We start from the raw sequence: 57,671 nt of genomic DNA, 5'->3' as shown, positions 1-57,671 counted from the left end.
TTATTAAGTTTAAACTCGACCTATGTATTTGCAAATGCCTATGAGGACTCATTTAAAAATACAATAGCGACTCAGGCTACAGCCAATGATTTTATTAAAAATTATGAAATAACTTTGACAGAGCTGGAGAAAAAAATAGAAAATTGGCAGGCAAAGCCTGATGAAAGTCCTGAGGTTTGGTTTCCAATTTGTGTGGGTTATGAAAATATGGTGACTATTTTAAAAAATAATGAAAAATATAAAAAACAATTCAATGAGAGTAGCTTTGCTGCGGCAATGAGTTTTGATGAAACTGTTGAAAACTATAAAACTGAAGTCGAACATGCAACTGACTTATGCCAAAAAGCGAAGAAAGCATTGCACTAAGTGTAAAGCGTTACATGTTGATTTCATTCAAAAATGAATGGTAGCGTGAAGCTACCATTTTTTTAACTGACCACCTCAATCATACTCGCACCTGCGCCTAAGGGCTTGACTTGAATCTGCACAGGAATTCGTTCATGCATGTCCTGTATATGCGAAATGAGCACCACTTTACGTCCCTGATTTTGCAGTTGATCGAGTGCATTCATGACCATATGCAGTGATGAAGCATCGAGTGTGCCAAAACCTTCATCAATAAACAGTGATTCTATTTTCATGGAACCTGATGCCATATTGGCAATCGCCAAAGATAAGGCAAGGGCGGTTAGGAAGGACTCACCACCAGAAAGTGACGCTACAGAACGGGTTTCGCCGTCCATATCATGGTCGATAATTGCCAGACTTAGTGAATTGTCCAAACGTTTTAAGGTATAACGCTGTGATAGCATCGCCAATTGTTGGTTGGCGTGTTCAAGTAAAATATCCAAATTATATTGCTGTGCATAATCACGGAATTTTTTACCTGTGGCATCGCCCATTAAGCCTGAAATTTTGCCCCAACGATGTTCTTCTTGTTGTACTTCTTGGATTTGATCCGCAAATTGTTTTTGCTTAGCCACATTCTGTTGATGCAATTCAAGCTTCAGTTTGAGTTGATCTCGAACATCCAATTGCGATTTTAAACTTTCAGCATTTTCTTCAATCAATTGCTGTAGTTGTATCAGCTCATTTTCAGGCTGATGTTTGGCATGTTCAGTCCGTTGTTCTTGCATAGTTTTTAATGCGGAATTGACTTCATTCAACAAGCGTTCAGCATTTTGCAGTTGCTGACGGATTTGCTGTTCTTGAGCAGGGCTGATCAGTGCCAATTGCGCTAAATCATCCACATTAAAAACTGTATGTTCAGTGAGCCATTTTTGGATTTCTTGGTCACTTTGTTGAATATGATCTTGATTTTGTTGTTGTTGTGCTTTGAGTTGTTCCAATACACTTTTTTCTTGTTCAAATTGTTGACGAAGTTGCTCAAAACTTTGTTTTAACTGCTGATACAGATTTTGATTCTGCTGACATGCCTGATCATATTGAAGCAGCCATTCATTTGGTTTGACATCGCTTAAGCCTGTCATCTGTTGAATTAGTTGAACCGCAGTTTCAGTGACTTTTTGACCTTGGACTTTAATCTCATTCAGATTTTGTGCTGTATTATCAATCTGTTGTGACACATTTTCAACATTGAGTAAGAGTGTCTTGAGTTGTTGATTTTGAAGATCAAGCTGTTTGCTTTGTTGTGCGAGTTGCTCAAGTTGCTGAATACGTTGTGAAAGTGTATTGAAAATCTGTTGCGCTGTTACAACACTTTGCTGTTGCCAAGAGTTTTTTTCGGCATCATTTAAACACACAAAGATCGCTTGAACTTGGCTCTGTAAATGTTGTGCAGTTTGAATCAAGTGTTCAGTTTGTTGAATAGATTTTTCGAGTTGTTGTTGCTGTTTAATGCTTTGCATCCACTGATTAGACTGTATTTCTATCTGTTGAAGATCCGTTTGAAATTGCTCTAAAAGTTTTTTTAATGCTGTAGTAATTTCAGTTTGAGGGCTTCCTAAATCAAAATTAAAAGTAATTTGTGCATTTTGCTTTTGTTTGTTTAATTCTTTCAGAATGCTATTCATAGCTTTATCTGTATTTAGTTGAAGAGCTACTTCTAGCTGTTCTTGTTCAGTTGTTGATTTAACTAAACTTTGTTGGCTCTGTTGCCAAATTTTAAAATATTCTTGTTCTTTGGCTGTCGCTTGCTGTTCTTGTTGTTGCTGTAATTCAAACAGGGCTTTAGACACCGCAGAATTATCAACTTTGTATGGATGTGATGTGCTTCCGCATACTAAACATGGTTCACCTTCTTTTAGTTTAGCACGCAAATGTTCAACATTTTCAGTATGAAGCAAACGTTGCTGTTGCAAAATGTCTTGTAGTTTTAGACGTTCATTTTTGGCAGACTGGAAATTTTGATCTGCGGTGCTATGGTTTTTCTCAAGTTGTATATGATTGATTTTTAAATTCTTGATTTTATTTTCTAATTCAAATGCTTCAGTTCTTAATTCTAAAAATTGCATTAGTTTCTGTTGAATAAGATCAAGCTGATTACGTTGATTAATCTTGGACTCACGTTGTCGTCTTGCTTGTTCAATTTTAGTTTCAAGTTGTTCAATATTGCCAAATTGCTCAATCAACTGTACCAACTGATTTTTTTGTTCAGCCAAACGACTTTCAGCTTGTGCAACATTCCCTAATTGATTTTCAATATTTTGATATTGCTGAATAAATTGTCCGAGTTGTTGTGTGTGCGCAGTTAAGCCTTTGTCCAAACTTGAAAATAGCTGAGTTTCTGCAAGTTGTTGATGCAATGTTGTTTGCTGTAGCTCGGCATGTTGAATCTGTTGTTCTAATGTTTGTTGTTGCGTGAGCAGTGGTGCTTTTGCAGTTTCTAATTCACTCAGTTTTGTATTGATCTTTTTATATTCACCTGCAAAAAACTCACGTTTCTGCACACATTTTCGAACTTCGCTTAAAGATTCACGATGGGTATTTTCAAAGTTTTGCTGTTCCGTCAATGCACTTTCGGCTTGAGTAAAACGTGATTTTTCAGTTTTAAATTGGTTGTGAATGGCATCAAAAAGCTGTTGTTGTTTTTGAATCTGTGGTGCAAGTTGTTGTTCAGTTTTCAGCAATTGTTGCTGTTGAAATACAGTTGGGCGAATGCTTGAAAATATCTCCAAACGATGTAAACGCTTACGTTCAGGTGCTAAATCTTGTTGCGCTTTGAGTTGCGTGTCAACCAATTGTTGCTTAGCAAGAATTTCACTTTCTAACTTTTGTTTACGTTCAAACCATTGTTGTTGTGAACTCAGTTGAGCTTTTTCAGCCTCAATTTTTTTATATTCTGCCTCAACGTATTGATATTGATTTGTCAATTCAGCCACTTCATCATCAGATAAAATTTCAATATGACCGAGTAGATTTTCAAGTTCTTTGCGTTTGAATGCAACAGCTTTGGTACGTTCAAAAGCCAATTGACCAATTTTGCCAAAGATTGAAGAATTGGTTAAATATTCAAGTAATTCACCACGTTCATTATCACGTGCTTTTAAAAATGCGGTGACTTCTGATTGTGCGAGTAAGACGGCACGTGTGAATTGTTCAAAGCTCAGTTGTGTGATTTTGAAAATGCTTGCATCCACGGCTTTGGCTTTGTCTGCAACCACCACGCCATCAGTTAAACATTTTAGATAACGTTGTACACTTTGCAGCTTTCCATCTGCTTTTTCACGTGAACGTTTCAGTTCCCAACGGGCTAAATAATGCTTTTGATCCTGAGCGACAAAAGTTAGTTCAGCAAAACCATGTGCCGTGCCACGTCGTAATACGGTCAGAGGGGAATTGGTTAAAAGTTCTGTGCCATCAACATCTTGCAACTTACCATCACTGTCTTTTAAACGCGGAATTTTATTAAAAAGTGCAAGGCACATGGCATCTAAAATGGTCGATTTACCTGCACCAGTTTTTCCGACAATGGCAACTAGACCTGCGGAAGCCAAAGGTTCGGATTCAAAATCAATAAAATGTTCACCTGCAAGAGATGCCAAATTTTTTATACGTATAGATAAAATTTTCATGACAAATCCTTATGCTTCATGCTCATTTTCAAGTGATTTTTCAGCTTCTTGTACGAGGCTTAAAAAGTCTTTTAGCACGGCATCATCACTGGCATAACCTTGCTTTTGCCAAATCTGTTCAAAGAGTTTTTTTGGCGTTGGTGGTTCTAAACTGATTTGTGATTGTTCACTGTTCGATTTTTCAGAAGCTAAATATTGTCGTGAAATTCGCACCAAACGATAACGATCTTTTGGCAAAGCATCTTCAAATTGTTGTCTTAAATTTGGTTGTGGTGGCACAGCGGTATGATACTCAATATCGACATATTCACGATGGTCAATATTGTCAATTTCACCACTTGGCAAGGCTTTGAGTTTGGCAAAAACGTCATTAAGCTCGCCTTTGATTTTATGCAGTTGCACACTGCGAGGAATAAAAATAGGCTCAAATTTAAAACGAGATTCGTCATTTTTGGTTGGATCAATGGTGACTTCAACCACTTGATGTTTATAGTTTATTTCACTAAATGAAAGCGGAATTGGTGAGCCGCTATAACGGATATTTTCCTGACCAACTTTTTGCGGTTTGTGTAAATGCCCAAGCGCGATATAATCAATTACATCATCAAACAGGGCGGTAGAAAGTGCTTCTTCATTGCCAATAATAATTGGGCGTTCTGAGTCTGAAGTTTCGCCACCTTGCATGTGTGCATGTGACATCAAAATTAAGGCTTGATCAGGTGTTTTACGTTTGATCGCTTCTGCAATAATTTGTTGGTGCAAATAGGCAATTGCATTTTGGCTGTTGGTGGTTTGTTCATTGAAGCCTGTAATTTCAGCAGGGCGTAAAAAGGGCAGTGCTAAGCACCAAGCAACAATTGTTTTATTTTCATCATAAATTGGAATAAGAAGTCGGTCTAAATCAATTGAACCTTCACTATTTTTATGGATCACACCGACAGTTTTAGCATTGTATTTTTCAAGTAAAGGTTCAACTTGTTCAATACGATAACCTGAATCATGATTCCCCGCAATCATCAAAGTTTGCATGTGTGGGGCGAGGTCATGTGCATCTGCAAGGAATTGATAAAGTTGTTTTTGCGCAGCAGATGCAGGGTTGATGACATCGAAAATATCACCTGCGATCAATAAAGCATGCGGTTGTTTTTCTTTGATTTGCTCAAGTAACCATGCCAAAAATTGCTCATGTTCATACTGACGGGAATGGTTATAAAAAAATTGTCCCAAATGCCAGTCGGATGTATGAAGAAAGCGTACAGTCATGTGAACTCAAGTATTTGAAATGCTATGTGTAATTTAGCATGTTTTCATAGTCTGACGGTGCAATTTAACTTTAATAAAAGCATTTTTATCATTTAAACTGAGCAGTCATTCTATGGGCAGATTGCATCAGTTAAGCCATTTTCATATTCAGTATACTGACAGCCTTTCTGATCTGTATAAGTTCGTTTAATTTTGTTCATTTGATTTTGGTCGGGGATTTCTTGGCAAACCTCTGTATCATTTCCAGTACAAGGTTTGACTTCAATTATTTCAGGATCTGTAGATAATGTGGATATAGATTGAGTTTGACATCCATTTAAACTGATTAAAATGAATAATGTACAGCAAGAAATGATAAATGATTTCATATTTTAGCCCTTCTTTTAACGTGATTTATTTTATATTTTAAGGAGTGGGGTGTTATGTAATATGTTTCTTTTAAGATAAATCAATTTTAAAATTTTAATGTATCAATACTGAAAATAAATAGTTGAGTGATAAAAATGAATAAAGAAAAACTCAATGAATTGCGTTCCAAAATCAGCATTCCACTTGTGCAAGCAATGAAATTATTGAAACAACATGATGAAAATGTTGAGCAATGTATTCAGGCTTTTCATGATGAAAATATTAAAAAGATTTGTGAGGAAACAGGTTGCGATTTAAGTATAATTTTCGAGTATTATCATGATGTTGCCTATGAATATAATGTGGGAAAAGTCATCACCAAAGTAGAAGCCTTAATACACAGACCAATTAAATTAACGATTGAAGAAAACCCATTATATGTAGATAAAGTAGGGTTTTTTATTTGGGCGGAAGATGAAAATTTGGACCGCATTCAAAGTACTATGAATAGAACTTACTTTATTCCGAGATATGACTTTGAATATGTTGTTGATATTTTTGCATCAGTATTTCCCATTTTTAATCCTATGAGAAAATATTTGGAAACAAGTTTTGATGAATGTTCTGATAATTATTTTGATCATGCAGTAATCACAGAAATTATTTCAAAAATCAAAGTATTGAACGTTGTAACAGATGAAATAGGAAGATTTTTGACACGGTTAATTTATGTTTTAGAAGAGAAAAATAAAATTGGTAGATATTTAGTTGTTTATGGAAATCAATAAATGAAACTCAATTATAAAATAGACATTGATTTAAAAGACTTTATTTTAAATGGGAAATTCGATTTTGTAGAGCTTGGGCAAACACAAGAATGGTTATTGCATAATTTTGCAGACCCTGATGATCAAGGAGATATGGGAAATCAAATCGAGATTTGGCGTTTTGGTACAATTGAATTTTATTTTTTAGAAAAGCAACTTTTTCAAATTTATTGCGATGGTTTTCATGGCTTTAAACTCAGCCAAAGTTTAAAGATTCAGCCTTGGATTTTAAAAAAATATAAAAGAATGACCTTAAGTAAGTTCTTGAAAATTTTAAATAGGGAATGCGTAAACTATTTAGTTAAACATGATCTAAAGTTAAAAAATGTCGCAATTAAAATCAGTAAAAGTCAGATGGTTTTATATTTTTCACCTGAATATGATGCTAAAGATGCTCAGCCTGATCAGTATTTAATTGGTGCATTTTGTTTGAATCATGACCATTATTTTGAACGAGATTTTTAAGCTTAAATAAAATTCTATAGCCTACATAATCTTTAAAATCAGGATATTGTAAGCGATAGTACTCATTCCAATAACTGACAATTCGGCTTTCAATCGTCCGAAAATAACGAGAATTTTCTGAAATAAACTGAATCAGTAGTTTTTGGTTGCTTTGATTTAAATGAGGCTCAATGATCTCTAAAATTTCTACAACATATTCTCCCATCAACTGAAATAAATATGGGAAAACAAAATAGTCCAATGGATGTTCCAATAACGCCTGCAACATAGACTGTCGAATGAATCCATCATGATGTCGGGTGTAAATGCAACGCAGCATTTGTTGTTGAGTTAGAGGGAAGTTACTGAATTGCTTATTTGCAGGCACATTTAAATAAGTACGGACAGGAATTTGAATGGTTTCCTGTTGCAATAAAATTTGAAAACTATGATTGGAATAAAATGCATGCCTTTTATTTTGCAAATAAGACACGATTTTTTCAGTGTCTGATATTAAGGAGCTTGGAAATGCCTGTGTAAAATTGTCAACTTCGAACTTCATTTAAATCATCTCAAGGCTGAACTTGCTTTAACTCATGATAGAGCTGATCAAGAAATTGTTGTTGCTCTGCATTATCTTTAAAATATCTTTGATAAAGCACACTACAACTCTCTACATCTATAATATTATTTTTATTAAATGACCAATCTTGTGTATTTCGGATGGTAATCCCAATTCCATCGCCACAACTTTGCCAACGTTTGGAAAAATTACTCTGATTTTTGACATCCATTTTTTGAAAGTCGGGATATACGGTGTATCCCCGCATTTCAGTATTAAAAAATTGATGGATTTGTGTGATCGGAACGCCACCCCAAGTGATGTTCGCATTTTCAGGAAACTCAATATCTGTCAGTTTGGATTCAGGCATGATTTTATTTTGTTGCAGTGTTTTAAATTTTTGATTGCCATAAGTCAATTTTGTGCCAACGGGGATTTGGATATTTTTAATGATCATTGGCGTGGTGGTAATGTAATAGGGATCCTGTGGAATTGAATTTTCCCCGCCAATCCTGAGGTCAATACAGGCAGGCAAGATTAAACAGATCGGAATGAAGTACAGCAATTTATAGTTTTTCATGGCGCATGATGTCCTTTTATGCTGAGTTGTTGCATAGATCGCGCGAGTAATCTTGTATCCTAATTTTACAAATACGTGATCAAATCAAACGATCTAGAGTTTTAGTACAGCACAGCATTGGGCATTTTGCATCTTTTATTTAATTTTCACTCTGATCGACAGGCTGACGTGGATATTCTAAAATGCGTGGAAAATGAAAATCAAAACTGTCCAAAGCATATTTGTATAACTGCGCAGGGCGTTTACCTGCAATTTTGGATTGATCCGTTTCCTCAACTGCACCTGCTTCAATCATGCGACGTCTAAACGATTTCTTCTCTAAACTTTGCCCTAAAATGATTTCATAAATCTGCTGTAATTCAGTCAGGGTAAAGAGTTCAGGCATTAAACTCGCAGGCAGCGCAGTATAACGGGCTTTACTGCTGAGACGCTCCACCGCCATATCCAAAAGTTGTAAATGATCAAAGGCTAAATCCAATTTTTTGGCATCGGCAATAGAAAACCACTCACTGTATTCAGTCTGCTCAGTGGCAATGCGTTGAAACGCTTTGAAGTCAATCAGGGCAAAATACAAAGAAGTGACTGCCCAACCTCGTGGGTCACGTGTGGCATTGCCTACAGTCCCGACCTGTTCCAAATGTGGTGACTTGAGTCCTGTTTTTTCCACCAATTTACGATGAGCAGAAGCCATCAAGTCAGTATCTTTCGATAAATCGACAAAACCACCCGGCAAAGCCCATTGATCTTTTTGAGGAAAATTAGAACGTTTGATCAGTAACACTTGCAGTTGCCCTGCATCAACAGAAAAAATCGCCATATCCACTGTGAACAAAGGTGCATCAAAGTCTTTTTTATTGTAGTTGGATAAAAATTCCTGTTCAGATGTAAACGTCACGGTATGGCTCGCTTTATTTTAAACGTGGATGAGTATTCGGATTATTACAGGGTAGGGGGTATTCGCCAAGTGTTTTCAAATTTGTTTGACTGCAATCGAGGATTTATGATGATGAAATTTGAATCAACGACTATTAATTGCAGTATTGCAATGGTTGATCCTTGAAACCTAAAGTTAGATTTTAAGGATCATTTTTCGATGATGATTTTACAATTTACAATTCATTCGCCAATCGCTCCCGAATCTCATCCAAACTGCATTCACGAATCAACTGACCATTTTCAAACACTGTTTTTAATTCGCCTTGTTGCTCTTGCTCGGCAGATTGCTGATCAAACAACTCAAAACCATTTACCGATTTTTCAACACGCAGTAAACCTTTTGCCGATTTTTTAATCCCTGAGTCAGTAATCGGGTCTTTAAACAACTCCCGAGCAACGCCATTGACCTGTCCCCAAGTGGCTTTGACCGCAAAACCAAAAGTGTCACGAGTCATGTAATTATAAGTATAACTACCGATCCCAAACACTAAATTATTTGACGCAAAACCTTTAGCTTCTAGTTGCTTGAGAATGTTGGCTGCTCGCTCCAAAGTGATCGAGTCACCATAAATCAAACCCACACGTTCATTTAAAACTTTATAGCCTTTATCCGTTGTTGTGCCACCAAAGATTTCCCATAAACATTCCACAGCACCTTTGTAGGCAGGACTGCCAACTTCAGCATCAGGGTCACCACAAATGATTTTTACAGGATCGCCTGAATCAGGACGGAACACCAATTTCGCCAATCCCATTGCATTTGGCTGACGCGCTAAAATTTCAGCTTTGAGTTCAACCGTAAATTCTGTGATGACTCGCCAAAAGTCCCAAGTATCCGACACAATGCTAACCACGCCTGAAGGATAAAGTTCAGTGATTAATCGGCGGAAAGTATCAATTTCATTGTCCTCGCTGCCCATACACATCACGCTGTGTTCGGTTGCGGGAACAGAAACACCAATAACCCCTTCGGCATTGTAATATTCCTCAGCAAAATCAATCGCAGACACCGCATCTGTGCCAATAAAGCTCGTCAGGTGACCCACGCCATTTTGGGTGGCATCATAAATACCACTCATACCACGACTACTAAAATCATGTCCTTGTACAGGCACAAAATCGAGTGGTGCACCTGTTTTATTGGCATTGTCTGTCAGTAAGCGTTTGTATTCAAAAGCAATGCTTGCAGTAGTACAGCTTTTCCAAAGTTCAGCACTTAACACCGTTTCCAAATAATTGGTCAGCCAAAAAAAATCAGGCAAAGTATTGATAATCGTCAACACAGGTACACGCATATTGACACGGCTGCCTTCATCTAAGGCTTTGATGAGAATAGGCAAATAACCTAAATCGTGTAAAGCTTCAATGTGGTCAACAGGAATCGCACCATCACCCAAAGCATTGTCCATACGGCGTTTATAGGCGTTAACCACTTTGTTTTTATCTTGCTGAAAAAAGCCTTCATTCCATGTTTCGATCAAAAAGTGTTTGATAAAACCCTGTAAACCAAAGAAGACAACTTTGTCATCAAAATCAGGCAACATTTTTGCCAATTTCGCCGAGCGTGGCGTAAAGTTGGCATAAACATATTCAGTGCCCACAGGGTATTGGCGTCTGTGATCTGCTTTATAAAAGTCGATGGCATTCAGTGGATTTATTTTTAAGCTCATTGTTATTCTCCAAAATTTAAGCATGCATTTGCACTAAAGTTGATGACGGTCAGATTGTCATGCTCAGTCTGAGCAAAACTGTCAGTAGTAAAAATCTGATCGACCAATCCTGTAAAAACCTCAAAACCTTTGCTGAAAATGCCGTGGGTGACATAAAGCACTACATGTTCACAATTCAGTTTTTTCAGTTCTTCCGCAATGCCTTTAAAGGTTGCGCCACCATCACAGATGTCGTCGGTAATGACCGCAACTTTGCCACGCAAATCGGTTGCATTGACATGTGAATTCATGATTTTTCCCGTTTCGGGATTACGCTTTTTGTCGCAATAAATCACCTCAATCGGTTGTTGTCTTAAGGCATTGATCGCTTTGGCAATGTTTTTGCTGCGTTGTCTTGCACCTGCATCAGGGCAAATCAATACTGCATTTTCAGCTTTTAAAATCTCTGTTAATTCGATGCTTTGTAAAATAATGTCACTCGGTTGCACATTTTTAATCTCTAAAAAATGCGTATTTTCATGTAATAATTTTTCAGTCACACAGCTATGTGCATCCCAGACGGTGATGGACTGACGTTGCTGAGGAAACTGTTCAGCATTGATATTTAAAAGTTTACTCATGACGTCTAGGGAAAATGCCTGACCTGTTGCACAGACCCGATCCTGACGGGCATAAGGAAAATAAGGAATTTCCAATGCAATACTTAAACCTTGATTCAGCAAAACATTTTCTAGCAATAGATAATCCATCACATCCTGACTGTTGTTGAGTTTTGCCTGTACCTGAACAAGACCTGCCAGTTGGGTTAAATCCGCTGCGGCAATTTGAATATGGCGTTCACCACCTGAAAATTGCAGGTTTTGTACTTCAATAATATTGTTATTTACATCTTTGAGTTGGATAGACATGGTGTATATCTCTTTTTAGTGGCTAACTGCCAATACATATATAGTGTCATAAAGACAATATATTTATCAAGATGAGTTTACAAAAAATAACGATGTGTTCTAAGAGAAAGTAGGGGGTAACTATCAGTTTGATGAAAAAGCTAATTTTTATAAAAATAAAAAAAGTGGCAGCATATGCCACCACTTCGACGAGATTAAAAAATCGCTTATTTTTTTGCAGCAGGTTTTTTAGCTTGTTCTGCCATTATTTTATTAATAGATTCGATTGCTTCTTTGGCATTTGGGATATTTTGTTTCGCCAAAGCTTCATAAATTCTTTTTGCTTCAGGTAGGTTTTGTTCAATAATTTCGCCTTTAACCATCATATTTGCAAGTGCCAATAATGCAGGGAGATAGCCTTTTTGTGCTAAACCTTGAATTGATTTTACCCCTTGTTGTACCAGTTCAATGCGTTTTGATTTAAAACCTTGTGTCATGTCATATAAAGCTTTGGCATGAATGGCTTGTAAATTACCACTTTTAATCAGCGGATCAAGTTTTTGTAATGCTAATTTATCAGATGCAGCTTTATCTTCTGAAAATAGCAATACAGCATATTCTACAGTCGCATCAGCAAAACCTTGTTGCGATGATTTTTCTAAATATTGGCGCGCTTTGACTAAGTCCTGTTTAACCCCTAACTCACCTGTTTGATACGCTTTAGCAAGTGCATAACTTGCAACAGAATAGCCTTTATCTGAAGATTGTTGATAATACGAAATGGCTTTTTTATCGTCTTTGGTTGTGCCTTTTCCTGCTTGTGTTAGAAATGCTAAATTATATAAAGCTTGAGCATCGCCTGCTTTTGAAAGACTTTCGAGTTCTTTATAAGCAGCATTAAAGTCTTTTTTCTCAATCAGTTGTTCAACTTTTGCAAACTTAGGGTCGATAGGCGCTTGCTGTGGAGCTGCAAAAACAGTTGCACATGAGAAGCTGAGTAATGTAGAGAGTAGGATTTTTTTCATTAACACAAAACCTTTTTTAATCTATTTCTTCCTGAAAGAAATTTTTTAGTTTTCAACGTGCTTTCATCATAAGTGGTATAAAAATATAAAGTAAATAGTTGTAGGTCGTGTTTTCTTTAAATTTTGTGTTGTAATGTGAGTATATATATCATTCTGATGACAAAACGAACAAAAGTGTTATGCCTGTTTGTTATTTTTAACATGTTGTTTACATGTGGTTTTTATTTAACACTAAAAAATAATATTAAAAAAACCATCCAAAATTAAGTCACTTTGGATGGATGAAAAGCTTCATAATTTCTTCTTAATTGACCTTAAATTTACCAATCAATACCGCTTCATCATTATCGGTTTCTAAACGATCTTTGGTCATTTTGACTCGTAAAATATGCTCACTTTGTTGTGGTGTACCCCAATGGCGAATTAAGCGCACAAATGCAGTTGTTGGTCCTGTGACAATTTGTTGGTGATCTCCATAATAATGCGCCTTGATGGTATATTCACCTTTCATTGGTTGTTTTAGCCAAAACACTTCAGGACCGTAACCACCTGTAAAATCATCGGAAATTTTACCACCTTGCGCACTAAGTGGATTTGAATAAAACGTTTTTTCATTATTTGGATCAATTACCCAAAGATCCATATCTGAGTTATCACTGTCCCATGTTAAAACAACGCGAATGCCTACAGGTAAATTTCGAATCAGTTGAGGATCAATATCTTTAATCGCAGGGCTTTGCGGTGCTTTGAGAATGAGGTTATTCAGCTCATCTGTAGCAATAAGATGAATCCCACCAAAACGTCCATCCCAAGGGTGGCTAACTACATGATAGAGTGTGCGAATCGCATCATCATATTGTTTATTTTCAGCATAAGCTAAAGCCAAATCACGCCAAGACTGCGGTTCTTCTTCTGCCATTTTTAGGACTTTTTGGTAAATGGCAATCGCATCATTATATTGTTTGAACAACATCAATTGTTGTCCTAATAAACGCAATACATGACGATTTTCTAAATTTAATTCTGCCAAATTAGAAACGACTTGAATCGCTTCTTGGTTGAGTCCTTTTTGCTGTAATAGATCTGCTACAGTTAAATAAAATGAAGGATTATTTAAGTGATTTGCACGTTCATCTAGATAAATTTGATAAGCGTTTTGTTTGGATGCTTTTTCTAAACGAGCCACATAAGGTGCATCGTCTTTCCACGGTTGAATTTCAATTGTAATATTATTTTGTGTGACTCTTTTCTCTTCCACTTTTTGGCTTTGTTGAGCTTGGTGCTGCTCTAAAGCATCTGCCGCCGCAATTGCTCTTGATTCTGTTGTTACAGTTGCAGTTACAGGTTCGGGCGCGGGTGGTGCAGGCTGTGGAGGTGAGTCAACGAACGGTTCAACAGGAGCGACTTCAACCACAGGCGCATTATTCTGACTCTCAGCTCGCCTAAAGAGTGGTTTTTTTAACTTTGTCTTAGGAAAATCAGTTTCCCACCATTCTTGATGTTCTTGGTAGGCTTGAATGCTTTCTGTCAGGGCATGTTGTTGCTTTTGTTGCAAACTCTCTTTTTTTTGCTGAATGGCTTGATCAAACTCAGCTTTTAGACTCGTTGGTGGTTGAATATCATATTGAATATAATCGCTTATATTTTCGAGTACAATCAATGAGGTATTCGGTGTCACAATATTAAATTGTTGACCTAAAGCTTGAATTTTTTGTTCATTTAATGTGGGTTGAGTTAAAAGTTCAGCAATTTTTTCTTTTGCCCAAAGTGCCGCAATTTGTTGGCTTGATGACGCATTTTTAAATGCTAAGCGAGTTTCTTGAACTTGACGACCATTTTGTAATTTGAGTTGCAGTTGAGCTTGCTCTCCAATGAGAGGAGTGTAGCGACCAAATACACGAACAATGCCATTTTCAGGGAAATAAGATGGAATGTGTAGATCACTTACACCATTTCCTTGTACTTCAAGTAAACGACTACGGTCATGGATCAAATTGTATTGTGCTTGTTTAAACTCTTCAGGTGTACTCCAATGAAGATATTGCCCATGATTTTTTTCAGCAAGTTGGCGAAGTGTTTGATGGTTGAGAAGATTAGCATTGGCTTGAATGCTATATAAGCGTTGCTGAGCTTTGAGTTGAGGGGCTGTTTGAGTGCCATAATTTTCTAAAGCATCACTGAACAACAAATATTCTTGAATTGTATTGTTATTTTTCCAATCTGAAAGATTGGTTGCACCATCATATACGATGTTTTGTAAATATTTTTTAAGCTCATGCCAGTCGCCATTTTGAACTTTAAAACGAATAGGCGTTGAAGCTCGCTGACGTAATAAAGTTAACTCAATATCTGCATTTTGTACGTGTTGAAAGTAGCTTTCTAATAAAGCAAGTTCACTTTGTAAGTCACGTTGTTGAGCAGATAAAGAAGCATCCCACAAGATACCAATATGCTGTGGAAGTTGACGTTTTTGAGTAAATTCAACCACTGGAATTTCTGCATAAAAATAATCAGCATTATTTAAATGTTGTGTGAAAATTTGTGCATTTTTAGGGGCAGGTATACTGACATCAATATATTTGAATTGATTGAATTTTGGATTTTTTAATTCAGCAATATAGGTGTTGTCTGCTTTGGGTTTAAAACTAAGCTGCTGACTTTGAGGTGCTGCTTCAAGTCCTTTGCCTAAAATCGTCAACTCATAATGACTGACTGTATTGGCAAATTGTAAAGGGAGGCGATACAGTTTTCCTTGCGCATTTTGGCTCAGTGTTTCTTGATAACGAATACGTACTGTGCGTGTGCCTTGTGCAGGAATTGGATAGACACGAAGTTTAAAATTATTTCCTTGCGTTTGTTCAAGTAGAGCAGGGTCTATATTACGGCGTTCAATTGCTTCAAACACTTGCTGACCTTTGGCTTTAGGAACAGGGACTGCATCACGCATTTCACCATTGATGTCCAAAGCCAGAGCTGTAATTTGCTGTCCTTCTTGTAAAGGAAATTCTAAAGTTCCTTCAAGTTGGCGTTGGTTTGGATTATATAACTGCATTTCTAAAGTGGTTTCAGCTAAACCATTGATGATCTCAACTTGGGTTTTTACGCTTTTAAGTTGAATCGCAACATCATCTTTCGCTGTTTCAATACGAATAGGAGCAGTAATGATTTCTACAGGTGTATTTATTGTTGGTGACTGTGTAAGGATGTCTTGACTATACGTCGACATAGAAATAGGCATAAGGCTGAGGATACAGCAGCAAAGTAAATTTTTTTTCATCATGGTAAATTCTTAAAAATATGGTGTTTATAAAATATGTTTACAACAAAGTTGAAAGAAATGATTTAAGTGAAGCTTAAGAATAGTGTGTTTTGCTTTTAAAATACAACAGGACAAATCATTCTTCTTAAATATAGGATGCCGATCTTATTAAGTTCAGCATCCATTTTTGTTTATTTTAAAATTTTTTCTAATTCTTCTGCGCTACGTACACCTGAAATCCGTGTTCCATCTTTTAGGAAAAATGTCGGTGTGCCTTCAACTTCAAGCGTTTTGCCTAAAGCTGCAATTTTTGTGACAGGAGAGGTACAGTTTTTACTTGCTACAGGTTGCTTTTTATCAATCGTATAGTCTAACCAAGCTTGATAAGGCTGTTTTGAGCACCAAATTTTATTTGAAATTTCAACTGCATTAGGGTGCAATGTTGCAATTGGATATAAGAAAAGATAGATCGTTACATTGTCAATTTTTTTCAGCTCTTGTTCTAATTTATGACAATATGGGCATTCAGGATCACTAAACAAATAAATGACACGCTCGCCTTTACCTTTGACTTGTTTAATGGCTTGATCTAGAGGCAGTTTGCTGACATCAATTTTACTTAAAACTTGCATACTTTCTTCAGTTAGATTTTTTTGTTCTTTTAAATCAATGAGATTTCCAACAAAAAAATATTTAGCTTCATCTGTTGTATAAACAATGCGCCCACCCATATAAACTTCATAAACATCCTTAACAGGCGAGTTTTTCACAGATTTAACAGGAATATCTGGAAAATTTTGCTTAAGATTTTTCTCTACAGTTTGAATATCAGCATGACTCATTGTCATGGTAAATAAGCTAAGGCTAAGCGCAGTAAACCACGTTTTCATGATCAATCTCGAAAAAATATTGGCTTGATATTGGCGTAATTATTTAAAAAAATATAGCCTATTCCTGTAATTATTTTAGTGTTCCAATATTATTAAAATTTATGCAAAATCATCTAAATAAGGTGGAATGACATCCTGTAGAAGTTCGATCAGTGCTTCATCCATATAGTGATAATCATCAGGGATCTCAAGCACGATGATTTTCTTATGTTGTAACTGTTTGGGAAACTTTTCTTTGATATTTTGCTTATGCTTTTGTTCCATGACAAAAATCAGTTCTGCCCATTCAATGTCTTTACTCGAAATTGTATGTTTGGCATGACGGCTCGTACCCGCAGAACGTGTAGAAACACCATAGCCCACAGAAAAGACTCGCTCAGCTGTCGGACTACGCCATTGGTTGCGACTACAAATAAAAAGAATATTCAATTGATAGAATTCCAGTATTCATATTGAGCATTGAGCCGTCTTTGTTGATTGGAAATTCGTGGATATTCAAAGCCTAATTGCATCGCTCTTTTTTGCTTAATTGGGCGCTGATAAAGAAGTTTGAAATTCTTTTCAGGTTTCCAAAATGTTGAACTATGCCTGCAATCACGCCCACGATATAAAAATTTGTTTTTACGTCGCCATGCTCGGTTACGTTTTAGATTGTGTGGCGGTGCTTTTGCTTGCTCTAAAACTAAATAGTGAGTATCCATTATTTTAAAACTCATGAGTTGATCGGGGTTCAGCAGCCGCGATAACACATGATGTGGCGATTTTATCGGCATCCTTTGCTTTAGACAAGATTGAAATAGATGAATGACCGCTTTTGTTGCATTTTCAAATAGGTTTTTGCTGTAGATTTTGGTTAAATTCCACTATTCAATTGAACTGTAGAGTAGAGCATGTTTATTAAAACCATTAAGCGCAATTATTTAAAAGTGCTTGAAGATGAAAGTATTGCAGATGCAGACAAAATTGATGCTTTATTGATGAAATTAGGCAGTGAATATTTGATCAGTAAAGAAGATCGGGTTTATATTTTTCAAAAAGACGATTTGACGGCAAAATTTGACGCAAAACATGCCCGTGCCTATCATTTTAAAGACTATGTTTGTAAAGATATGAATAAGCTGTTTCATGGTTTTTAAGACATGAATATTTACTTTAACTGAGTTAAATCATTGAGTTGAGCGGTAAAGTAAGCTTTGCGGCTCACTGATTTTAAGTTGAGATATGACACACTGATGTAGACACATGCTATGAAATTGTAAACCTGATGATTAAAACAATTTAAGCCTATATAAAACAATAACATATCCTATTTTTAGTTTTTAAAAATAGTCTTGTGATCTGTTGTTTATTCAGTTTATATTATAAAAATTCATATTGAATCAGATGAATGCAATAATGATAAAAACACGGTCAATATTACTCATCAGCTTAATGTGTTCAACAAGCATTTTCGCTGAACAACCCAAATTGGTTCCACATCCAATTCACCTGAAAAATGGTCAGCAATTTTCCTTAAATTTACCTGCAAATTACGAGATTATTCCTGCGGCAGAAGGCTTAAAGCGTGTACGTTTTTTTGCCAAAGCACCCGATGGCAGAATGTTTGTCACGGATATGCATGATTTGACTGATAATAACAAAGGCGTGATTTATATCTTGGATGAATGGAATGCTGAAACAGGCAAGTTTGGCAAAATCACGCCTTATATGATTGGTTTAAAAAATCCAAATTCAGTTCAGTTTTATACAGATGCAAATGGGCAAGATTGGATCTATATTGCAGAAACCCATCAACTTACCCGTCGAAAATTTACGCAAGGTGAAACAAAACCTTCGGCTAAGGCTGAAGTTCTGGCGACTTTTCCTGATTATGGCTTAAGTTATAAATATGGTGGTTGGCACCTGACACGAACGATTGCAGTTGGTGGCAATGGTAAAATTTATGTTTCAGTCGGTTCAAGTTGCAATGCCTGTGTAGAGAAAGAAAAAGTTCGGGCAACTGTTTTAGAAATGAATCCTGATGGCTCGGAACAACGGATTTATGCTCAAGGTTTACGCAATGCTGTGGGTTTGAAATGGATTGGCAAGTTTTTATTTGCCACCAATCAAGGCTCAGATCATTTAGGTAAAAATAAACCTGATGAAACTTTTTATGCACTGAAACGTGATGTCGATTATGGTTGGCCGTCTTGTTATTCATCGGGTGGAAAAGTTTTTGCAGATCCAAAGTTTAAGCGTGCCTCAGGCTGTAAAAATGTGCCATCGCCTTATGCTTATTTCCCACCACATTCTTCTGCCTTAGGTTTTGATTATTTTGATGATCCAAATACGGACGACACGATTAAAAATGCTTTTTTAGTCGCTTTACACGGTTCAACCGATGCAAAGATTGGTCATGGTTATAAAATTGCGATGATGCGTAAAGGGCAAAAGCTCGAAACCTTTATGGATGGTTTTTTAGTGGGTAAAAAAGTAAATGGTCGACCTGCGGATATTTACCGTATAGATGCAAATTCATTTTATTTTTCCGATGATCGGGGTGGCGTGGTTTATTACGTAAGACAGAAGTAGATATTTCAGCTATTCCTGCAAACTTTTTATACTAAAATTATGGATGAACTTTGTTTTGGTCATCAGTAAGGCATGGAAACTGATCTACTTCAACACCTTCAAGCACACACAAATGAGTTTCCAAGTAATTAATACCATTAATTGTGACTAACTTAGGATGTGAACTTGGAAGGGCTGCTTCAATTAAATCAATTTTATCATCCATACCGACAAGGTAACCTAGCTGATCACCATGAGGAATCCCATTTTTGTATGGCTCAATCATTGATAAATAATTATTTTTATATGTGGTTTTGCGTGTATGGTTTTTATCTATTATTTCAACAAAAGCACTTTTCAAATTTTTAATTTGTCCCCCAATTAAATAAAAATCAGTTTCTTCTGAAAATAATGCAGTATTTCCAATATCATCTTTGTAATTCATTTGTAAGGTGATTATTGGATTGCTAAATTCTTTCTTTTCTTCGTTTTGAGATGATTCGATTTTTAATTGAGTAATAAGCTTTGTGAAAGATTTTGCAGTTCCTATTAATGCTCCATCCTTTATGTTTCCACTACTCAGTGTGATGTTGTGGATCTTAGAGATAACTCTAGTTTGATTAGGGCTATTTTTTAAATATTGGTCAAGTAGGCTGTCATATTCTATTCGAAGTTTTACTTCGCCCATAATTTTTCCATTTACACATTCAACTTTCATAGGAATGATTCGAACATTACTGTTTGTTATTGTTGTTTCATCTTGTGAGGTATTATCTGATTTTTTTTGAGTATTTAGTTCATTTTCTATTACTAATGGTTTGCTCAACAATAGATTGGCAAGTTTGTATTGTTCATTCCTAGATATTCGGCATGACCATTCCTGCTCTGTTTTTAATGGTGAAAAAAAATCTTCTTTATATAAATCATTACGATCGCTAAGATATAAATTTAGAAATTTTTGTTGAATCGGATCAGATAATTCAGGGTAGTCAAAGGCAAAAGTTACTGATGAAATGATAGATACCATAATAGTTATACCAATTCTTTTCATGGATTATCCTTGTTATTTTATTTAAAATTATTAAATGAATAAAAGCCACAAATAATTTTATTTGTGGCTTTTCAGAAGTTTACTGTGGTCTAGCCACATCACCACTTAAACTTTCAGGCAAGTCTAAAACGGTCACTTCAAGCTCTTCCAAAGCCTCAGGGCGAGCAACTACAAGTGCAATAAAACCACCTTCAAACGCTGTGCTATTGACCAATTGAACGCCTTTATTCAGTTGTTCGCCTTGCGCAGGAACTGCCCCCGAACCTTGAATTACATGTAACCACGCTTTCGGTTTTGCCTTAAACCAAAGACGCGCAATCACTTCCTGACCCAAGTAGCAACCCTTGTCATAATTGACACCACCACGTTGATGTAAACGTAATTCCTGAGGTTGAAAAACACCTTCAATAGCTTGATTGATATAAGCCTGACCAGTTTGAATCGCAGCAATTTCCCATGCAGCAACATCTGTTTCAACGTCAGAAAAGTCAGTTGTTGTGCCATTTACTGTTGGAAAAACGTGTCCAATTTGTTCAAGTTTCATCTTGGAAAATGCGCCATATTTTTTAATATGTTTGGCAAATTCCTCAGCCTGATCCTGAGTCGTCACAATTTCAAAATGTTCAGGATTGATTTTTTTTAGCCATAAACCAAAGTGAATACGACCTTTCAAATCACAAATGGCAGTGTACTGTGATACATTTTCAGCCAAAGCTTCAGCATTGACCGTGACCTGACCTTGCAGGAATTTAAGGGCATCGACACCAATCAAGGTGAAAGAGGAGAACGCTAAATTGCTCATGAATGACTCGCTCATCTTAAATCTAATACTAAAGAATTATCTTTATTTTCCGCTATTTTTATAAAAAATGCACATTTAAGAAAAATAATTCAATCAAGTTGTTACTAAATGTTTCTAAAACCCCTATTTTTATATCTAAGCTTATGAAATATAAACGATTTGGGAAATGGGTTTTCAGCAGTGTACTATGCCAATCATTAGAACGCAGTAAATAATGATGCAAGAGGCACAAATTAAATGAATAACAACTACCGTAAACCCCTGCAAGGTACCCAGCTCGAATACTTCGATGTGCGTCAAGCCGTAGAAGACATCCAGCAAGGCGCATATGCAAAACTTCCATACACCTCAAAAGTGTTGGCTGAACAGCTTGTTCGTCGTTGTGACCCAGCCATTCTCGAACAGTCTTTAAAAGAACTGATCAACCGTAAACAAGACCACGATTTCCCTTGGTACCCTGCACGTGTGGTGTGCCATGACATTCTCGGACAAACTGCATTGGTTGACCTTGCAGGTCTGCGTGATGCGATTGCAGAACAGGGCGGTGACCCATCTAAAGTCAACCCAGTTGTTCCAACTCAGCTCATCGTTGACCATTCATTGGCAGTAGAGTTTGGTGGTTTTGACCCTGATGCATTTGAGAAAAACCGTGCGATTGAAGACCGTCGTAACGAAGACCGTTTTCACTTCATCGAATGGACAAAAACAGCTTTTGAAAATGTCGATGTCATCCCTGCGGGTAACGGTATCATGCACCAAATCAACTTGGAGAAAATGTCTCCAGTGATTCAAAACCGTGATGGTTTGGCATTCCCTGATACTTGTGTGGGTACAGATTCACATACACCACATACTGATGCATTGGGTGTAATCTCAATCGGCGTCGGTGGTTTAGAAGCTGAAAACGTAATGCTTGGTCGTGCATCTTGGATGCGTCTTCCAGACATTATCGGTGTTGAGTTTGTCGGTCAGCGTCAAGCAGGCATTACAGCAACAGATATCGTTTTAGCATTGACTGAATTCTTGCGTAAAGAGCGTGTAGTTGGTGCATATTTAGAATTCTTTGGTGAAGGTGCAGACAGCATGTCAGTGGGTGATCGTGCGACGATTTCTAACATGACACCTGAATATGGCGCAACTGCGGCAATGTTCTACATCGACCAGAATACCATTGATTATTTAACGTTGACAGGTCGTGAAGCTGAGCAAGTTCAACTTGTAGAAACTTATGCCAAAGAAATTGGTCTTTGGGCTTCTGATATGAAGCAAGCGGAATATCCTCGTGTGCTTCACTTCGATCTTTCAACTGTAACCCGTAACATTGCAGGTCCATCAAACCCACATGCACGTGTATCAACGGCTGATTTGAAAGCCAAAGGTATTGCAGGTAACTTAGAAGCAGCGCGTGCGCAAGAAGCTGAAGGTTTAATGCCAGATGGTGCAATCATCATTGCCGCGATTACCTCTTGTACCAATACTTCTAACCCACGTAATACAGTTGCAGCAGGCTTGTTGGCACGTAAGGCAAATGAACTCGGTTTAGTACGCAAACCGTGGGTGAAATCATCTTTTGCACCAGGTTCTAAAGCAGCAGCATTATACCTTGAAGAAGCAGGTGTGTTGGGTGATTTAGAAAAATTAGGTTTTGGCATCGTGGCGTATGCATGTACAACGTGTAACGGCATGTCAGGTGCGTTAGATCCAGTGATTCAACAAGAAATCATTGACCGTGATTTGTACGCCACTGCGGTACTTTCGGGTAACCGTAACTTTGATGGTCGTATCCATCCTTATGCAAAACAAGCGTTCTTGGCTTCGCCTCCTTTGGTAGTGGCGTATGCGATTGCAGGGACGATTCGTTTTGACATCGAAACAGATTCTTTAGGCAATGACAAAGACGGTAATCCAGTTTATCTGAAAGATATTTGGCCGTCAGATGCTGAAATTGATGCTTTGGTGAAAGTTGCAGTTAAACCTGAACAATTCAAGAAAATCTACATCCCAATGTTTGATTTGGGTGTCAATGAAAAAGCAGCTAGCCCGTTATATGACTGGCGTCCACAAAGTACGTATATCCGCCGTCCGCCATATTGGGAAGGCGCGCTTGCTGCACCTCGTACTTTGGCAAATATGCGTCCACTTGCGATCTTGGGCGATAACATCACCACCGACCATTTATCTCCATCGAATGCGATTGTACTCGACAGTGCTTCAGGTGAATACTTGAAGAAAATGGGCGTGCCTGAGGAAGACTTTAACTCTTATGCAACGCACCGTGGCGATCACTTGACCACGCAACGTGCAACCTTTGCCAATCCTAAGCTATTCAATGAAATGGTGGTTCGTTCTGACGGTACGATCAAGCAGGGTTCTAAGGCGCGTGTTGAGCCTGAGGGCGAAGTGATGCGTATGTGGGAAGCGATTGAAACTTATATGAATCGTAAGCAACCTTTGATCATTATTGCAGGTAAGGATTATGGTCAAGGTTCCAGCCGTGACTGGGCGGCAAAAGGTGTGCGTCTTGCGGGTGTGGAAGTGATTGTGGCGGAAGGTTTTGAGCGTATTCACCGTACTAACCTTGTGGGTATGGGCGTGTTACCGCTTGAGTTTAAGTCGGGTACAGATCGTAAGACCTTGAAGTTGGATGGTACTGAGTTGTATAGCGTGATTGGTAATATTGCGCCTCGTTCTGACCTGACTTTGGTGATTGAGCGTTCTACCGATGATGGTAAGAATGAAGTGCTTCAGATTCCTGTTACGTGTCGTTTGGATACGGAAGAAGAAGTGCATGTGTATGAAGCGGGTGGTGTGTTACAACGCTTTGCACAGGATTTCTTGGAAGGGAATGTGGCTTAAGATTTTAAGCTGAAATAATTGATTTTGTTGTATAAAGACCCTACATTTATGTGGGGTTTTTTTATTGGATTGATGGCTTTTTTAACAGAGATAGTTTGAAAGATAGTTACACTCTAAAATATTCTAATAAGAAATTTGTATCTCATCAAAACAGACAGGGTGTTTTTGATGATTGAATAACTGTAAAAATACGTAATTATAAAGGAGTCGCATAAATGGCAAAACGTCCTGTATTTATTCCTAATACTGTTGGTTCTACTCTTGTAGAAACTAAAATGGTGGATTCTCAGTATCACTCTGGTTTTGCTGTTGTGCAAAAACAGAAATCTATAGCTTCTTTACATGAAGCAATTAGAAATACCCAAAATATCACTCAAATTTTAGAAATTTCTAGCAAGTCAGAATTAGCGTTAGGAGTGGCACTTAGCGCTTTTAATTTAATGATGTTGGATAAAAAGACGAATCAAAAATTTAGTGTTGAGTGCGCATTTCAAAGCAGTAAGATTTTTGAAAATGGCGGACCATTTCTAGATCTTTTAAACGTGACTTCACGAGAAGCCAAAAAGGATGAGAGATTAAAAACATCAGGGCAGTTAAAAAAATTTAATTTTTATGGCATGGATTGGACTTTAGAGCCTTTAACAGCATTTTATGATTGGTTATACATTAATGCTTTGAATTTCAATTCTGAATATCATGAGGAATTATTGAAATATGAGGCATTTACAGACATCGAATTTAATCCTGAAAAGTCAATAAACTGTCAGGCTTATTCAATTGCAATGTTTGTATCTTTATCTAAAAGAAACTTATTAGGTAAAATCCGAGATCCTAAAGAATTTTTAAAATTCTACAGTGATTTTCAAATAAGTAATGCTTATATGAATACACGAAATAGTTCAGGTACAGGCTCACTTTTTTAATAAATAAACATAGGATTTAAGCTGTAAACCCATGCCCAAAAAATCCCCCGAACAAAAAGCTGAAGAAGAACGCCGCTATATAGCGGCAAGTAGCGCTTCCAATACAGCAGAACTCGAACCCTTTCTCACTGACCCAAATCAGGCAATCCGAGTAGTTGCCGCCATGAATCCCGACGCAGATGCAGAAATCCTTGACCGCTTTGCAAATGACAAATTTTGGGGCGTACGCATAGAAGTGGTGAGTCATCCCAATGTCAGTGAAGCAACATTACGCAGACTATTCGAACCCAAAGTCAGCAAACGAGGTGTTGTGCATCACGCTGCACACAAAAAACTGCTCGAACGAGGCGTTGAGTTTGGTGAAGACGGTATGCCATACGAAATTAATCATTAGAGTAAATAAAAGCTGATGAATAGAAAATCCGATTTGTTTTTGGAAATTTAAAAGAAGAACATATAAATTTATGTGATAAAAGTTTTTAAATGGAATAAAAATGATAAAAAATACCAATATAAGCATTTCTTGCAAAAATGATATCATCATTTATCAAAATAGACAGTAGACAAAGCGAAAAAAAAGAGGCTATACTTTGTTCACCATTTCTAATACCTATGGAGAACAAAAATGGTTATGGCTGGTCAAAAACCTGGAACAGGCTTCTATTTTTGTGTCAACTGCGGACACCGCACCTACTTAGAAATTGGTACAGATCGTCTACCACCGTGTACCAAATGCCTTGGCAATCAATTCAACAACAAGAATGCCTAAGCAGCACAAACAAAACAGTTACTCTCTGTTTTAGAAAAAGCCCTATCACCCCATAGGGCTTTTTTGTTACCGTATAAAAAAATATAAACACAATAAGGTAGGGCACAACATGGAAACCATCCTGAGCTTATGTATCGGTATTGGACTCAGTGCCGCTTGTGGTTTTCGTGTATTTGTACCGCTATTGGTCATGAGTATTGCCTCACTCATGGGATGGTTTGAACCCATGAAGGGTTTTGAGTGGTTGGCAATGCCATCAGTCTGTATTGGTTTAACTGTTGCAACACTCTGTGAAATCGGGGCGTACTATATCCCTTGGGTAGATAACATATTAGATACGATAGCAACGCCTGTGGCACTCATTGCAGGAACATTAACGACTATGGCAGTCAGTACAGGGGAAATGTCGCAATTTACCAGTTGGGCAGCCGCAATTATTGTCGGTGGAGGAACTGCGAGCGCAGTACAATTAACTACAGTCGCTGTTCGTGGTATTTCTACAGCAACCACAGGTGGAATTGCTAATCCAATTATTTCAACAGGAGAATGGCTAGGCGCTATTGTCGTTTCGATACTGTCTTTAATTGCACCTATTTTGGTGGTATTGCTGGTCATTATGTTGATGTTTGTTGTGATTCGATGGATTCGTAAAAAAAGACAGGAAAAGTTGAATAAAATTGCACCATACTAAAATTTTAAAATAAAAATGATAAAAAGACATTTTGTATTTATTTTTGATTGTTTTTAAATAAAAACTAATAAATATTTCGCTTAAATGTGATTTATTTCACGATTTTTTGTCTGAAATTCAAGGGATTAGCGCTAGATTCTGTTAAAATAATGCCGCTTATCAGGAAAAAGAAAAATGAAAACATTTGATTTAGTGATCCACTCCCCTAAAAACCTACAAGAAGGTGGAGATGAGATTTTAGAAAAATTAGCTGCAATTAATGCATTGATTAAATTTGACAGTATTCATTGGCAACAACAAAGAGTGCGTCAGCTACAATTTAATGGTGATAATGCGAGCTTTACATTGACTGACCTTGAAACACATTACAGTCTTAGATTTACTTTAAATGCTTTTTCTGCATCTGAGCATTTAGAGTTTAAAATGGAAAGTGATATTCCTGTGATTATGCCGCAAAAGGATGTTTTTGGTTTAATTACCCGTAAAACCAAAGATTATATTGGTTTTAAGAGAATTGATTTTTCAACTACACGCCAATATCTCTTATTCTTTTTAAATGGTGAAAATGAAACTTTAGCGCAGCATTATAAAAACAGTAAAATTAAAGCTCCAAGAGAAATATAAAACAAAGTGATGATGTAGAGAAAATTTCTCCTAAATGCTCTTTTTATGCGGTAAAAAATACGATATTTTTGTCGAAATGGAAAAAAATATGTTTTAAATGCATTTTTGTGAAAAATATTTTTAAAATTACTCGAAATCAACCAATCTTAGGAAATTAATCCCGTAAGGCTTTGGCTATTATAAGTCTCAAGGGTGTGATGGGATCGAAAAGAGTAGCTTGCTGCCAGTTGCGTACAACGTGAGTGTAGTACAAATCCAAAAGATCTCGATTCGGCTTAGGACGCTATAGACCAAAAGTTTATAGGCAATAGGGTTAGAACTTACAAAGTTTTAATAGTTGAAGTAAACCATACGATGTTTTCCCAAATACCCTCAAAATTTTCTAGTGATAAAAATAATAAATAAAAACGTTAAAAGTTTCATGAAATATCTCTTTTATCTAAATTTCCCTTAAATCATACTTCACAATTTAGCGACAAATTTTGTCGTTTAGCTGCTTTTTCCCGTTGAATTATTAAAATGAAAAATATACATTTATTGAGGAAATTAAATTTAAAATGAAAAATAACGCAAGGAATTTTTATGTTGCTGACCATTCAGCTTGATCAAATACAACAGATCATTCCTGATACAAATTCAGAAAAAGCTGCTAAAAAATTGGCTAAAGTCAATGATTGGAATAATAAAGGTGCTTCTACAGATCAATGGATCTGGGCAGAAATTAAAGGGAGTGCGATTTATCAAAGTGCCATTTTTTTACCACAACTAAAATGTGAATGTAGTTGTCCAAGTTTTAAACGTCCTTGTAAGCATGCACTTGCTTTACTGATGGTGTATCAAGAGCATCCCGCCGAGTTTCAAATTCAGGAAGATGAAACACAATTTCCTGAACGGGTCACAAAATGGCGTGACAAACTCACGCAAAGTACCGAGAAAAAAGCTGAAAAAGCCAATAAACCTGTTGATGAAGCAGCACGTGCTAAGCGTCAAGAATCACGTGATAAAAAAATTGACCAAGCCATTGATGCTTTGCAACTGTGGCTTAAAGATGTGGTCAATTTAGGCTTAGGTGAAGTGCATTCACAAAATGGACGACAATTTTTTCATGAAATTACCAGTCGTTTGGTAGATGGTCAGGCTGCGGGAATCAATATTTGGATTGATGAATTTTCAAGTGCGTTGTATCAGCCAAATTGGCAACAACAAAGTGCTTTTTGGCTTGCGCGTTTGTATCTGATTGCTGAACTATGGCAAAAAAGAGAACAACTTTCTCTAGATTTACAGCAAGAATTACGTCAGTTGATGGGCATTAACCTTGCTAGTGATTTTTGGTTAACCCAAAGCACAGAAGAGCTACAGTTAAGTGTACTTGCTTCTCGTACACAAGCATTACAACAGTCCAAAGGGAATTTTCGTCGTCAATGGTTATGGGACGAGAAAACATGTACAGATTATTTAATTTTAGATTTTGATATTGCACCGCATACACGTTATGGCTTAACCCTACCAAGTCAGCATCATTTTAAACTCAAAGCACAGCGTTATCCTGGGGTAGAACAACAACGTTTGAAACTTGCAGAGCAAGTCACACTCAACGATATTGACGCCATTAAAATTGAAAATAAACCGCCGCAAGGTTTTGTGTGTTTTGAAGATGCTTTAGCCAAACATGCAGAAAAACTCAGTCATAATCCGATGCATCTGACCAGTTTTTGGTGGATGAATCCTGTGCGTTTAAGTCAAAAAGATGAGCGTTATTATCTGATTGATTCGACACATCATATGATGCCAATTTCACTCAGTACTGATCAATTTACTGCGTTATGGATGATGGTGAGTAATCAACCTTTTTATGCAGGTTTAGAGTGGAATGGTTTAGAACTGCAACTCATCAGTATTTGGCAAGGAGCACATTACCAATGTCTATAAGCTCACCTTTAGAACAATTTACCAAGCAACTTGAACTTAAACTCACCCTTGGGCAGCATTATCAACAAGCGATTCATGTACCTGCGCCCATTTCTGAGTTTGTCAGTGATGAACAGGATTTATTGGGTTTAAATTTGCAATGGACACTTTTTCAAGTGTCTGCACAACAAGCTTATCCTTGTTCAGAGCAACAACTTGCTCACTTAGCCGATGATGAAACGCCATTTACACCCAGTAAACGGGGTATGAATAGTCTAATTAAAAGTATTGTTCAGCTTAATCAATATAATTTTCAATATGATAAGTCTGCTTGGGTGAATTATCTATTGCATCTCATTCGTTTGCAGAAACAGGCTATTGCGCCACATTTGGTCTTAGATGTACTGAATGTCGCCAATAATGATTTGCTATTAGCGGCAACATTGCCTGAACGAAGCTATAAATTGCAAGATTTGCGTCAGGATAATCGCTTAAAAGTGGCTAAAATTTTACATCAGACATTGATTTTACAACAACCCATTGATGAAGAAGATGCAAAATTTGCCAGTTTAAGTAAAGGTCCTGCTGAGCGTTTACTTCAAAACCTTGCACTTGAACATGCTGATTTTATTCATCAAAATTTTGAAGCTTTATGGAAACGTATTGATAAAGAACAGCGTAAAGACTGGATTGAAAATACACCATTTTCATTCTTTGCCCCGCATATTGCATATTTAACTGCATTGCATCAAAAGAAACCTGAACAAGCTTTAGGGCAAGGTTTACACTATTTATTTTTGCATGATTCTGAACATACTTATACGCAAAAAATACTGCAATTACTGGAAAATGTCATTGAATTTGATGCTAAAAATCGTTGTATGATCGTGCGAATGAGCATTGAATTGGATGAACAATTACAACAACTCAATATCATTGATTACACTGCAAATGGCAATGAACGTAAAATCATTAAAGAGCTGAATATTGAAGAAAATTTAATAAAATTCTCACAATCAAGTAAAGCTGAAGACTATTTATATTTTATTTTAAAAGCGATGCCTTTGTCTTATTGGCAACAGATTTTCCCAACATGGGAGAGTTTACTGAAGCTGAAATATAAAAATCAGCGAAATCACATTTTAGATGCATTTTGTTTCCGCTGTTTTCATGAACAACGTGCCGATTTAGCACAATGGTTCTATGAAAATTATCAAGAAGAACTCGAAAGCATCCGTTTTGCTTCCAATATGCAATATCTGTATCCGCTACTGAGCACTGAAAAACGTGATCATTTGATCGTGCAGCATTTACGCCAAGCCCGTAAACGTCATGAACCTGATTTTTTATTGGATGTTTGGAAACGCTTACCATTGCCTGCGTCAGAGATTGGTATTTTATCCAAAGAACTGACTGAGCGTTTATTGGCGGAAATCTATCTACAGGAAGAGCAGGAATATGCCTATTTATTGCATCCATTGTATGAATGGCTTGTGGTCTATGGCTATCCAACTGAAATTAGCCCATTAAAAGATTTAGATTCTAGTCGTTTTGATATTTTAAATAGCATTGCCAAACAAAAAATGGCATTGCTTCCGTAACAAAAAATCATTTTAATTTTCGATAAAAAGGACACTGACATGAGTCAAGTTTTACGTGCCAAAGCAGAACAACAATATGCCCATGAGTTGGCAGCTTTAAAAGAACACGATAAAAAACAACGCCCTGCACAATGGGAGTTATCACCAAATGCTGTAGTTGATTATTTAATGGGGACTACACTGCCTGATGGTACTGAAATTTCAGCAAAATATATTGGTAATCGTCGTTTGATGGAAATTGCGGTGGCGACATTAGCCACAGACCGCGCACTTTTATTATTGGGTGTACCAGGAACAGCAAAATCTTGGGTCTCTGAGCATTTAGCAGCAGCCATCAGTGGTAACAGTACTTTGCTCATTCAAGGAACAGCAGGCACCAGTGAAGATACTTTGCGTTATAGCTGGAACTATGCGCAACTACTTGCTAAAGGTCCAACTGAAGAAGCTTTAGTACAAAGTCCTATGCTACGTGCGATGCGTACAGGAAAAATTGCCCGTATTGAAGAGTTGACCCGTATTCCTGCTGATGTACAGGATACTTTGATTACATTGTTATCTGAAAAAAATCTACCTGTACCTGAGTTAGGCATTGAATATCAAGCGGTACAAGGTTTTAGTGTGATTGCGACTGCCAACAACCGTGATAAAGGCGTCAATGAACTTTCATCTGCACTTAAGCGTCGTTTTAATACCGTGATTTTACCACCACCTGCCACTATTGCAGAAGAAATTGAAATTGTGCAACAACGTGTTGCCTCACTTGGTCGTAGCTTATCTTTACCTGAAATTCAACCACTCGATCAACACATTAAAACCCTTGTGACCATTTTCCGTGAATTACGTGAAGGTAAAACAGTAGATGGTAAACAAAAACTGAAAAGTACCACAGGGACATTATCAACCGCCGAAGCGATTTCAGTGATGAGCCATAGTTGGGCAATGTCAGGGCATTTTGGTGATGGCAGTTTAAATGCCCATGATCTAGTTGCAGGTTTACAAGGTGCGATTGTCAAAGACCCTGTGCAAGATGTGGTGCCTTGGAAAGAATATGTCGAAACTGTCATTAAACAACGTGAAGGTTGGAATGAAATTTACCAAGCTTGCCGAGATTTAGAATAATTACAGTCAAAGGATTTGCCCATGCATTATATTTTAGGGGTACGTCATCATGGTCCTGGCTCTGCTCGAAGTGTTTTAAATGCACTAGAGCAGTTGCAACCTGACTGTATTCTCATTGAAGGACCACCTGATGCGAATGATCGTATTGCACAGCTCAGCCATGCTGAAATTGAGCCACCGATTGCATTACTCATCAACACACCTGTACAAAAAGATGAACGACCACGTGCGGTATTTTATCCTTTTGCAGAATTTTCACCTGAATGGCAAGCATTACAATTTGCTTTAAAATATCAAATCCATACTGAATTTATGGATTTGGCATGTCAGCATCGTTTTGCACTGGAAAAACAAGCTGAGGAGGCACGACAAGCCCTTGAAGCTGAACAACAGATAGATTCAGAAGAAGAAAAATCTGAAGAATCTGTAGATGAACATGTTGATGAAACGCTTACTGATGCTGCTTCTGATGAATCAGCTTCTGAGAATGAAAGCACTGATGAAGATGAAGAAGATGCGTTTGAAATCTCAGATGAAGAACGCAAATTTCTGCAATATCGTCATGATCCCATCGCACTTTTAGCCCATCAAGCAGGTTATCAGGACAGCGAGCGTTTTTGGGAACACTTGGTTGAACAGCAACCCCATGCGGGTGATATGTTTCAGTCTATCAATGAAGCAATGGCTGAAATTCGCGATTATTTAAACAGTTTAAATCCGAATACTGAACTTGATGATGATCAGTTGATAGAACAATACCGTGAAGCGTCTATGCGAAAAATCATTCGCCAAGCACAGAAGCAGGGCTTTGAACGTATCGTGGTGATTTGTGGTGCATGGCATGCGCCTGTTTTAGTGGATTTAAAAACAAGCTTAAAAGATGACAATCAACTGCTCAAAGGCTTGCCAAAAACCAAGATTGAATCGGCATGGATTGCATGGACACATGGACGTTTACATCGTCACAGTGGTTATGGTGCAGGTATTCAAGCGGTGGGTTGGTATGCACATTTATGGAAGCATTATCAGCAAGCCCTTGAAGGTAAAGTCGATGCTGAAAAAATTAGTATTGATTGGCTCAGTCAGTTTGCTAATGCTTTGCGTGAGGCAGGACATGATGCCTCAAGTGCGCAAATTATTGATGCAACGCAACTGATTCAGTCTTTATTGCAGTTGCGTGAGCGCCGTATTCCTGATCTTGATGATTTAACAGAAGCAATTCGCAGTGTGCTGCATCATGGTTATGATTTGCCTGAGCCGATCATGAATCAGATGCTATTGGCAGAAAAACTGGGGCATTTACCTGAAGACTATTCAGAATTGCCAATACAACAAGACTTTTTAAAACAATGTAAGTCGTTGCGTTTAAAGCTTGAAGCAGTACATCGTGGGGTTGAACTGGACTTACGTCAGCCTTTTGATTTAAGTAAAAGTCAGTTTTTTCATCGGGTAAATTTGCTTGGTTTGGCATGGGCAGAATTACAAAATTACTCATCAGGTCGAGGAAATTATAAAGAAAACTGGCAATTGTCATGGCAACCTGAAAGCAGTTTATACCTCAATGAAATGTCACTTTGGGGCTATACCATTGCTGATGCAGCCGCAAGTTATATTCAAGATAAAATTGAGCATAGTGATGATCTATCAACCGTTGCTAAATATATTGAGCAAATATTGCTGGCAGGTTTAGACCGTAGTTTGCCTGTGGCTTTACAGCGTTTACAGTCCCTTTCGACTTTGCATCAAGATCCTGATGTATTGCTTGCGACTTTAACACCTTTGGTCACAGCTTTGCGTTATGGTAGCGTCCGTCAATTTTCTGAGCATGAATTATTTCAAATTATTCAACAGCTCAGCATACGTTTAATGTTGTCATTACCACAGTATTGTCAGTCCATTAATGATGATATGGCAAAACAAACCGCACAGCAGTTAAATAGCCTTTATTTGTTGTTGCAACGGTTAGACAATGCAACGCTCAATCAGTATTGGCAAGACTTAATACTCAAACTATTGCAACAAACCTATATGAATGGTTATTTGCATGGCTCTGTTACCAAGTTAGCAAAACAGCAGCAATTACTTGATTTAGATGAAATAGAACATTATTTATCACAAGCTTTATCGGTTGGGCAAACCGTTGATTATAGTGCAGGTTGGTTCGAAGGCTTTATCAGTGATCAAGCGTTATTATTGTTACATGAAGATAATTTATGGAACTTGGTGAATGCATGGTTAGGCGATTTACCCGAAGAACAATTTATCAATATTCTGCCTATTTTACGTCGTTCAACCAGTGATTTTAGTCCAAGTGAATCTGCGAAAATTGCAGAAAAAGCAGCATCAGGGGTGACAGTACATATTGCGCAATTGCCTCATCAATTTAATCTTGAGCGTGGTTATAACACTTTATTGAGTTTAAGAAATTTACTTCATCCTCAACCTGTATGTGTAGATGGCGCTGAAAAAGCTGATTTAAAAGAGGGTTCTGATGTCACAAACTAATCAAAATACCCAAGAACAAGAACGACGTTGGCGCTTAATTTTAGGTCAACGTCCTGAGCAGTCATCACCTGAGTATTGGTCGAGTGATGATGAAAATATGTTCCAGTGTTTAGATGTGTTATATAACACGCAACAGCAACAACGTGGTGGTTTAGGGCGTTCTAGTCCACGTATTGCCAAATGGCTGGGCGATATTCGTCAGTATTTCCCAAGTTCTGTGGTGCAAATCATTCAAAAAGATGCGCTTGAACGTTTGAACTTGCAACAAATGTTGCTAGAGCCTGAATTGTTAGAAAATATCGAAGTTGATATTCATTTGGTTTCGACTTTGATTGGCTTAAATCACTTGATGCCTGATCAAACCAAAGAAACTGCCCGTATTGTGGTACGTAAATTAGTTGAGGAAATTGAACGACGTTTAAAACAAAGTTTAGAGCAAGCCATTCAAGGTTCAGTCAATCGTTCAGCCCATACGCGCCGTCCAAAACGTATTCAAGATATTAATTGGCATCGCACCATTCAAGCCAACTTAAAACATTGGCAAGAAGAATACAAAACCATTATTCCTGAACAACTGCATGGGCATCCACGCCAGCGCAGTTCCTTAAAAGATATTGTACTGTGTGTTGACCAGAGCGGTTCAATGGCGCCTTCGGTGGTGTATTCGAGTATTTTTGCTGCGGTGATGGCAAGTATTCGGGCTGTGACCACACAAATGGTGGTGTTTGATACGCAAATTGTTGATTTAACACCATTGCTTGAAGACCCTGTTGATGTACTGTTTGGTACGCAACTGGGTGGCGGTACAGATATTGCCAAAGCGATTAAATATTGTCGAACAAAGATCACTCGTCCTGAAGAAACAATTTTTGTGTTGGTCACAGATTTATGTGAAGGTGGCAGTGAGCAACAGCTCTTTAAACAAGTGGCTGAGATGCTCAATAGTGGTGTCCAAATCGTAACTTTATTGGCACTGTCAGATGAGGGAGCACCTTATTATGACCGTGAAAATGCACAAAAGTTTGCGGCATTGGGTATTCCCACTTTTGCGTGTACACCCGATCAATTTCCTGAATTAATGGCAAAAGCCATTGAAAAGCAGGATATTAATGCTTGGTATGCAACACAACAACAAAAATAGGTAAATCAAGGCAGTAGCCACTGCCTTGATTTAAGAAATAGAGGATGCCGCATTATTTGCTTGCAATTAAAAGCTGCATCTTTTCAGATTGTTGTGTGGTTAAAACAGGCAGTAAAGATGGATTATTTGGATAAGCCACTCCATTAAAAGCTAATTGCACTGCACCCTGATTGCGAGATTGTACAACTAAGTTTTTCCAACCATGACTTTGTTGTTGACTGACATAAATAGGTGGACTTGTAACGGTGGTTTTATTTATTAATTTAAATTTCTGATTAGGTAAACCTTGATAAATCAATAAGGTACATCCACCAGAGCCGCACCAGTCTAAACCTTGTAGTAATACTACAGCATCAGGTTGATCATCTTGATTTAAATCATGAAAAGCTGATAAATATTGGGTTTGGTCTTGAGTGTATTGATATACGCTTTGTTGTAAGGCGTGTTGTGTGGAAGGATTAGTCTGTTTAGGCATTTGTTCTATTACTGTAGTACATCCTGCGAAGCATAAAATACATCCTAAATGTAGAAATTTCATATTTATTTAACCGTTTGAATCCCAATACTGAATCATTATATTGTACAAAGATTTATCATCATGAGTGATTTTATGCACTCATAACATAGTAACAGTGACAGTTTAAAAATAGAGTTGAGCTATTGGTGAAGATGAAAGTTAAATTTAAAATATTGATTTTTATAATATAAAGAAACAATGAAAAAGATGATGAAAACCTATCAATTTTTAATGTTATTTCTTCTATCTTTTTGCTTAAACGCTTGTGGTGATTTTACTCATTTTCAACAACATGCTGATGAGCAATTTGGAGACCAACATTTTAAAACAGCAATTGCTTTAATTGAATTACATAAAGTACGATTTGGTGAATATCCAGCGTCTTTGGACGACCTAAAGTATACAGGGGATTGGGATTTACTCGCTTTAAATTCGGTCAGTTATCACAAAGTAGAAAATGGTTATCACTTAGATATTCTTAAAGGTTGGGTGGGACAGCCAAAACTTAATTATCCCCAAGAATTTTGGCAAGGTATTGGCTTAAAACAGAGTAATGCAAAGTAAAAAATAAAAACCAGAGATTGATAAATCACACCATAATTTTTTTGTAGATAAGACTATAATTTAAATCTCAGAAAAAGCTGATAAACTTTAAGTTTATGTATTTAATGTGAATATTGAGAGTCTAAAGATGAAAAAACTTGAGAAAATTCTTTCAATAAATACTTTGGCTCGACGTGTGATCATTCTCTTGATGATTTTAATCTGGGGATGGATTGATATTGCAACAGGATATGAATATTCCTTTGCTGTATTTTATTTAATTCCTGTGTCGATTGCTGCATGGTTCGATAATAAAAGAGTGACGATTTTTACCATTATTGCAGCAGGAATTACATGGTTATATGCAGACTTTGTCTCAGGTCATCATTATTCAAATATTATTATTCCTTATTGGAATGCTGTAGTACGTTTAGGATTTTTTAGTGTTGTTGCATTTTTAGTGATGAAAGTTCGTGAAAACTTGGCAGCAATGACCTTAATGGCAATGAAAGATAGCTTAACCTTACTCAATAATGCGCGAGCTTTTGGTTTGCAATATCATGAATTAAGATTATATAAAAATAAATCAGGGTACAAAATAGCGATTGCTTTGATTGATTTAGATGGTTTTAAAGCAGTCAATGACCAATATGGGCATAGTAAAGGCGACGATATTTTAGTTGAATTTGCAGAAATTTTAAAATCTGTTGCGAGACCTGACGATGTGGTTGCTCGTTTAGGTGGCGATGAATTTGTAATGATTTTAAAAGACATTCATCAAAAAAGTGCGGAAATTTTTGAACAAAAACTACGAACAGCATTTTTGACCAGTACATTAAAACAGCGCTATGGTGTAGATTTTAGTATGGGAATTCGTATTTTCGAGCAATTGCCTGAAAATTTAGATGTCGCAACGCATCAAGCAGATCAATTAATGTACCAATCTAAAGCACAAGGTAAGTCTCAAACTGTTATTTGTATGGCATAAAATTAAGTATTTAAAAGAGTATGTTAATTTTTTACTGGCGATTTAGATCTGTAAAACTTAAAATCTGCGCAGTTTTTTTGATTTTCTTGATATGCCTTTAGACCAAACATTTGTATATATGCCTCCCCAAGAGCCACTTTCAATTATTTATGAAGATGCAGACTTGGTCGTGATTGATAAACCCGCAGAGTTATTGTCTGTTCCGGGGCGCTTACCTGAACATCATGATAGTGCTTATTTCCGTGTATTAGAACATTATCCTCATGCCAAAATTACCCATCGTTTAGATATGGCGACTTCGGGTATTTTAATGTTTGCTAAACATAGAGATGCGGAAGTTGCGATCAGTAAAATGTTTCAGGCACGTACTGTTAAGAAAAATTATATTGCTTTGGTACAGGGAAAATTAGAAGGTGAGGGCAGTGTAGATGTTCCTCTTATTACAGACTGGGAAAATCGTCCTCGTCAAATGGTGCATTTTGAGCTAGGTAAATCTGCCCAAACATTGTATCAAGCTTTAAACTATGACGAGCAGCAAGATATTACTCGGGTTTTACTTACACCGATTACAGGGCGTTCACATCAATTAAGAGTACATATGATGTATATTGGACACCCGATTACAGGAGATAAAATTTATCATCCTGATCCTGAAAAAAGCCCTTTAAAGCGTATGGCTTTGCATGCGAGTTATTTAGAGTTTATACAACCTTTAAATGGTGAAAAAGTTATCATTCAGGGAGATGTACCTTTTTAAAATTCATTTGAATTTTCATTATTTTTTTTATAAATCTCACTCTTTATAACATTGGAAAATAATAAAATGATACAGCCTGCAATCGCTCAAATAATTTTAATTCTATTGTTAGTTTTATCATGGGGTGGAATCATTTTTTGGTTGGTTTATATCACCATTAAAGGTTTGTCACCCTATGAAGTTACAAAGGAAAATCGAAGATTTATACTGTTTATCTTTCTAATGATGAGTGCAATTCTCATGATTTATGATTTTACTCCCGCAGATGCTACAGATTTAGAAAAAATTAATCGGTATTTAGAACAGGCAAAACAAGAGCATAACCAAGATTTATTATTGACTATTCAACAAATCAAAATGCAACCACAAATCAGTATTAAAGATCGGAAATATATAGAAAAGTTAATTGAAAAAGGTATTTAATCTAAAATATAAATGATAGGGTAAAAGAGACTGCGTGTAGGAAACAATTTCTTTAAATTTATTTGATCATTTCATATTCAGTAAAGATTTAATCGCCAAATTGCAATAAAACTCAGTTAATCTACGAGAACAAAAATGGCAAAGATAATAAGGAAGCCCCAATGACACGCGATTTTGAACAATTCCCTGATGATGATAACGGCAATTTATTGTGGCAAATGCAAGAAGATGGTGATGATTTAAACGAAATACATGAAATTGAATTTTCACTATATTTTAAAACACAAGAATTAGCAGAAAAGTGTGCTATTCATCTATTGCTTGAAGAACAAAAAATTTCAATGTATTTAGATGAAGAGATTGAACCTAATGAGTGGGTGATCACTGTTTTTGTAAACCTATTACCTGATTATTCAGATATTGTTGATCTAGAAGAATGGTTTAGTAAAATCGCTGAACAATTTTCGGGTGAATATGATGGTTGGGGTTGTAGTACTTATATCTTTGATGATGAAGAATATGAGGAAATTGAATTGGGTGAAATGAAGTAATTTTCACATGATTTAAATAAAAAAGCATATCTTCTACGATATGCTTTTTTTATAGGAATTTTTAAGTTTCCATACACGAAAGAAATACACAAGACTTTGTTAGCAGCAGTACACTGAAAGCAGAAAAACAACAAGGAAGGAAAGCCTAGTATGGGAAATGTGATTCAGCTTCATCGAGTATTTAGTGCGCCGCCAGAACGTGTATACCAAGCTTTTTTAGATCCTGATGCCCTCGTAAAATGGATGGCACCCCATGGTTTTACCGCTAAAATTCACTATCTTCATGCAGTAGAAGGTGGAGATTATAAAATTTCATTTAAAAATTTTTCGACAGGATCACAGCATACTTTTAGTGGGATTTATCATGAATTAATACCCAATGAACGCATTCGTTATAGCGATCAATTTGATGATTTACATTTACAAGGTCAAATTGAAATGCAGATTGAACTTAAATCTACAATGGTTGGGACTGAACTATTTATCACTCAATCAGGGATTCCTGAATTAATTCCTGTGGCTGCTTGCTACTTAGGATGGCAAGAATCTTTACAACTGTTATCTTTATTGGTCAATCCCAGTATTCCAGATCATTAGTACCCAGAATAGCAACTTGTAATGGTTGACTTAAAAATTGCATCATGATGGTGGATTTATAAAACCTTAAAATAAATATGGGATTGGTCTATAAATAGTGATAGATATAGGCTATAGTATATGTCATTTTTTCCTTTATTTTGAGGTTGTTATGTCATTACCAAATTGCCCAAAATGTCAGTCTGAATATACTTATGAAGATGCCGATTTACTCATTTGCCCTGAATGTGCACATGAATGGAAAGAAGGTGAGCAACCTGCTCAAGACCAAAGCGACATCATCAAAGATGCTTTTGGTACAGTTTTAACTGATGGTGATGCTGTTACTGTAATTAAAGATCTAAAAATTAAAGGTTCTTCATCTGTCGTAAAAGTCGGTACTAAAGTTAAAAATATTCGATTATTAACGAATGCAAGTGATGGTCATGATATTGATTGTAAAATTGATGGCATAGGTGCAATGAAATTAAAATCTGAATTTGTGAAAAAGGCATAAATATAAGATGATAAGCCAATAGTTTTTTAATTGATTTATCAAGGAATGGGCAATGAAAAAAAGTTTAGTGATGACCATTTTTTTCATTGTCCTGTTGTTGATCGGTTGGTTGGTGTCGCCTTATTGGGTGTTATATCAAATCAATCAAGCCATTGAGAATAATCAAGCAGAGAAAATTTCAAAATATATTGATTATGCACGTGTACAGGCAAGTTTAGAGCCACAGATTCAGAAAAAAATGAATCAAAGTATCGGCTTAGAAAACAATCATACATGGATTGGACAATGGGGAGAGCATTTGACTGAGCAAATTTCTCATCAAGTGGTGCAAAAAATATTAACCCCAGAGACTGTTGCTTTACTTTTTCAGGGTAAACAATTAAAAGAAAAATTTGATTTTTCTCAATTTACAACAAAAAAATTAATTTCTCAGGCTTTTTTACCACCAGAACATTTAGTCATGCAGGTAATAGAAATAGAGCCAGTATCCTTACCGAAAGTTTTAAAAAAGAATGATATCGATGCACGTTATATTTCTATAAATACATTTCAAGTGATCGTTCCAACATTCGCAGCTAAAAATACTCAATTTATTTTTCAACGTCATTATATAGATTGGAAATTGACTGAAATCCACTTAAATTAGTTTTTAAATTGTTTATATTTTCTACAATTTTATTTTAATATTTTTTTTAATTGTATGTTTTTTATTGTAAAAAATCATTTTTCAGTTGTTATTTTTGAATAAAAATGTCAAATTAATCACAAATATTATAAGCAATTGAGAATAAGTATATGCTTGTCGATATAGAAGGTGATGCAACCATTGCACATGAAGTCTTAGAACAAATTAAAAAGTGGGATAAGGCATTGATGAATCAAAGCATTGATGAAATGACTCAACATTATGCAGAAAATGTTAGTCTTTTTGATGTTAGTTCGCAGTTAAGTGGGCTTGAACAATATAAACGTGAATGGGAAAAAGTTAGCCCATATTTCACTGCAAATATGAAAATTACTCGACGTGATATTAAAATTCATGTTTTAGCAGATTCGGCATTTTTATATTGTTATTCCAAGTTGGAAAATACACAATTAAAAGAGATATTTAAAATGCCTTGGTGTCGAACAACATTATGTTTGCAGAAAAAAAATGATACATGGGTGTTACTGCATCAACATATTTCGGTGCCTGTAAATATGCTCACTGGCAAAGCAATTGATTTAGAAATCAAATCTAAGCTGAAGTTAGTGGTATAACCGCTTTGATAAATCCTGTTGTGTGGAAATCTAGCTATAGCATCAGGTACAAAAAAGAAATATGCTCAAGCATTTCTCATGAGATAAACTCTGAATTATCTTTGAGTAGGGAAAAGGATTTTCCATGAGTTTTCATGATTTTTATCGTATGAGTTCGCATGCTGTAATGTGAAAGCCTCAAAATGAAGTTCTTTTATTAAAAGCCACTTATGCTGATTGTGCATGGGGTTTACCAGGCGGTGCTTTAGATCTAGGAGAAACGATTCATGCGGCTTTAATTCGTGAGTGTCGTGAGGAAATTGGTTGTGACATTCAAATCGATTATTTATCAGGTGTTTATTTTCATTCTGTAGTGAAGTCCCATGCTTTTATTTTTAAATGTACTTTAACAAAAGATGCTGAGATCAAGTTAAGCGAAGAGCATTCAATGTATCAATGGTTTAAGATTGATGAGCTGTCTGCTGTACAAAAAATAAGAATAGTGGACTGTTTAAATTTTCAAGGTACAGTACAAAGTAGAGTATTTTAAACAACAATAATTCAATAGGTTCTTCATCAACTTGCTTTAAAATAACAAGGATTTAAATACAATTAGAGCATTGAGATGAATTTTAATTTACAACAAAAAATAGCTTTAAGCTTTTTGTGTTTGTTAGTGCAAAATAGTAGTTTTGCAGCGCTTCAAGGGCTTAGTTTTGAACATAAAGATTGGATGTTAGCCTGTGATAATACAGGAACTTGTCGTGCAGCAGGTTATCAAAATGGTGATAGTAATGACCCTATAAGTGTATTATTAACCCGAAAAGCAGGTGAAAATACGCCCATACTTGCAGAAGTACAGTTTGGTGAATTAGAAGAAAATCAAAAAACAAGTGACAAGTATGAACTCAAAATAGATGGAAAATCTTATGGTTGGGTGAAAAATAATACTGAGTCAAATCTACTCAATGCCAACCAACTTAAAGCTTTGCTCACAACAGCACAGCGTGAGGCTGTGGTGACTTTTGAATCAGGTCAACAGCATTATACTTTGTCAGGGCAAGGAATGAGTGCTGTATTGTTAAAAATGGATGAGTTTCAAAAACGTGTAGGAACTTCCTCGGCACTGATTAAAAAAGGTACTCAAGTCAATCACAATGCTTTGGCAGCAGCAGCGAAGCCGATTGTTGTAGCTCAAGATTTAATAAAAGCGAAAGAAATAAAGCTTTTACCAAAAAGTGAAAAAGCACAAAAAATCATAACTTTGTTAAAAAAGACCACAAATGCTGATGATTGTCCTGTTTTATTTGATCAATTTGAATACTCAGACACAGATCGTTTGGTGATTACGCCTCTCACAAAAGACTTAAATGCTGTGTCCAATGCTTGTTGGAAAGGGGCTTATAACTTTGGTTGGGGCGTTTGGGTCATGAATAAAGACTTGAGTGCAGTAAAACAATTTGTCAGTTATTCCATTAGCGATGAAGTCGATAGCCAGTTATTTGAAAACCATAAAGGGCGAGGTATTGGCGATTGTTGGTCACAAGTAACATGGACGTGGAATGGACAGCGTTATATCCAAACCTTGGATGCAACAACAGGACTATGTAAAGGTTTTGCTGGTGGTGCTTGGCAATTACCTACTGTTGTTGCAGAAGTGAAAGGTTTAAAGCAATAAGCTGTGAGTTGAAGTTAACATTTTGAAAGGTTGAGTTTTTCAAGTACTTCATCAATTTTTTTCAAACGTTTAACTTCACTCCATAAGGCTTGAGCTTCAGGATAGTGTTTCGACATCATGCCTAGCCATTGTTTATAGCGTCCGACCATATTCACTTCTTTTTTATAGTCACCATTTAAAAAACGAATTTGTAAACTCAGTAATTCATTCCATGTGATCAATGGTTCATCAATATTTTTTCGAATACATTGGGTTAGGTCAGGCGTCGTAACAGCACCGCGACCAATCATTAAATCTTCACAGCCCGATTCAAGTTGGCATTGTTTTGCATCAGCATTTGTCCAAATTTCACCATTGGCAATGACATTGATGTTGAGTGATTCACGGATCGGCTGAAGAAGATCCCAAAAAGCAGGCGGTGTATAGCCATCAGCTTTGGTACGCGCATGTACCGTTACCCATGCTGCGCCTGCGTCTTCAATGGCATGCGCATTTTCCATGGTAAAATTTCGATCCATATAACCCAAACGCATTTTTGCTGATACAGGAATATGCACAGGTACAGCATCACGTACAGCTTTAACCAACTCATGTACTACTTCAGGTTCATCCAAGAGTACTGAACCACCTCGATGGCGATTTACGGTTTTTGCAGGACAACCAAAGTTAAGGTCAATCGCAGGTGCGCCAAGTTCAGCAGCACGAACTGCATTGGCTGCAAGCATGTCTGGATTATTTCCTAAAAACTGTACATGTACAGGTGTTCCTGCTGCCGTTTTACCGTCATTGTTTAATTCAGGGCAATAGCTGTGATAAATATGATCGGGTAATACCGAATCGGTGACACGAATAAACTCAGTGACGCACCAGTCAAAGCTGCCAACTGATGTTAAAACATCACGCATAATTGGATCGGTTAAGCCTTCCATTGGCGCAAGCACAAGTTTCACTGAATTACCTAAATGCGAAATCTAAACAGGAGCGTTATACTTTTTTTTACATAAGTTGTCTAGCAGAGGTCATGATAAAGAGCGTGATGTTAACGCTGAGTTTAAAAAGAGCATTCAAAAGTATGCTTTAAGTCTGAATAATTTTGAGTGTCCGTTTTAATTGAGAATACACATTTAGATAATAAAAATCACGATCAAGTTTAAATAAAGTGATTTCATCATGTTTATTTATGTATTTGTATAAATAAACAAAATATTCTCTCATTTCGTACTATTTTTTCTTCTCAGTGACACAAGAAAATGTGCAATAACGCTCATTGTCATAGGTTGACACAATTCCATCATAATTAGGATCTGCATCTTTGATGAGAAAAACTTGATTACAGTGACGACATTGATCATCAGTTATTGTATTTAAGTCGTCATATTCAAGATGCGTTATAATATTCATAATCAAGCCTTTTTTGATAAATTTTAAATACATATTTTTTTTAGGAGATTAAATAAGTTACATATTTAAAACAAGTCAAAAAACTCAATTTGACGAATTATTTTTAAGTTTTAGATAAATGGTATTTGGGTTAGGAGGAGAAAGTTAGACATGTTTTCTCCTGAACTTTAACGATTTAGCACCATTTCCAAAATAAATTTTGAACCAATAAAACCGATTGCCAATAAGAAAAAACCAATAATGGTAAAGCGAATGGCTTTTTGACCACGCCAACCAAACTTGTAATGCCCAATCAACAACGCCCCATAAACGAACCAAGAAATAATACTAAACGCAGTTTTATGTGCTAAATGCTGTGCAAAAAAGTTATCAACGGTAAAGAAGCCAAAACCTAGAGCAATGGTCAATAAGCTAAACCCAGCTACTAACATATCAAATAGAAGTGATTCCATCACTTGTAAAGGAGGCAATAAACTGACCCAGACGCGTTTTTTTTGTTTTTTCTTGAGCTCTCTATTTTGTAACCAAATTAAAATGGCTTGAATTGTTGCCATCAATAAGACTGCATAGGCAGATAAAGATAAAATAATATGAATATCAAGCCCTAAAGAATGCACCTCCATAAATTGGCGAGGTAAGCTAAAAGCAAAACCTAAAATTAAGCCTAAAGCAGCAACAGGGATTCCTAATAAATTTAGAGCAATAACAGGACGATAGGTGCTAAATAACACGCTTAGTAATAGCATTAAGCCTGAGGTAAAGGACATTAAATTGAAGACGTCATAATTTATGCCTAACGGAGTTAACATACTAGAAGAGACCACCAGAGTATGTAAAACTAAGCCTAAACCCAACACGACACCAATAAACCAATGATTTGGTGCACGTTTAGACATTAGATGCATAAATAAATACCAAAATGATGTGGTATAGGCAATTAATGCTAAAATAGTGTAAACCAAGGGGAGGCTAATCATGTCAAACCTTTTTCGGGATGATAAATATTCATGTTATAAGATATAAATTCGATATGAACTCAAGTATCCTATCGCATCTTATGCAGAAATTTTCTATTTTAAGAAAGATTTTTTTGCTACTAGCTATTTTAAGCGGATTTTGCAATGTTTGATACCTTAACAGAACGACTCACGCAGAGTTTAAGAAATGTTACTGGCTCAGGGCAGCTAACCGAAGACAACATTAAAGACACGTTGCGTGAAGTGCGTATGGCACTTCTAGAAGCGGACGTTGCCTTACCTGTAACTCGTGAGTTTATCGCGAAAGTTAAGGAAGAAGCATTGGGTCAAGAAGTCATGACTCAGCTTTCTCCAGGTCAAGCTTTCGTGAAGATCGTCTATGACGAATTGACCAAAATGATGGGCGCAGCGAATGAGACTTTGGACCTAGCTGCAAAGCCACCTGTTGTTGTACTTTTAGCTGGTTTGCAAGGTGCGGGTAAAACCACAACCGCTGCAAAATTGGCTCGTTTTTTAAAAGAACGTCAAAAGAAAAAAGTCGCAATGGTTTCTGCTGACGTTTATCGTCCAGCGGCAATTAAACAGTTACAAACTGTTGCAGCCGAAGTTGGTGTTGACTTTATTGAGTCAGATGCTTCTGAAGACCCAATTAAAATTGCGCAACGTGCAATTGGTCAAGCCAAAATTAATTTCAATGATGTGTTAATTGTCGATACCGCAGGTCGTTTGCATATTGATGATGACATGATGGATGAAATCAAAGCATTACATGCTGCGATTAACCCAACTGAAACATTATTTGTTGTTGATGCAATGACGGGTCAGGATGCTGCCAATACAGCAAAAGCATTTAATGATGCCTTGCCGTTAACAGGTGTAATTCTGACCAAGACTGATGGTGATGCACGTGGTGGTGCGGCACTTTCTGTTCGTGCAATCACAGGTAAGCCAATCAAATTCTTAGGTATGGGTGAAAAACTTGATGCCTTAGAGCCATTCCATCCTGAGCGTGTTGCACAACGTATCTTAGGTATGGGTGATGTACTTTCTCTTGTCGAAGAAGTTGAACGTAAAATCGACAAAGAAAAAGCTGAAAAAATGGCGAAAAAATTGCAAAAAGGCGGAAGCTTCAATTTTGAAGATATGCTGATGCAATTTGAACAAATGAATAAGATGGGCGGGATGATGGGCTTCTTAGATAAGTTGCCTGGCATGAGCAATTCAGGGATTCAAGATGCAATCGCGCAAGCGAATCCTGAAAAGCAAGTCAAAAAGATGGAAGCGATTATCCAGTCGATGACCATCAAAGAACGTCGTAACCCAGACTTGATGAACCCTAGCCGTAAAAAACGTATCGCAGCAGGTTGTGGTATGGATGTTGTTGAAGTTAATAAACTGATTAAACAGCATGCACAGATGGCAAAAATGATGAAAAAATTTGCAAATCCATCTGGTATGGCAAAAATGATGCGTTCATTGGGTGGTTTACAAAAACAATTCGGTGGCGGTGGTGGAATGGGACCATTATTTGGTAATAATGAGCCAAAAAAATAAGTTTTTCACCCAATAAAGGAGTACTAAAGTACTCCTTTTTTATAAAAAAATTACATTAGAAAACGGATACTTCAGTTATCCTTGCTACTTAAAAATGATTGATAAGAAGAATGATGATATGAATACAGTTTTTATTGTCCATGGCTATCGTGCAGCACCACAAAATCATTGGTTTCCTTGGCTTGCACAAAAAATTCAATCCGTTGGCGCTGCATGTGAAATTGTCCATTTAGAAGACTCTAGTGCTCCACAATATGAAGTATGGAAAGAGTGTTTACATATGCAAATTTCACCTTTAGATGAAAATAGCATTGTTGTTGCACATAGTTTGGGCTGTCTCAGCAGCTTAGATTTTCTATCAGAAGCACTCAAAGGCAAAAAACTGAAGGCTATTTTTTTAATAGCACCTTTTAAAGAATCATTACCTGCATTACCTGAGTTAAATGGTTTTATTCAGCAAGCAAAAATTGATGAGCATGTGATTCGTACTGCGATTCAAAAACGTTTTATTTTTTTATCAAATAATGATCCTTACGTTACCGCACCTGAGAGTATCCGCTTAGGATTTGCAATACATGCTCAGATGGTTGAAATAAAATCAGCAGGGCACTTTATGCAGGATGATGGTTTTGTTGAATTTTCTGAATTATGGGAAAAATTAAATCACTTATTGGTTTGAAGTTAAGTGGGTTTAACGTGAAGTCAGTTGTTGTGATCTGATGGATTTGGGAAAGAGAATAATAAATAGACGCTTTCCCAATTTTGAGCTTATTTATTCTTCATCAGTTTTTTTGTAGATATCTTCAACAATATCATTGATTTGTGTATTGTCTGTGACAGCTTGCCCTTGACGATCCCATGCTTTAGCATCATAAATAGATTGTTCATCTTTATAGACCACAGAACCTTCTACCGCAGGTTTGCCATTCTCATACCAAAATTTAATTTTATAGGAATTGACTTCTGGGTCTGCTATTTCATATTCAAAAGCTTGCTGCCCATTGTGATAAAAGGTTTTCGATAATCCAACCTCTACACCTTCTTTATAATTTGAAACTGATGAAACTTGACCATTTTCAAAGTAAGTTGTGATTGGACCATCAGTAAAAATAATATCAAAACTGCGTAAAGCTAAAGGTTCTTTGATCCAAAATGGAGAAGTTTGTTGTTTATTATTTTTCTGATAAAAATCTTGTACTAAAAAGCGTCCATCTTTATCACGACCTAATAATTTACGATAAAAGCCATCTTCTGTTGGAGTGGCTGAATAACCAGAATCGTATTCTTCACCCTCAGATGCATCTTTATCAAAATAGGCAATAATTGCTTCAGATGTGCTGAGTTGTTGTTTGTACTCAGTAGGAATAGTGTTTTGATTAATCGTTTGTAGATTACTACATCCAGTAAAAGCAAGCCCTAACAGACTTACTAAAAAAATTTGTTTAAATTTATACATCATAAAGTTCACTTATTATCAATATGCTTTAACAGATCTAAGATACAGTTCAGAATGATCTGCATTGTTATTTTGACCTATCATGATTGATTTTCAATATAAATTTGTAAATATCAATCTGTATTTTTACTTATGCTTCATAGACATTAAAAATATGAATTCAATTTCTTTAAAATACTGTCAATTTTTTCATTATCAGTCACCAAATGACCATTTTTATCCCAAACTTTGCTGTCAAAAATACAGTGATTATCTGATGGGTTGATTTTTAAGTCAGCAGCGAGTTTGCCATTTTCATACCAAATTTTTTGTAAAATAAGTTCATCATTGACGACATCTTCTGCAAATGCAATTTGTCCATTTTGATAGTAATACTCATTTTTTCCTACTTTTTTAAAGTCTTTATAATGATGTTTTAGATGTATATTGCCATTTTCATAATAGGCGACCATTATTCCATCGGAAGATATACCATCAAAACTTTTTAATGCTGAGACTTCTTTGATCCAATAAGGATCAGTTTGTTTTTTATGGCTATTTTGAAAGAAATCTTGTACCAAGTAACGTCCATTTTGATCACGATCTAAAAGTTTCCGATAGTAACCATTTTTTACAGGAACTTCAGAATAGCCTTCGCCAGCAGTGTGTAGTTGAGTGCTCTGTTCAAAATCTGACGATTCGGCAGCTTCGGGTGCAAAATAGGCAATAATAGATTGTTCATTTTGCTGATGGTTGCCATGCTTGTTCACTTCAAGAGTCTTTCTTTCAAGTGGTTTTTGCTGAGCTGTATTTGATGGATGAGTACACCCGATCAGTATAAAACTGACCAAGCTAGCACTGAATAATGGTTTTCGCTGATACATGTAGATATCCTTGTTTTTAACTGGATTTTCTATTTAATTGATATTTTTTTACTTTTTTTCATGTTATACCATTTGATTAAAGTTAGATAATATAAATTATGTGTTTGCACAGACACAACATACTTTGAAAGGTTTAAATTGCTTTGCGTAGTCAATGCCTCACTTTTCAAGGATAAAAAGTGACAAAAATCCTTTGTTGAGAACAAGCTAAGTCCCTTTACCTGTGCTCAACGGCGACATCCATGTCGCCTCACGATAACATCGCCACGTTTAAATCAATTTATGCAGAAAAGCAAAAGCGACTAAGTTATATAACGTTAATTTAACAGATTGGTATTAATTTTGATTTTTAAGGTAAATTTCTAAACCTTTGAGCAGTAAATCTGCTTCGATATGGGGTGTATATTTTCCTAAAAATTGAGCAAATAATTGAGCATCACCACCTGTTAAAATTAATTTTTGTGGAGATTGTTGAAGTACATGTTCAATCGTACTGAGTAAGCCTAAAAAGATGCCATGATGTACTGCATCAATTGTATTTCGTCCGGGGCTTAGCTCTTCAAAAGCTGCATCTGGGATTTTAATACCTTTTGTATTTTGAATGAGTGAGTCACGTTGTAAATATAAATTTGGAACAATATAGCCGCCTAAATGTTGCTGACCTTGGGTGAGATCAATGGTTAAAGCAGTACCACAACTAATCACACACAAGTCTTCATCTTGATTTGCCACAGCGAGCACTTGCAGCCAACGGTCTATTCCAAGTTGTTTTGGGTCATCATAACCACACTTTAGCCCAGCATACTCAGCATGAACTTGAGCAAAGTAAATAGGCACATCTAGAAGTTTTAAAATTTTTTCAATGCGTTGATTATTTTTTTTATCTTGAACAGAAGAGATTCCAACCCGCGTAATGGCTAAATTTTTAAAGTGTTGAATGAGACCTAAAAGCAAGTCAGCAGGAGATTGTAGATGTAATTCGGCAGCATGTTCTACAATATGATTGTTTTCTGTAACCCAATACTTTAAACGGGTATTTCCAATATCTAGCCAAAGTTTTTTATCGTGAATATTCATAGCTCACCTTGATTTGCTAGACGTAAACGTCCTTGATAGACATTGATTAAACCTTGTGCTGTTTGTAAATTAACAGATCCATCATCACTGATGCCTTTGAAAGTACCTTCTATATCGCCTTTGATTTGTTCAAAATGAACTTTTTGATCCATAAACGCAGCATAATGATTGAAGCGAGCGGCAAGGTTATAGCAGCCATGATCAAACCATTGACCTGCTTGTTGAATGGCAAGGTAAAGTTCGCTGATCATTTGAATGCGATTAGGATATTGCACACCTAATTGCATAACTGAGGTTACTTGTTGGTCAATTTGTTCGGCGGGAAGGGGTAAAAGGTTAATACCTACGCCAACAATAGCTTCATTGGGTGAAAGTGGTTCAACTAAAATCCCGCCCCATTTCCCTTGTGAACTATATAAATCATTTGGCCATTTAATTTGTAAATGATTTAAATCTCTTAAACTTGGCATTTGTAGAATATTTAAGGCAATTTCTAAAGCCAAACGACCATCAATTGTTGTTTGAGTTTGCAGCAATGTGCTTAAATAAATATTCCCAATCGGAGAAACCCACTCGCGTTGACGCTGTCCTCGACCTTGAGTTTGTATTTCACTACACACCAATACTGTTTTAATTCCTTTTAATGCGATATCTCGTACATCATCATTGGTTGATGTAGTGCTATGTTTTAACAGCAAAATTTCAGGGAGTTGCTGTGCTTTGCTCAGTAGTTCGCGCAGATGACGTGTTTCTAAGTCCATGTTGAATATGAATAGAATGGAAAAATATTTATGGAGTTAATCATATATTTAGGGATTGGCGCAATCGCTGGTTTTGCCGCAGGACTATTTGGTGTGGGCGGCGGTTTAATTATTGTCCCTATTCTTTATGTCGTTTTTACCCAAATGGGCTATGACCCTACAGTGATTATGCACCTTGCTTTGGGGACGTCATTGGCAACCATTATGGTGACTTCAATCAGTTCATTAATGGCACATCATAAAAATGGTGCTGTACTTTGGTCTGTCGTGAAAAATCTTGCACCTGGTTTAGTCTTAGGCTCATTTTTAGGTGCAGGAGTTGCAGGTTTATTATCAGGTGCAAATTTACAACTGATTATTGGACTATTTGCCATTTGGGTAGCTTATAAAATGTTTAAAGGGGCAAATGTCAAAGTAGACGAAACTAAGCAATTACCTTCAACCATCATGCAGCTTTTAGCAGGTGGTGGTATTGGTGTTGCTTCAGCAATTTTTGGCATTGGTGGGGGAAGTTTGACTGTACCTTATCTCAATAAAAATGGCGTGGTCATGCAAAAAGCTGTCGGGACTTCAGCAGCATGTGGCTTGCCGATCGCAATTGCTGGTGCGTTGGGTTTTATGTTCTTTGGAGCTAAAGCACAAATCAATGTGCCCAATACCCTTGGTTTTGTGCATGTCTATGCTTTTATTGGCATTAGTATTATGAGTTTTATTACAGCAAAATTAGGTGCGAAAGTTGCACATGCACTGTCTCCTGCGATGTTGAAAAAGTGTTTTGCTGCTTTACTTACAACTATTGGTTTATATTTTATATCTCAAGGTATTTCTGCTTTCTTCTAAATTGTATGTGTAATTTTAGTTTTATGGGCTTAAGCCTACTTATTTCCTTATAAAATGTGGAAATAGGTAGGTTTTTTATGAATAATTTTTAAAAATAATCAATAATGTAGATAAAGTTAGTCATATTTTTAGCTCTATTTTTGGGCTAAATTCAAGTTTAAAATAAATTTGCTTCTATTCGTCTAATTCTCAGTGCAATTGACTCAAAATTCGCTAAAATTGTCCGACAATGACATAGAAATATCAGGGTTGAATCGTTTTAATAAAAATTCAATCAATGATATTGATCACAATAAAACAAATAAGACAGGATTTTTATGCATTTGGAAGAAGTTGAAAGCCTTTCAGAGCAAATCGCCAAACATATTAGTGAACAAATTATTAGTGGCGAGTTGGTAGAAGGGGAACGTATACAAGAACTACGGATCGCTAAAGAACTTGATGTGAGTCGAGGCTCGGTGCGAGAAGCACTTTTGCTTCTCGAAAGGACTCATCTTATTGAAATTTATCCACGACGTGGTGCAATTGTCTCTGAAATGTCACCACAACAAGTTCGCGCTTTATTTGATACAAGTTGTTTGTTTCTTGGTCAAATTGTGCAGCGTATGAGTGAAACATGGCGTAACCACGAAGCAGAAACTTTGCAACGTTTAATGCTTGAATTAAATGAACATGTAAAACAAAGTAATACTGAAAAATTTTATGACAGTATTTTCCAATATTTGGCTGAACAGCAGGATATGGTTGGCAATCCTTATTTAATGAAATTTTATAAAGAATTATTGCCTTCTTTACGTAGAAGCTATTTTTTAACCTTAAATACCTCACGAAGAGAGCTACAAGAGGGCTTAGAACTCATAAAACTCGTGATTGATGCAATTTTAATCCGAAAATCACAACAAGCTACTTTATTTATGGAAGATTTTTGTCGACACTTGCGTAATCTCGTGTTGGAGTCACTAACACGTATGAAACAAATTGAACTCGCTTGGGCGCGGAGATCGCGTCGTTAAGTGATGTTGGCAAGTAACTAGGACATTATGCGTTTAAGCAGCTTAAAACTCTCTGGCTTCAAGTCTTTTGCAGATAGTGCAACTCTACAATTTAAAGCAAATCGTACAGCAGTGGTTGGTCCCAATGGTTGTGGGAAATCAAATGTCATTGATGCCATTCGTTGGGTGATGGGTGAGTCAAGTGCACGTCAACTTCGTGGTGGCAGTATGCAAGATGTCATTTTTACAGGAACAACGAAACGTAAACCTGTGGGGATGGCAAGTGTTGAGCTACGTTTTGAAAATACTTATGGAAAGTTAGGAGGCGCATATAATGCGTATTCTGAACTTGCTGTACGTCGTCAGGTGAACCGCGATGGGAAGTCTGAATATTTCTTAAATGGTACCAAATGTCGCCGTCGTGATATTACTGATATTTTCTTAGGAACAGGATTAGGACCACGTTCATATGCCATTATTGAACAGGGCATGATTAATCGTTTGGTCGATGCTAAACCTGAAGAAATGCGTGTTTTTATTGAAGAAGCAGCAGGTGTATCGCGTTATCAAGCACGTCGTAAAGAAACATTGCAACATTTAGAACATACCTCACAAAACTTAGAACGTTTAGAGGATATTTCCAGTGAATTACAAGCACAGTTAAAAACACTGAAACGCCAATCTGAGTCGGCAGTTCAATACAAGACCTTAGAAACAGAAATACGTACATTAAAAATTGAAATTTTGTCTTTTCAATGCGAACAAAGTTCACACTTACAAGAACAATATTCCATAGAAATGAATGAAGTTGGAGAAAGTTTTAAATTAGTTCGCTCAGATTTGACCACTTTAGAACATGATTTAGCAGCAACGAATGATTTATTTCAACGCCTTATTCAGCAGTCTTCACCTTTGCAACAAGAATGGCAAGCAGCAGAGAAAAAGCGTGCTGAGTTGCACATGAAGTTAGAGCAAAAAAATAATATTTTACAGCAAAATACAGAAATGTTGGAGCAGCTAGAACAGCAAAAATCCCACACAAAAGAGCGTATTCAACTCTTTGAATTACAGTTGGAAACACTCTTTGAGCAAGTCGAAGAACAGACAGAAACGCTGCAAAATTTAAATGCAGAAACACAGCAAAGTCAGCAGAATTATACTGACTTAAAAGCACAGCAGGTTGAAGCACAACAACACTTTGAGCAGATCAAAGCACAAGTTGAAAAACAACAGCAACAAAAAGCACAGATGCAGGTGCAAATTGAGAATTTAAATAAAAATATCACTCGATTGGAGCAGCAGAAACAAAGCTTTAAACAGCAAACTGAGCAAGTTCAGAAGCAATTTGAACAGCAAGACCTCATACAGCTTGAACATGAAAAAGTACAGAAGCAACAGCAGATTATTGAATTAGAAAAACTGATTCAGCATCAAACAGCGGCTTTAGAGCAACAACAAGAACAATATAATCAGCATAAAACAGCATATGCGACATTAAAATCTGAGATTCAGGTTTTACAGTCGGAGCAAAAAAACTTAAATCAATTATTGGTTAAAAGTTCAAAGCTACAAGACAATAATGCGACGTCCTTGATGCAAAATTTAAAGCTTAATGCACAAGGAAAAACGCATGCAAATCTGATCGAAAAATTCTTGGCAAAATGGTTATCGGCTCAGTTTGTTGACCCGCAACACTCTTTTCAGGAAAATTTAGCACGTCAGTTAAAAGCAACGATCCATCTAGAAAAAATACAGCTTGAAAATTTGATATGTTTAGCAGATTGGATTGAATTTCCACAGTCTTCAATGTGGCAGCAGGTCGCAATTGCTGAAAATTTACCTCAAGCCTTAACTTTACAACCTCAGTTGAAAGTTGGACAAAGCATACTAACATTGGATGCTTATCATGTTGGGCAAGACTGGGTGATTGGTTTATTGTTTGACGAATCAAGCCAAGCTGCACAAGGTGCACTCAGTCATCGCTTACGTTTGGAGGAGATTGAACAAAGCTTAGTGGAGTTGGATGTTCAATATACGGAAGTTGAAGGTTTAATTTTTGAGTCACAACAGCAGTTGAATGAATGCAAAGCACAATTACAAACCAATCAAGAGCAGCTTGGTGTTCAACAAAAGCAGCGACAACATTTAGATGTGCAAATTGCAAAACAACAAAGTGTTGTACAGGCATTTGAAGTACAGAAAGTGCAACTTAATCAACAATTACAACAGTTTGATGAGCAGCTTGAAGAAGATGCTATGCAAAAAGATGATTTAGATATTGATTTGCATGCATTGATTTTAAAACTTGAACACAATTTACCTACGTATAAAACTGCACAATTTAAACTTGATGAATTGAATGAACAGCTTGAAACGCAGCAGCAATCTTCTCAACATAAACAACATAACTTCGAAGCAACCCGTCGTTTCTTAGAGCAAAATAAGCAGAAAATTGAACTTTTAGAAAAGGATATGAACTTTTCAAAAGTACAATATCAGCAAGTTATGTTACAAATAGAACAATCGAAAAAGCAGATTGATCCGATTCAACTTGAGTTGCCAAGTTTGCAAACTGAATGTACAGCGCAAGCAAAACATACAGATCAGCTTCAAAAAACATGGCAAGAATGGCAAACTGAGCTGAATAATGTACAAACGAAACAACAAAATTTGACAGAAACTCGTCATTTACATCAACAAAATGATGAAAAATTGCGTACTCAGTTAGAAGAGAAGCGTTTAGCATGGCAAGTCGCGAAGTCAGATTTTCAACATTATTCTGAACAATTAAATGCCTTAAATGCCAAAGTGAAACAGGGCTTAACGCTAGATCTGGCTTTACATCAGCAAAACTTAGAAAAAGCGCAACGCCAGTTTGATAAGTTAGGAGCGGTAAATTTAGCAGCGTCAGAAGAATATTTAGAAGTATTTGAGCGTCATGAAGCATTGACACATCAAATGCAAGATTTAGAAAATACAGTAGATCAACTTAAAAATGCGATGAAGAGCATTGATCTAGAAACTAAAAAGTTATTTATGGGCACTTTTGATCGAGTGAATGCAGAACTTAAACATCTTTTTCCAAAGGTGTTTAATGGTGGTGAAGCCAGTTTAAGTCTTGAAGATGACTGGCAATCGGGTGTTAAATTAATGGCACGTCCACCAGGTAAACGTAACAGTTCACTGGCATTATTGTCAGGTGGTGAAAAAGCACTTACTGCTTTAGCATTGGTATTTTCTATTTTTAGATTAAATCCAGCGCCATTTTGCGTACTTGATGAAGTAGATGCACCATTAGATGATGCGAATGTAGGAAGATTTTGTAATTTGGTAAAAGAGCTTTCTGAACAAGTACAATTCATTTACATTACGCATAATAAAGTTGCAATGACGATGGCAACCGATTTGCTGGGTGTGACGATGCCCGAACCGGGAACATCAAAACTCGTCACTGTGAATTTGGAAGAGGCAAAAGAATACGGTTTAGCCGCGGAGTCGTAGTATGGAAATCACCACAATCGTTGGGATTGTTGTTGCAGTCATTATTATTCTTATTGGTTTAAGAATGGTATTACGCAAATCAGATGATGCAGCACCTTCTTTAGAGTCAGAATTACATATTAATTCTGAAAGTAATCAGCCTGTTATACCACGTCATGTTCGTGATCAACTCCAAGCCGATCCGCCAAAAGAAGCAGCACGCGTAGAACCAGACTTAAATACTTTAAACGCAACTTCGGTTGCAGAAGAAGCAAAATCTGAGAAAGTTGCTGTACCTGTAGAAACAGTCAGTGAAAAAACAACGGTCACAACTGAACAAGTTAAAGCTGAAGTGACAGAAGTGAAAGCAGCTGAGCCTGAGCAGTCATCAGAAGTGATCAGCACATTGAAAACGGATGAAACTCAATCAACTGAAGTTAAAACATCAACTGCAACAGAAGAGTTTAGTTTAAATCCAAATATTGAAACTGCTGAAATCAAAGAGTTCGATGAAGAAAGTAGTATTTTAGATGTGCATTTACATGAGCAGCAGCGTTTTGATGATGAAAGTACATTAGCAAATGCAGAAAGTATTATTGCTTTAAATGTTTATCCAAACCCACGTAAAGCACTTTCAGGAGATAAAACCCTGAAAGTTTTATTGAAATATGGCTTACGTTTTGGCGAACTTTCATGTTTTCATCGTTATGATAATATTGATGAACCAAGCCCATTAATGTTTTCTGTGTTGCGAATTACGGATGAAGGTCCAGCAGGTTTTGATTTAGAAACCTTATCGGCAGAGCAAGTGAAAGGTTTAGCATTTTTCTTGGCTTTACCACATAGTAATGTGCAAAAAGGTTTCGATACCATGGCAAGCATTGCGGGTTTGATTGCACGTGAAGTCGATGGCACAGTGTATGATGAGAACAACTTGGAATTTACGCCACAGCTAAAAGAACATTGGCGTCATAAAGCCATTGATTATCGCTCTGAACAAGAGGCATAAAGCAAATTATTGGTTTGTAAATGACTTAAACCTCATCGATTGATGAGGTTTTTTTATATCAATAACTGATGTTACGCAGTAACTCTAAAATTAAACTTTGGAGCTAGAAAGATGTGGATACACGGAAACGTCATCCGCAATGTGTTTGAGGCAGGACTACTTTGGGTAGAAATGTTTCTGCGATGTATTTATCAATTTGCGGTGGTT

The 57,671-nt window shown here is 36.6% G+C and carries 55 protein-coding genes and 1 pseudogene (1 of these 56 running past the window's edge); 33 read left to right on the top strand and 23 right to left on the bottom strand.

Annotated features, from left to right (window positions below):
- Positions 1 to 366 carry the 3' portion of a hypothetical protein gene (locus C9E89_RS10615; RefSeq protein ID WP_107008240.1) on the top strand. It extends 30 nt beyond the left edge of the window, so the window shows 366 of its 396 coding nt (coding positions 31–396); its start codon lies off the left edge, out of view; it ends in the stop codon at positions 364 to 366.
- Positions 367 to 428: 62 nt separating this feature from the next.
- Here the strand turns inward: C9E89_RS10615 and C9E89_RS10610 are convergent, their stop codons facing one another.
- The 3 genes from C9E89_RS10610 to C9E89_RS10600 form a co-directional block, all read right to left on the bottom strand.
- Positions 429 to 4,034: an AAA family ATPase gene (locus C9E89_RS10610; RefSeq protein ID WP_107008239.1), complete on the bottom strand. Its 3,606-nt coding sequence runs from the start codon at positions 4,032 to 4,034 to the stop codon at positions 429 to 431.
- A gap of 9 nt (positions 4,035 to 4,043) precedes the next feature.
- Positions 4,044 to 5,297, bottom strand: coding sequence for an exonuclease SbcCD subunit D C-terminal domain-containing protein (locus C9E89_RS10605; protein ID WP_107008238.1), 1,254 nt, complete (start codon positions 5,295 to 5,297; stop codon positions 4,044 to 4,046).
- Positions 5,298 to 5,407: 110 nt separating this feature from the next.
- Entirely contained in the window at positions 5,408 to 5,665 is a 258-nt protein-coding gene (locus C9E89_RS10600; RefSeq protein ID WP_107008237.1) for a hypothetical protein, read from the bottom strand.
- Between the two features lie 135 nt (positions 5,666 to 5,800).
- Here C9E89_RS10600 and C9E89_RS10595 point away from each other — a divergent pair, with 135 nt between their 5' ends.
- Both C9E89_RS10595 and C9E89_RS10590 read left to right on the top strand, forming a co-directional pair.
- Positions 5,801 to 6,433 carry a hypothetical protein gene (locus C9E89_RS10595; protein ID WP_107008236.1) on the top strand — a complete coding sequence of 211 codons (633 nt, stop codon included), beginning with the start codon at positions 5,801 to 5,803 and terminating at the stop codon, positions 6,431 to 6,433.
- Complete coding sequence (locus C9E89_RS10590) at positions 6,434 to 6,937, top strand: hypothetical protein (protein ID WP_107008235.1); 504 nt, start codon at positions 6,434 to 6,436, stop codon at positions 6,935 to 6,937.
- Here the strand turns inward: C9E89_RS10590 and C9E89_RS10585 are convergent.
- From C9E89_RS10585 to C9E89_RS10540, 10 genes are all read right to left on the bottom strand, one after another.
- Positions 6,858 to 7,478, bottom strand: a complete 621-nt coding sequence (locus C9E89_RS10585; RefSeq protein WP_107008234.1) for a hypothetical protein — start codon at positions 7,476 to 7,478, stop codon at positions 6,858 to 6,860. The two genes, C9E89_RS10590 and C9E89_RS10585, sit on opposite strands and share 80 nt — an antisense overlap.
- Positions 7,479 to 7,488: 10 nt before the next feature.
- The gene (locus C9E89_RS10580; RefSeq protein WP_107008233.1) at positions 7,489 to 8,058 is read right to left on the bottom strand and encodes a hypothetical protein; all 570 of its coding nucleotides are present in this window, start codon (positions 8,056 to 8,058) and stop codon (positions 7,489 to 7,491) included.
- Between the two features lie 139 nt (positions 8,059 to 8,197).
- Entirely contained in the window at positions 8,198 to 8,953 is a 756-nt protein-coding gene (ntrR, locus tag C9E89_RS10575; RefSeq protein WP_107008232.1) for an ADPR responsive transcriptional repressor NtrR, read from the bottom strand.
- Positions 8,954 to 9,167: 214 nt separating this feature from the next.
- Positions 9,168 to 10,664 (bottom strand): nicotinate phosphoribosyltransferase, encoded by a 1,497-nt coding sequence (locus C9E89_RS10570; RefSeq protein WP_107008231.1) that lies wholly within the window; start codon positions 10,662 to 10,664, stop codon positions 9,168 to 9,170.
- Positions 10,665 to 10,666: 2 nt separating this feature from the next.
- Complete coding sequence (locus tag C9E89_RS10565) at positions 10,667 to 11,572, bottom strand: phosphoribosyltransferase family protein (protein ID WP_107008230.1); 906 nt, start codon at positions 11,570 to 11,572, stop codon at positions 10,667 to 10,669.
- 206 nt (positions 11,573 to 11,778) lie between these two features.
- On the bottom strand, positions 11,779 to 12,576 hold the full coding sequence (locus C9E89_RS10560) for a tetratricopeptide repeat protein (protein WP_107008229.1): 798 nt from the start codon (positions 12,574 to 12,576) through the stop codon (positions 11,779 to 11,781).
- Positions 12,577 to 12,880: 304 nt separating this feature from the next.
- Positions 12,881 to 15,856, bottom strand: a complete 2,976-nt coding sequence (locus C9E89_RS10555; protein WP_107008228.1) for a VIT domain-containing protein — start codon at positions 15,854 to 15,856, stop codon at positions 12,881 to 12,883.
- A gap of 170 nt (positions 15,857 to 16,026) precedes the next feature.
- Positions 16,027 to 16,725, bottom strand: a complete 699-nt coding sequence (locus C9E89_RS10550; protein ID WP_107008227.1) for a DsbC family protein — start codon at positions 16,723 to 16,725, stop codon at positions 16,027 to 16,029.
- A gap of 99 nt (positions 16,726 to 16,824) precedes the next feature.
- The gene (locus C9E89_RS10545) at positions 16,825 to 17,154 is read right to left on the bottom strand and encodes a low molecular weight protein tyrosine phosphatase family protein (protein WP_107008226.1); all 330 of its coding nucleotides are present in this window, start codon (positions 17,152 to 17,154) and stop codon (positions 16,825 to 16,827) included.
- Positions 17,151 to 17,426, bottom strand: coding sequence for a hypothetical protein (locus tag C9E89_RS10540; RefSeq protein WP_107008225.1), 276 nt, complete (start codon positions 17,424 to 17,426; stop codon positions 17,151 to 17,153). Before C9E89_RS10540 ends, C9E89_RS10545 begins: the two co-directional genes overlap by 4 nt.
- A gap of 189 nt (positions 17,427 to 17,615) precedes the next feature.
- Between C9E89_RS10540 and C9E89_RS10535 the strand changes: the two genes are divergently transcribed.
- Positions 17,616 to 17,861 carry a hypothetical protein gene (locus C9E89_RS10535; RefSeq protein WP_107008224.1) on the top strand — a complete coding sequence of 82 codons (246 nt, stop codon included), beginning with the start codon at positions 17,616 to 17,618 and terminating at the stop codon, positions 17,859 to 17,861.
- Between the two features lie 259 nt (positions 17,862 to 18,120).
- Positions 18,121 to 19,296, top strand: a complete 1,176-nt coding sequence (locus C9E89_RS10530) for a PQQ-dependent sugar dehydrogenase (RefSeq protein WP_107008223.1) — start codon at positions 18,121 to 18,123, stop codon at positions 19,294 to 19,296.
- Positions 19,297 to 19,333: 37 nt separating this feature from the next.
- Here C9E89_RS10530 and C9E89_RS10525 read toward each other — a convergent pair whose 3' ends face one another.
- Both C9E89_RS10525 and ygfZ read right to left on the bottom strand, forming a co-directional pair.
- The gene (locus C9E89_RS10525) at positions 19,334 to 20,326 is read right to left on the bottom strand and encodes a hypothetical protein (protein WP_107008222.1); all 993 of its coding nucleotides are present in this window, start codon (positions 20,324 to 20,326) and stop codon (positions 19,334 to 19,336) included.
- Between the two features lie 79 nt (positions 20,327 to 20,405).
- Positions 20,406 to 21,128, bottom strand: coding sequence for a CAF17-like 4Fe-4S cluster assembly/insertion protein YgfZ (gene ygfZ / locus C9E89_RS10520; protein ID WP_107008221.1), 723 nt, complete (start codon positions 21,126 to 21,128; stop codon positions 20,406 to 20,408).
- A 237-nt stretch (positions 21,129 to 21,365) separates the two neighbouring features.
- Here ygfZ and acnD point away from each other — a divergent pair, with 237 nt between their 5' ends.
- From acnD to C9E89_RS10465, 11 genes are all read left to right on the top strand, one after another.
- Positions 21,366 to 23,984 carry a Fe/S-dependent 2-methylisocitrate dehydratase AcnD gene (acnD, locus tag C9E89_RS10515; RefSeq protein ID WP_107008220.1) on the top strand — a complete coding sequence of 873 codons (2,619 nt, stop codon included), beginning with the start codon at positions 21,366 to 21,368 and terminating at the stop codon, positions 23,982 to 23,984.
- Positions 23,985 to 24,199: 215 nt separating this feature from the next.
- A complete protein-coding gene (locus C9E89_RS10510; protein ID WP_107008219.1) occupies positions 24,200 to 24,907 on the top strand; it encodes a DarT1-associated NADAR antitoxin family protein in 708 nt (235 codons plus the stop codon).
- A gap of 163 nt (positions 24,908 to 25,070) precedes the next feature.
- On the top strand, positions 25,071 to 25,301 hold the full coding sequence (locus C9E89_RS23790) for a hypothetical protein (RefSeq protein WP_228199018.1): 231 nt from the start codon (positions 25,071 to 25,073) through the stop codon (positions 25,299 to 25,301).
- Positions 25,302 to 25,532: 231 nt separating this feature from the next.
- The gene (locus C9E89_RS10500; RefSeq protein ID WP_107008217.1) at positions 25,533 to 25,676 is read left to right on the top strand and encodes a zinc ribbon-containing protein; all 144 of its coding nucleotides are present in this window, start codon (positions 25,533 to 25,535) and stop codon (positions 25,674 to 25,676) included.
- Between the two features lie 109 nt (positions 25,677 to 25,785).
- Complete coding sequence (locus C9E89_RS10495; RefSeq protein WP_107008216.1) at positions 25,786 to 26,367, top strand: DUF4126 domain-containing protein; 582 nt, start codon at positions 25,786 to 25,788, stop codon at positions 26,365 to 26,367.
- Positions 26,368 to 26,541: 174 nt separating this feature from the next.
- Complete coding sequence (locus C9E89_RS10490; RefSeq protein WP_107008215.1) at positions 26,542 to 26,991, top strand: hypothetical protein; 450 nt, start codon at positions 26,542 to 26,544, stop codon at positions 26,989 to 26,991.
- A 582-nt stretch (positions 26,992 to 27,573) separates the two neighbouring features.
- Complete coding sequence (locus C9E89_RS10485) at positions 27,574 to 28,920, top strand: SWIM zinc finger family protein (RefSeq protein ID WP_107008214.1); 1,347 nt, start codon at positions 27,574 to 27,576, stop codon at positions 28,918 to 28,920.
- Positions 28,911 to 30,500: a hypothetical protein gene (locus tag C9E89_RS10480; RefSeq protein ID WP_107008213.1), complete on the top strand. Its 1,590-nt coding sequence runs from the start codon at positions 28,911 to 28,913 to the stop codon at positions 30,498 to 30,500. The genes C9E89_RS10485 and C9E89_RS10480 overlap by 10 nt, the downstream gene beginning before the upstream one ends.
- A gap of 39 nt (positions 30,501 to 30,539) precedes the next feature.
- On the top strand, positions 30,540 to 31,619 hold the full coding sequence (locus C9E89_RS10475; protein ID WP_107008212.1) for an ATP-binding protein: 1,080 nt from the start codon (positions 30,540 to 30,542) through the stop codon (positions 31,617 to 31,619).
- A 21-nt stretch (positions 31,620 to 31,640) separates the two neighbouring features.
- Positions 31,641 to 34,124: a DUF5682 family protein gene (locus C9E89_RS10470; protein WP_107008211.1), complete on the top strand. Its 2,484-nt coding sequence runs from the start codon at positions 31,641 to 31,643 to the stop codon at positions 34,122 to 34,124.
- Positions 34,111 to 35,265 carry a VWA domain-containing protein gene (locus C9E89_RS10465; RefSeq protein WP_107008210.1) on the top strand — a complete coding sequence of 385 codons (1,155 nt, stop codon included), beginning with the start codon at positions 34,111 to 34,113 and terminating at the stop codon, positions 35,263 to 35,265. The genes C9E89_RS10470 and C9E89_RS10465 overlap by 14 nt, the downstream gene beginning before the upstream one ends.
- A gap of 52 nt (positions 35,266 to 35,317) precedes the next feature.
- Here the strand turns inward: C9E89_RS10465 and C9E89_RS10460 are convergent, their stop codons facing one another.
- A complete protein-coding gene (locus tag C9E89_RS10460) occupies positions 35,318 to 35,803 on the bottom strand; it encodes a hypothetical protein (RefSeq protein WP_147305719.1) in 486 nt (161 codons plus the stop codon).
- Between the two features lie 189 nt (positions 35,804 to 35,992).
- Between C9E89_RS10460 and C9E89_RS10455 the strand changes: the two genes are divergently transcribed.
- The 11 genes and pseudogenes from C9E89_RS10455 (at position 35,993) to C9E89_RS10405 (ending at position 43,054) form a co-directional block, all read left to right on the top strand.
- The gene (locus C9E89_RS10455) at positions 35,993 to 36,346 is read left to right on the top strand and encodes a hypothetical protein (protein WP_213069636.1); all 354 of its coding nucleotides are present in this window, start codon (positions 35,993 to 35,995) and stop codon (positions 36,344 to 36,346) included.
- Between the two features lie 127 nt (positions 36,347 to 36,473).
- The gene (locus C9E89_RS10450) at positions 36,474 to 37,313 is read left to right on the top strand and encodes a GGDEF domain-containing protein (RefSeq protein ID WP_107008207.1); all 840 of its coding nucleotides are present in this window, start codon (positions 36,474 to 36,476) and stop codon (positions 37,311 to 37,313) included.
- 91 nt (positions 37,314 to 37,404) lie between these two features.
- Positions 37,405 to 38,070 (top strand): RluA family pseudouridine synthase, encoded by a 666-nt coding sequence (locus tag C9E89_RS10445; protein WP_107008206.1) that lies wholly within the window; start codon positions 37,405 to 37,407, stop codon positions 38,068 to 38,070.
- 66 nt (positions 38,071 to 38,136) lie between these two features.
- The gene (locus C9E89_RS10440; protein WP_107008205.1) at positions 38,137 to 38,493 is read left to right on the top strand and encodes a hypothetical protein; all 357 of its coding nucleotides are present in this window, start codon (positions 38,137 to 38,139) and stop codon (positions 38,491 to 38,493) included.
- A gap of 161 nt (positions 38,494 to 38,654) precedes the next feature.
- Positions 38,655 to 39,044: a ribonuclease E inhibitor RraB gene (locus C9E89_RS10435; protein WP_107008204.1), complete on the top strand. Its 390-nt coding sequence runs from the start codon at positions 38,655 to 38,657 to the stop codon at positions 39,042 to 39,044.
- 150 nt (positions 39,045 to 39,194) lie between these two features.
- Positions 39,195 to 39,641: an SRPBCC domain-containing protein gene (locus tag C9E89_RS10430; protein ID WP_107008203.1), complete on the top strand. Its 447-nt coding sequence runs from the start codon at positions 39,195 to 39,197 to the stop codon at positions 39,639 to 39,641.
- A gap of 151 nt (positions 39,642 to 39,792) precedes the next feature.
- Positions 39,793 to 40,137, top strand: a complete 345-nt coding sequence (locus tag C9E89_RS10425) for a zinc ribbon domain-containing protein YjdM (protein ID WP_107008202.1) — start codon at positions 39,793 to 39,795, stop codon at positions 40,135 to 40,137.
- A gap of 52 nt (positions 40,138 to 40,189) precedes the next feature.
- A complete protein-coding gene (locus C9E89_RS10420; RefSeq protein WP_107008201.1) occupies positions 40,190 to 40,783 on the top strand; it encodes a DUF2939 domain-containing protein in 594 nt (197 codons plus the stop codon).
- A 149-nt stretch (positions 40,784 to 40,932) separates the two neighbouring features.
- Positions 40,933 to 41,397, top strand: coding sequence for a nuclear transport factor 2 family protein (locus C9E89_RS10415; RefSeq protein WP_107008200.1), 465 nt, complete (start codon positions 40,933 to 40,935; stop codon positions 41,395 to 41,397).
- Between the two features lie 124 nt (positions 41,398 to 41,521).
- Positions 41,522 to 41,926 (top strand): annotated as a pseudogene (locus C9E89_RS10410) (NUDIX hydrolase).
- Positions 41,927 to 42,001: 75 nt separating this feature from the next.
- Positions 42,002 to 43,054, top strand: coding sequence for a DUF1176 domain-containing protein (locus C9E89_RS10405; protein WP_107008199.1), 1,053 nt, complete (start codon positions 42,002 to 42,004; stop codon positions 43,052 to 43,054).
- A gap of 14 nt (positions 43,055 to 43,068) precedes the next feature.
- Here the strand turns inward: C9E89_RS10405 and C9E89_RS10400 are convergent, their stop codons facing one another.
- The 3 genes from C9E89_RS10400 to C9E89_RS10390 form a co-directional block, all read right to left on the bottom strand.
- On the bottom strand, positions 43,069 to 44,004 hold the full coding sequence (locus C9E89_RS10400; RefSeq protein ID WP_213069635.1) for a tRNA dihydrouridine synthase: 936 nt from the start codon (positions 44,002 to 44,004) through the stop codon (positions 43,069 to 43,071).
- A 271-nt stretch (positions 44,005 to 44,275) separates the two neighbouring features.
- Positions 44,276 to 44,455: a hypothetical protein gene (locus C9E89_RS10395; RefSeq protein ID WP_147305718.1), complete on the bottom strand. Its 180-nt coding sequence runs from the start codon at positions 44,453 to 44,455 to the stop codon at positions 44,276 to 44,278.
- A 167-nt stretch (positions 44,456 to 44,622) separates the two neighbouring features.
- Complete coding sequence (locus C9E89_RS10390) at positions 44,623 to 45,432, bottom strand: cytochrome C assembly family protein (protein WP_107008197.1); 810 nt, start codon at positions 45,430 to 45,432, stop codon at positions 44,623 to 44,625.
- A 144-nt stretch (positions 45,433 to 45,576) separates the two neighbouring features.
- Between C9E89_RS10390 and ffh the strand changes: the two genes are divergently transcribed.
- Both ffh and C9E89_RS10380 read left to right on the top strand, forming a co-directional pair.
- The gene (gene ffh, locus C9E89_RS10385) at positions 45,577 to 46,986 is read left to right on the top strand and encodes a signal recognition particle protein (RefSeq protein WP_107008196.1); all 1,410 of its coding nucleotides are present in this window, start codon (positions 45,577 to 45,579) and stop codon (positions 46,984 to 46,986) included.
- Positions 46,987 to 47,104: 118 nt separating this feature from the next.
- Positions 47,105 to 47,665, top strand: coding sequence for an RBBP9/YdeN family alpha/beta hydrolase (locus C9E89_RS10380; protein WP_107008195.1), 561 nt, complete (start codon positions 47,105 to 47,107; stop codon positions 47,663 to 47,665).
- 93 nt (positions 47,666 to 47,758) lie between these two features.
- On the opposite strand, the gene C9E89_RS10375 is transcribed toward C9E89_RS10380, so the two are convergent.
- The 4 genes from C9E89_RS10375 to C9E89_RS10360 all read right to left on the bottom strand — a co-directional run bounded on the left by C9E89_RS10375 (position 47,759) and on the right by C9E89_RS10360 (position 51,143).
- Positions 47,759 to 48,445 carry a toxin-antitoxin system YwqK family antitoxin gene (locus tag C9E89_RS10375; RefSeq protein WP_107008194.1) on the bottom strand — a complete coding sequence of 229 codons (687 nt, stop codon included), beginning with the start codon at positions 48,443 to 48,445 and terminating at the stop codon, positions 47,759 to 47,761.
- 143 nt (positions 48,446 to 48,588) lie between these two features.
- A complete protein-coding gene (locus tag C9E89_RS10370; protein ID WP_107008193.1) occupies positions 48,589 to 49,305 on the bottom strand; it encodes a toxin-antitoxin system YwqK family antitoxin in 717 nt (238 codons plus the stop codon).
- 336 nt (positions 49,306 to 49,641) lie between these two features.
- Positions 49,642 to 50,382: a type III pantothenate kinase gene (locus C9E89_RS10365; protein WP_107008192.1), complete on the bottom strand. Its 741-nt coding sequence runs from the start codon at positions 50,380 to 50,382 to the stop codon at positions 49,642 to 49,644.
- Positions 50,379 to 51,143, bottom strand: coding sequence for a biotin--[acetyl-CoA-carboxylase] ligase (locus C9E89_RS10360; RefSeq protein ID WP_107008191.1), 765 nt, complete (start codon positions 51,141 to 51,143; stop codon positions 50,379 to 50,381). Before C9E89_RS10360 ends, C9E89_RS10365 begins: the two co-directional genes overlap by 4 nt.
- A gap of 30 nt (positions 51,144 to 51,173) precedes the next feature.
- Between C9E89_RS10360 and C9E89_RS10355 the strand changes: the two genes are divergently transcribed.
- The 4 genes from C9E89_RS10355 (at position 51,174) to C9E89_RS10340 (ending at position 57,464) form a co-directional block, all read left to right on the top strand.
- Positions 51,174 to 51,983: a sulfite exporter TauE/SafE family protein gene (locus tag C9E89_RS10355; protein ID WP_107008190.1), complete on the top strand. Its 810-nt coding sequence runs from the start codon at positions 51,174 to 51,176 to the stop codon at positions 51,981 to 51,983.
- 317 nt (positions 51,984 to 52,300) lie between these two features.
- Positions 52,301 to 52,996: a GntR family transcriptional regulator gene (locus C9E89_RS10350; protein ID WP_107008189.1), complete on the top strand. Its 696-nt coding sequence runs from the start codon at positions 52,301 to 52,303 to the stop codon at positions 52,994 to 52,996.
- Positions 52,997 to 53,023: 27 nt separating this feature from the next.
- The gene (gene smc, locus C9E89_RS10345; protein ID WP_107008188.1) at positions 53,024 to 56,476 is read left to right on the top strand and encodes a chromosome segregation protein SMC; all 3,453 of its coding nucleotides are present in this window, start codon (positions 53,024 to 53,026) and stop codon (positions 56,474 to 56,476) included.
- A 1-nt stretch (position 56,477) separates the two neighbouring features.
- Positions 56,478 to 57,464, top strand: coding sequence for a cell division protein ZipA C-terminal FtsZ-binding domain-containing protein (locus tag C9E89_RS10340; RefSeq protein WP_107008187.1), 987 nt, complete (start codon positions 56,478 to 56,480; stop codon positions 57,462 to 57,464).
- Positions 57,465 to 57,671: the final 207 nt, after the last annotated feature.

This window comes from Acinetobacter sichuanensis, from assembly GCF_003024515.2.
Taxonomy (GTDB): Bacteria; Pseudomonadota; Gammaproteobacteria; order Pseudomonadales; family Moraxellaceae; genus Acinetobacter; species Acinetobacter sichuanensis.
The sequence above is the reverse complement of the archived record's forward strand: the minus strand, read 5'-3'. Positions and strand labels throughout refer to the sequence as shown.

Bases quoted from the DNA above. Each gene is read 5' to 3' on its own strand.
- C9E89_RS10610 (WP_107008239.1), bottom strand. From the start codon at position 4,034: ATGAAAATTTTATCTATACGTATAAAAAATTTGGCATCTCTTGCAGGT.
- C9E89_RS10605 (WP_107008238.1), bottom strand. From the start codon at position 5,297: ATGACTGTACGCTTTCTTCATACATCCGACTGGCATTTGGGACAATTT.
- C9E89_RS10600 (WP_107008237.1), bottom strand. From the start codon at position 5,665: ATGAAATCATTTATCATTTCTTGCTGTACATTATTCATTTTAATCAGT.
- C9E89_RS10595 (WP_107008236.1), top strand. From the start codon at position 5,801: ATGAATAAAGAAAAACTCAATGAATTGCGTTCCAAAATCAGCATTCCA.
- C9E89_RS10590 (WP_107008235.1), top strand. From the start codon at position 6,434: ATGAAACTCAATTATAAAATAGACATTGATTTAAAAGACTTTATTTTA.
- C9E89_RS10585 (WP_107008234.1), bottom strand. From the start codon at position 7,478: ATGAAGTTCGAAGTTGACAATTTTACACAGGCATTTCCAAGCTCCTTA.
- C9E89_RS10580 (WP_107008233.1), bottom strand. From the start codon at position 8,058: ATGAAAAACTATAAATTGCTGTACTTCATTCCGATCTGTTTAATCTTG.
- C9E89_RS10570 (WP_107008231.1), bottom strand. From the start codon at position 10,664: ATGAGCTTAAAAATAAATCCACTGAATGCCATCGACTTTTATAAAGCA.
- C9E89_RS10565 (WP_107008230.1), bottom strand. From the start codon at position 11,572: ATGTCTATCCAACTCAAAGATGTAAATAACAATATTATTGAAGTACAA.
- C9E89_RS10560 (WP_107008229.1), bottom strand. From the start codon at position 12,576: ATGAAAAAAATCCTACTCTCTACATTACTCAGCTTCTCATGTGCAACT.
- C9E89_RS10555 (WP_107008228.1), bottom strand. From the start codon at position 15,856: ATGATGAAAAAAAATTTACTTTGCTGCTGTATCCTCAGCCTTATGCCT.
- C9E89_RS10550 (WP_107008227.1), bottom strand. From the start codon at position 16,725: ATGAAAACGTGGTTTACTGCGCTTAGCCTTAGCTTATTTACCATGACA.
- C9E89_RS10540 (WP_107008225.1), bottom strand. From the start codon at position 17,426: ATGGATACTCACTATTTAGTTTTAGAGCAAGCAAAAGCACCGCCACAC.
- C9E89_RS10535 (WP_107008224.1), top strand. From the start codon at position 17,616: ATGTTTATTAAAACCATTAAGCGCAATTATTTAAAAGTGCTTGAAGAT.
- C9E89_RS10530 (WP_107008223.1), top strand. From the start codon at position 18,121: ATGATAAAAACACGGTCAATATTACTCATCAGCTTAATGTGTTCAACA.
- C9E89_RS10525 (WP_107008222.1), bottom strand. From the start codon at position 20,326: ATGAAAAGAATTGGTATAACTATTATGGTATCTATCATTTCATCAGTA.
- ygfZ (WP_107008221.1), bottom strand. From the start codon at position 21,128: ATGAGCAATTTAGCGTTCTCCTCTTTCACCTTGATTGGTGTCGATGCC.
- acnD (WP_107008220.1), top strand. From the start codon at position 21,366: ATGAATAACAACTACCGTAAACCCCTGCAAGGTACCCAGCTCGAATAC.
- C9E89_RS10510 (WP_107008219.1), top strand. From the start codon at position 24,200: ATGGCAAAACGTCCTGTATTTATTCCTAATACTGTTGGTTCTACTCTT.
- C9E89_RS23790 (WP_228199018.1), top strand. From the start codon at position 25,071: ATGAATCCCGACGCAGATGCAGAAATCCTTGACCGCTTTGCAAATGAC.
- C9E89_RS10500 (WP_107008217.1), top strand. From the start codon at position 25,533: ATGGTTATGGCTGGTCAAAAACCTGGAACAGGCTTCTATTTTTGTGTC.
- C9E89_RS10495 (WP_107008216.1), top strand. From the start codon at position 25,786: ATGGAAACCATCCTGAGCTTATGTATCGGTATTGGACTCAGTGCCGCT.
- C9E89_RS10490 (WP_107008215.1), top strand. From the start codon at position 26,542: ATGAAAACATTTGATTTAGTGATCCACTCCCCTAAAAACCTACAAGAA.
- C9E89_RS10485 (WP_107008214.1), top strand. From the start codon at position 27,574: ATGTTGCTGACCATTCAGCTTGATCAAATACAACAGATCATTCCTGAT.
- C9E89_RS10480 (WP_107008213.1), top strand. From the start codon at position 28,911: ATGTCTATAAGCTCACCTTTAGAACAATTTACCAAGCAACTTGAACTT.
- C9E89_RS10475 (WP_107008212.1), top strand. From the start codon at position 30,540: ATGAGTCAAGTTTTACGTGCCAAAGCAGAACAACAATATGCCCATGAG.
- C9E89_RS10470 (WP_107008211.1), top strand. From the start codon at position 31,641: ATGCATTATATTTTAGGGGTACGTCATCATGGTCCTGGCTCTGCTCGA.
- C9E89_RS10465 (WP_107008210.1), top strand. From the start codon at position 34,111: ATGTCACAAACTAATCAAAATACCCAAGAACAAGAACGACGTTGGCGC.
- C9E89_RS10460 (WP_147305719.1), bottom strand. From the start codon at position 35,803: ATGAAATTTCTACATTTAGGATGTATTTTATGCTTCGCAGGATGTACT.
- C9E89_RS10455 (WP_213069636.1), top strand. From the start codon at position 35,993: ATGAAAACCTATCAATTTTTAATGTTATTTCTTCTATCTTTTTGCTTA.
- C9E89_RS10450 (WP_107008207.1), top strand. From the start codon at position 36,474: ATGAAAAAACTTGAGAAAATTCTTTCAATAAATACTTTGGCTCGACGT.
- C9E89_RS10445 (WP_107008206.1), top strand. From the start codon at position 37,405: ATGCCTTTAGACCAAACATTTGTATATATGCCTCCCCAAGAGCCACTT.
- C9E89_RS10440 (WP_107008205.1), top strand. From the start codon at position 38,137: ATGATACAGCCTGCAATCGCTCAAATAATTTTAATTCTATTGTTAGTT.
- C9E89_RS10435 (WP_107008204.1), top strand. From the start codon at position 38,655: ATGACACGCGATTTTGAACAATTCCCTGATGATGATAACGGCAATTTA.
- C9E89_RS10430 (WP_107008203.1), top strand. From the start codon at position 39,195: ATGGGAAATGTGATTCAGCTTCATCGAGTATTTAGTGCGCCGCCAGAA.
- C9E89_RS10425 (WP_107008202.1), top strand. From the start codon at position 39,793: ATGTCATTACCAAATTGCCCAAAATGTCAGTCTGAATATACTTATGAA.
- C9E89_RS10420 (WP_107008201.1), top strand. From the start codon at position 40,190: ATGAAAAAAAGTTTAGTGATGACCATTTTTTTCATTGTCCTGTTGTTG.
- C9E89_RS10415 (WP_107008200.1), top strand. From the start codon at position 40,933: ATGCTTGTCGATATAGAAGGTGATGCAACCATTGCACATGAAGTCTTA.
- C9E89_RS10405 (WP_107008199.1), top strand. From the start codon at position 42,002: ATGAATTTTAATTTACAACAAAAAATAGCTTTAAGCTTTTTGTGTTTG.
- C9E89_RS10395 (WP_147305718.1), bottom strand. From the start codon at position 44,455: ATGAATATTATAACGCATCTTGAATATGACGACTTAAATACAATAACT.
- C9E89_RS10390 (WP_107008197.1), bottom strand. From the start codon at position 45,432: ATGATTAGCCTCCCCTTGGTTTACACTATTTTAGCATTAATTGCCTAT.
- ffh (WP_107008196.1), top strand. From the start codon at position 45,577: ATGTTTGATACCTTAACAGAACGACTCACGCAGAGTTTAAGAAATGTT.
- C9E89_RS10380 (WP_107008195.1), top strand. From the start codon at position 47,105: ATGAATACAGTTTTTATTGTCCATGGCTATCGTGCAGCACCACAAAAT.
- C9E89_RS10375 (WP_107008194.1), bottom strand. From the start codon at position 48,445: ATGATGTATAAATTTAAACAAATTTTTTTAGTAAGTCTGTTAGGGCTT.
- C9E89_RS10370 (WP_107008193.1), bottom strand. From the start codon at position 49,305: ATGTATCAGCGAAAACCATTATTCAGTGCTAGCTTGGTCAGTTTTATA.
- C9E89_RS10365 (WP_107008192.1), bottom strand. From the start codon at position 50,382: ATGAATATTCACGATAAAAAACTTTGGCTAGATATTGGAAATACCCGT.
- C9E89_RS10360 (WP_107008191.1), bottom strand. From the start codon at position 51,143: ATGGACTTAGAAACACGTCATCTGCGCGAACTACTGAGCAAAGCACAG.
- C9E89_RS10355 (WP_107008190.1), top strand. From the start codon at position 51,174: ATGGAGTTAATCATATATTTAGGGATTGGCGCAATCGCTGGTTTTGCC.
- C9E89_RS10350 (WP_107008189.1), top strand. From the start codon at position 52,301: ATGCATTTGGAAGAAGTTGAAAGCCTTTCAGAGCAAATCGCCAAACAT.
- smc (WP_107008188.1), top strand. From the start codon at position 53,024: ATGCGTTTAAGCAGCTTAAAACTCTCTGGCTTCAAGTCTTTTGCAGAT.
- C9E89_RS10340 (WP_107008187.1), top strand. From the start codon at position 56,478: ATGGAAATCACCACAATCGTTGGGATTGTTGTTGCAGTCATTATTATT.